Origin of the sequence: Nonomuraea sp. NPDC049158 (genome assembly GCF_040648335.1) — a bacterium.
GTDB lineage: Bacteria > Actinomycetota > Actinomycetes > Streptosporangiales > Streptosporangiaceae > Nonomuraea.
Genome location: NZ_JBEZDM010000051.1, coordinates 1 through 56685, shown reverse-complemented (window position 1 = coordinate 56685; position 56685 = coordinate 1). Strand labels below are relative to the sequence as shown.

The window sequence follows — 56685 nt, the reverse complement described above, 5'->3', positions numbered from 1 at the left end:
CGAGCTGCGGACCTGCCGGGGCTGGGGCGACCCGGACCGGTTGCGGCGGGCGCTCGACCTGATCGCCGAGAACGGCCCGCCGCCCGTGGACCGGGAGGCGACCGTACGGGCGTTCGCCGAGGCCACCGGCCTGTCACCGGCCCAGTGCCTGATCCTGCTGTCCACCTCGGCCCGCACGCTCTCCTGGCCGGACGGCTGGGCGCGGGGCCGCGTCGCCGCCTTCGGCGAGGGCGACGCCGCCCGCGCCCGTGAACTCGACCTGACCGAGATCGAACTGCGCATCGCCGCGCTCTCCCTGGAGGCGCTCACCACCACCGACGAGGCCGTCGAAGTCGTCGAGCTGCTCATGGCCGACGATCCCGCCGACCTCTGGCGTACGGGCCCCGACCTGGACCGGGCGGTCGCATACTGGACGGAACGCCACCCGAGGCTCACCCCGCTCACCACCGAGCAGTGGGTCACCCTCGCCTCCGGCGCCGAGGACGCCCTGGAGGCGGTGATCGCCCTGCTCGGCGAGCGTCCGTCCGTACCGCCGCTGGGTCACATCGCCCGCGCTGCGAGGCTCCTGGCCGACCGCCTGCCCAAGGACCACCCCGCCCGTACGACCGCCGCCGCCCGCCTGCGTGGCCTGCACGAACACGTCACCAGCCCGGACACGACCCTGCCCATCGCCGCCGGGGTCACCTCGGTCACCGCCCTGGAACGAGCCGCCGGAGCGACCGCGGCCCACCTCCCGGACAGCAGGCTCGCCATCGGCGAAGCCCTCACCCTGGAGCCCGCCGGGGACGGCTACCGGGTCCACCTCCGCCCGTCCCGCTGGTCCGACCTGGACGCGCTGGCCCCGGCCCTCCGCCGCGGCGGCGCCACCGATGCCGCCCTGGTCATGGAGGACCTGCGCTTCCTCCGTTCGTCCGAGCCACTGGAGGCCGCGGCCCGCGAACCCACTCCCTGACCGTGCTGAACGAAAGGAGGCCGGATGGCGCGCGAGTGATCACGCCATCCGGCCGGCCCTGTGCTCCGGGGTCAGGTCTTGTCGGCGCCGTTCTTGGGGTTGCCGAGGCGCACCCCTTGGCGGTAGATGAAGGCCCATCTCCTGCAGACAGGGCGGACAAGGATGAAGTAGGCGTTGCAGGTCCAGTTCTTGAGCGTGCTGTAGAAGACGTCGTCCACCTGGGACTTGCGGTACCTGTCGAGGTAGTACTTGTAGTGCTTGTAGGTGTTGCCGATCAGGCCGTACCCGTAGTCGTGCATGTCACAGGCGGGCCGGAAGTCGAAGCCGGCCGGCCGGTCGGGGGCGTTGGTGCAGTGGTCGAAGGTGATGCCGACGACATAACGCTTGCTGGGGAGCTTCTTCCACAGCGGCTTGTGCCAGCCATTGTGCGCGACCCAGGACGAACAGCCGGCCCGCTGGTAGTACAGCCACTTCCAGGCGTCGTTGCAGTACGACGGGTACGCCTGGGGGTTGGAGATGTCGCCGGGCAGGAAGTCGCCCGGGGACGGCTCGGTGGCGTTGGGGTCGTTGATGCCGGTCGCGCCTTGCATCGGGTCGCCGGGGGTGGGCTGGGCGGTGCCCGTGGCGGTCGCGGTGGGGGCGGCGGTGCCGTTGGCGAAGGCCAGTTGCCAGCTGCCGTCGGTGGGGGAGTCGATGGAGGTCAGGCGGCCGAGCTGGTCGTAGCCATAGGTGGAGGCGGGGGAACTGCTCAGGCCAGGGTCGGCCACGGTGCGCAGCAGACCGTTGGGGTCGTATCCGTACTGGGCCACGGTCTGCGGGGTGGACGAGCCGGAGGTGAGGGTGATGTCTTTGAGCCGGCCCGCGAAGTCGCCGAAGGAGGCGCTGGTGGCCGTGGTCGTGGTGGCGTAGTGGATGGTGAGGGTTTCCTCGGGGGTTTCGCCGCCGGCCGGTTCCTTGATGGTGCTGATGCGGCCCTGGGGGTCGTAGGTCACCGATGAGGTGCCGTAGGCGGTGTTGCCGGTGCTGGTCGCGCGCCAGGTGTCGGTGCCCTGGAGGCCGTCGATCTTGTTCCAGGTGTAGGTCAGGCTGAGGTCGGCGTTGCTCTGGGTAAAGGTGTCGTCGCCGGCCTCCGTGGCGCCCTTGTCCATCGCGATGGTTTCGGTGATGGAGGTACGCATCGCTCCGGCGGTGGCGTCCCACCGGGTCGTTTCGGTGATCTTGGAGCCGTCGGTGCTCTCGTACCGCTGGACGCCGCCGCCGTCGGGGAAGGAGATGCTGCTCTTGAGGTCGTAGCGGGCGGTGGTGCCGCCGTCGAGTTCGGTGACGACGATGGCGCCGTTCTGGGTCTCCAGTTTCCGGTCGACCATCCCGCCGAGGAACTCCGCCGTCCAGCCGGGCCCGAACACCGCCATCTCAGGGCGGGAGGCCAGGGCCGACTGCGGTCGGGCCAGGTCACCGCCTCCGGTGGCCACGCCGTGCGAGCGGCCGATCGCCCCGGCCGGCACGTCGGTGTCGCTGATCTTGAAGGTGTCGGTGTCGGTGAAGTACAGCCCCGGACCGACCTGCTGGACGTTGTCCGGGTCCGCCTCATTGGTGGCGCTGGTGGCGGTGGCGACGGCGGACGCCGTCGGGGAGAGCAGGGGGAGCAGCACTGCCGCGACGGCGACCGTGAATGTTAATCGACGCAACCGGTCCTCCTCATGAAGAGCGCGAATTGATCCCCTGGACGGTAAATGATGGAAAGTCGCTCAACAAGGGTCTGGACAGATGTTTGAGTCGATGTTCAAATCACGTACGAAGCCACGCCTGGAAGGCGGTTTCCGGTAAAGCGCTCCGGCGATCGGCAATATGCATAAACGCAGGTGGGGCTGCCTGTGTGGCGGAAATGTGGTGATTGTATGGCGCCTTCGCTGATAATGCTTTGTGTAATGTAAAACGGTAAGCCGCGCGCCTGTTCAAACAACGTAACGCGATTTCTACGGCTGAATCCGCAGGTCGGCGAAGACGGCCCGGTGGTCCGATCCGGGAACGTCGTACACGTGCACGTCGGCCGCCCCCGCACGGCTGTCCGTGAGCACGTGGTCGATGGTCACCAACGGCAGCACCCTGCGCACCGACCAGGTGGGCGCCAGACCATGCCCCGTGGAGGCCGCCGCGTCCGTATAGCCGGTGGCCAGCAGGCGCCGGAACACGGCATGGTCCACCGTGGCGTTGAAGTCGCCCGCCAGGATCCGTGGCGCGCCGGTGGCCGCGGGCGGCGGCAACGTGGCGACCCCGGCCTCCCACTCGGCCACCGTGGAGGGCACCGGCGCCACCGGATGCACGACCACGACCTCGACCGCCGCGCCGCCCGGCAACGCCACCTCCGCCACGGGCATGTGGTGCCCGACCGGTTGGAACAGTCCCGTCCGCTCGCGCAGGGGATGGCGTGCGTACAAGCCGCTGCCATCCGCCCCCCACATCTCCGGCTCGACCACCTGGTACGGCAGCAGCTTCGCCAGCCCGGCCGCTTCCAGCCGGTCACGTTCCGCCCAGGTCAGCTCCTGCAGGCTGAGCACGTCCACGTTCAGCCTGCGTACCAGATCGACGACCGGCTGGGCTTCCGCGCGCCCGCCGTTGAGGTTCGCGGTCAGCACGCGCAACGGCCGCCCCGCGGCGGAGACCGTACCGCCGACCGCTCGCGGCACCACGCACGCGGCGAGGCACAGGCACACCGCCAGCATGATCGCGATCGCGACCCTGTTCCGCGCGCTGATCACCACCCCCAGCACGACCAGTGACGCGACCGCGAAGTAGGGCGTGAAGGAGACCAGCGGCACCAGCAGGGCCCCGGCCTCCAGACCGCCCAGCCGCACGGCCGTTCCGGCCGCGAACAGCACCGCGACCCCCACGGCCGGCCACGTTCCTCGGTGTCGTCGCGGCGGCTGGGCCACCGGCGAAACGCCGGTCGTCTTGTCCATGAGCACAGCCACGAATGTAGGTGGCCATTCTTAAATTCAGATGATGACGGGGCGGCCCGTACTTCCTCTCTCCCGAAAGGAGGTCCCTTCCTAGGGGCCTCGCCATGACGGGCCGTTTTCGCCCGCTCCCTCGGAGGGGCTCTGCCGCCACGGACCGTCTTCGTCCCCTACCCCGGAGCCCGAACGACCGTCACCGGGATTGAGACGGTCACGTAGCGGGCCACCCAGGGAACCCCTTGTGTCGCCACATTAAATCGTCTGATTTCCGTCTTGGACGCATTTCTTTCGACATGATCGGAACATGAACGCATCGCTGCGGGCCGCGCTCGTAGGGGCAGTGGTCGGACTGGCCCAGTTCGTCCTCCTCTGTATGCGGGGAGACAACATAGGACTGCTCGACCTGCTGATGACGGTCGTCCTGTCCTCCGGCCTGGGGTTCTTCCTGTGCTGGTGGGGCAGGTTGCCGCGCTGGTGGGGGGTGGGCCTGGTGGGCCCGGCCGTCATCGTGGCGTTCCTCCTCGCCCAGCTCCCCCTCGTAGGCGCCACCGAGACCTTGGACTCGGGTGACTGGCAGATGGGCCTGTCCCTCATGGGCCTGGGCGCGACCGCCTACCTGGCCGCGGGCGGCCTGTCCATGCCGGTGCACCGGAGGTTCCGCGTCATGATGGTCGCGGGCGTCGCCGTGGCGTACCTGGCCGTGTGGTCGGCACAGGACGTGCTCGCCGACGCGGCGCGCGCCCACAGACTGGCCCGTTCCGGGGTTCCGCTCGTCGCGCCCACCCTGCCGGATTACCGGCTCCGGTCCCTGGAGGGCGTGGACGGGCGGCTGGAGCTCGGGTACGAGCGTGAGGACGGAATCTGGCAGGTGGATGTCACTGTGAAGCAGGTGAGCAGGGTTAGTCCCAAGCGCGCCTGCGAGCTTGCCGTGCCGTACGACGGTCTCCCGGAGCAGGCGGAGTGCCGGCAGGTGTCACCGGGCGCATGGCTCCTCCCCGGCGACTCCCAGAAGATCATCTTCTCATGGTACGGCGACGCGCTGGTGCGGATCGAGAGCCTGACGCTGGGCGAGAAAGAGCTCATTTCGGTGCTGCGCACGTTGCACTTCGTCGAAGCCGGGGAGCTGGCCAGGCTCCACGAGGACTGAACCCACCACTGCCGAGCTGAGCGGCGAAGACGGTGTCTGCCCGCTTCGTGGCACAGTCGTGAAGCCATTTCGGACCACCGGGCAATCAGAGGTGACCGCCTTTTCCGAAATCAGATGGAGAGCAGTGCGTGACACCATCACGGATGCCAACGGGGCACCTGGCATGAGCGTCTCCGCCCGTCCGGGCATCGACCTCGACCGGATCTTCGACGAGCATTTCGCCGAGATCCACCGCTACATCGCCCGGCGGCTTTCCACGGACGACGCCGACGACCTGGCCGCCGAGGTCTTCCTCGTCGCGGCCAAAGGTGGATACGAAGCCTCGCGGGGTGAGGCCAGGCCCTGGCTGTACGGCATCGCCACCAAACTCATCTCCAGGCACCGCCGTAGCGAGATCCGCCGATGGAAGGCGCTCAGCCGGACATCGGAACGCGAGGCGCAAAGCCACGAGGACGCCACGCTCACGCGAGTCGCGGCCGGCAAGCTCACTGGCAGGCTCGCGGGGGCGCTTGCCGGTCTGAACCGCGGAGACCGGGACGTGGTGCTGCTGGTGGCGCTGGGCGGGCTGGCGCACCGGGAGGTCGCCGCCGCCCTGGAGATTCCCTCCGGCACCGTCGCGTCCCGGCTCAACCGGGCACGTAAGCAACTTCGCACGGCACTAGGCGACACCAACCCGCTGAAGGAGGCGCACGATGGATGAGGTCACGCTGCTCGCCCAGGCCGTTCCGGATGTGCCGCCGCCGTCAGCCGAGACCGTGGCCAGGGCCCGCGCGCGACTGGCCGCCCGTCAGGCTCCGCTACGCGTGCTCCGCACGCGCCGGCACTGGGGCTGGACGCTGGGCGCCGCCGTCGCCACCACGGCGGTCGTCACGACAGTGGTCATGGTGGTGTCGAACCTGGTCGGCGGCTCCGAACCCGCGCCACCGCCCGCGGCTCCGCCCTCCTTCGAGCGGGCGCCGGACGTCTACAAGGGGCTGGACCGTCTGGCGGACGCGAGGGCGTCACGGTCGGCGACGAAGGTGAGCCTCCGGTTCCGTCCCACGAGCAAGAAGATCGCGATTGTGGTCTTCTGCCAGACGCCTGGCTCGATCTTCATGAGCCGTGAGGGGACGAGTAGCGCCGGCGGCATGTGCGGCCCGGACGGTTCGCTCAGCATGCTCGCGGACAAGGCGTATGAGCCGGGGTGGCTCGGTCGTGAGCACAAGGTCACGTTCTGGGTTTTTCCTCCAGATGCGCCCGCCGTGCGGGGGCGCGGCTCATGTCCGTCCGGGTGCGAAAAGCAGTACGACCTGTCGAAGCCGGGGACGGCCGACCAGCTGGCCGCCAAGCTGGGTAAGCGTCCGGGGGGTTGGTCAGTAGCGGCATACGACGTTCCGGCTGGACCGACGGCCTCGTCCACCGGCTAGGTGGCGCCCCTCAGCGTTCGACTTCGACGTGGTAGCGGCCGTCGTCGTCGCGGTGCGCGCCGTGGATGTCGGTGGCCAGGTCGGGGAAGCAGCGGTCGAAGTCCTCCAGGGCGTGCAGGTACGCCATCAGCGCGCCGTCGGCGGGCCCTGTCGCCTCCCCGGGCATCAGCATAGGGATCCCCGGCGGCGTGACGACGACGGTGGCGGCGGAGATGCGGCCGGGCAGGTCGGCGAGCGGGACGCGTTCGGTGCGTGAGCGGATCAGGGCCTGGTAGCTGTCGGCCGGGGTGTGGACGGGCTGGGGGAGGGTGGTGAAGATCTGGTCGAGGAGCGCGCCGAGCTCGAGGGCGCGGAGCTTGTCGTGTACGGCGGCGCAGAAGCGGCGCAGCGTGGTGGCCGGCGGCCCGAAGCCCGGCAGCACCTCGGCCAGGGGCACGTCATCGTCATAAGCGCGTTTGAAGTCGGTGAGCGCGTCGATCAGCGTGCCCCACTTGCCCTTGGTGATGCCCATGGAGAACAGCACCAGCAGCGTGTGGTCACCCGTCTTCTCCACCGCGATGCCGCGCTCCCGCAGGTAGGTGGCGACGATCCGCGCGGGAATGCCCCAGTCGAGCGTCCCTTCGGCGGCGTCGGCGCCGGGGCAGGTGATCGTCACCTTGATCGGGTCGAGCAGGCAGTAGCCGTCGGTCAGGCCCTGGAAGCCGTGCCAGGCGGCGCCGGGCTCCAGCGTCCAGCACGACGGATCGGTGCTCAGCAGGACGGGATCGGCGTCGGCGAAGGCGACGGGCAGGCCGGTGTGGGGGTCGGTGACGTGCGTGGGCTGCCAGACGCCGAAGTACCAGTCCGGCCGCCGGCCGTCCTCCCGGATGCGGGCGGCCAGCCGGACCATGGCCTGGCGGAACCTGACCGCCTCGAAGACGGCCTCACCCGTCAGGTACGGCCCCGCCGGACCGTCCATCATCCCCGCCGCCACGTCCAGCGAGGCGATCATCGGGTAGAGCGGCGAGGTGGAGCAGTGCATCAGGTACGTCTCGTTGAACCGCTCGTAGTCCACCGGGGCGCGATCGGCCGACCGGATGTGCAGCATCGCCGACTGCGACAGGGCCGCCAGGAGCTTGTGCGTGGACTGGGTGGCGAACACGGTGGGGCGCTGCGGCCCCGGCAGCGTCCGCTCGTCCACGGCCATGCCGTAGCGGCGGGCGTACAGCGGGTTGAAGCGGGCGTAGGCGAACCACGCCTCGTCGAAGTGCACGCGGGGGACGCTCTCGCTCAGCAGCTCGGCGACCCGTACGGCGTCGTAGCAGAGCCCGTCGTACGTGGAGTTGGTGATCACGGCGTAGGCCGGGTCGGTCCGCGCGAGCGGGTGGCCGGCCAGGCGGGCACGCAGGGCGTCGGCCTGCAGCGCGGCGGGCGGAATGGGGCCGGCCAGGCCGAGGCCGTTGCGTTCCGGCACCAGGTAGACGGGGCGGGCGCCGCTGATGGTCAGCGCGTGCTGGAGGGACTTGTGGCAGTTGCGGTCCACCAGGGCGGTCTCGTCGCGGGCGATGGCGTGGTGGCCGACGATGCGGTTGGCGGTGGCGTTGCCGTTCATCACGAAGAAGGTACGGTCGGCGCCGAAGACGCGGGCGGCATTGCGTTCGGCGTCGCCGATCGGACCGGTGTGGTCCAGCGGTGAGCCGAGTTCGGGGACGGAGATGGACAGGTCGGTGCGCAGCAGGCGCTCGCCGTAGAAGTCGAAGAACGCCCGCCCGACCGGCGACTTCAGGAACGCGACGCCGCCGGCGTGCGCCGGGGTGTGCCAGGAGTACTGGTGGTGGTCCTGCAGCTTGCGCAGCGCGCGGAAGAACGGCGGCAGGATCCGCTCGGCGTACTCCTCGGCGGCGTGCGCGATGCGGCCGGCGATGAAGTCGGGGGTGTCCTCAAGCGGGAACACATAACCCTGGATGACCTCGTACACCCACAGCGGGAGCTCCTGTTCGGCGGTCATCAGGAAGACCGGCAGGCCGCGGAAGCGCTGGGTGACCGCGCCGAGCACCTGATCGGCGCCCGGCGCGTCCCAATCGGCCAGCATCCCGGACAGTGAGGCGTCCGAGCCGATCACCGCCAGCGCGTCCTGCGTGCGATGCGTCCAGCGCACCTGGACGCCGAGGTCGTCCATCGCCGCGCCGACGCGGCGGATCTGCTCGGCGAGTGCCGTGTCGGCGTCGGGGCGCTCGGCGACTGCGGCGAGAACCGTACGTTCCATGCGAAACTCCATGGCCGGGGGGACTGTCGCTCCGCTCTTTACCCTGAGTCGTTGATCGTCACTCAGGGTGCCCGGCAGGTGAACCGCCTACGGCAGCGCGGAATCCGCGGTCTCGGCGGCGGGACTCCCCGCTGCCGAACGATCAAGCAGGTGCCGGCGCAGGAAGGACAGCTCGGCGTCGACCGCCTGCTCGTGCGCGTGCATGAAGGGCGCGTAGTGGGAGCCGGGCAGGCGAACCACCTCCGCGCGGGGCGCGCGCCGCGCCGCGGCGAGGGCCTGTCCGGGAAGCGCTGTCTGATCCTGGTCGCACACCAGAACGAGCAGCGGGCACCGTACCCGGGCGTCGCGGCCCGGCCGGTAGAAAGCCAGGCGGAGCGCGGAGCGGGCGGCGACCGCCTGCTGCCAGCCGGGGTATCTGCCGCCGGGGTTGAGCGCCCGGTCGCCATCGACGCTGTCCGGTGTGGTGAGCAGCGCGAGCGTTCCCGGCGCACCGGCCAGCGGCACCAGCAGTGGCGGGCGGCCGACGAGCCCACCGGCGGCATCGAGCAGGCCCCTGCCGGTGAAACGCAGCATCGCCAGCGGCTTCTGATGACGTGCGGCGTTGCGCGTGCCGTCGAGGCCGTCGACGTTCGGCGTCTGCGCGATCACCGCGGCGATCCGCGGGTCGCGCGCCGCCACCCGCATGACGTGACCGCCGCTGGTGGAGAAACCCCAGACGGCGAGCCTGGCGGGGTCGACTCCGGGCAGGGTCGCGGCGAAGACGATCGCCGCCTGCCAGTCATCGAGCTGATCTTTGACGGGCAGCACCAGACGCGGTCGCCCCCCGCTCTCCCCGATACGGCGATAGTCGAAGGCGAGTACGCCGAACCCGGCCTCGTGAAACCGCCGGGCGAACACGTCGGTGCCCGGCTCCTTCGTCACCGCGAACCCTCCGGCCATGATCACCAGGGCGCCGTTGGTCCCCGGGTAGTGCCAGGCGGCACATTCGGCGTCGCCGCTGACGAAACAGACCTTCTCCCGCTCCACAGGAATGGGCACCGCGACCTCCGAGCGATCTGGATCAACACCGATGAACGAAAGTGAACCATGTGGTTCGCAAAATCGCAACGAGGGCGGTGCTCCGCCAGGCGGCGGCCATGCTCGGGCGGCATCACGCGGTCACCGCTCGCCCAGACCACGAGGGCGGGGCGGTCGAAGCTCGGCAGGGATTCGGCCGCGGTGAGGAGGAGGTCGGCGTCCGCCGCTGCCGCCCGGAGCACGCGTACGGCGTCGCGGCGGATCTCGGGCTGTCTCATGACCGGCTTCGTCCAGCGGGCGGTGGCGGCGTCTCCGCACATGGTGAGTCAGCCGAACGTGATCGGCAGCCGCCGGAGCGGCCGGAGCCGCATCTGCCGCATGAACAGCCCGAACATCCGGGGCGAGAGCCTGCCGCAGAGCACGAGCGTCTTGCCTGACAGCCCTGGCGGGAAGTTGTCGAACGCGTCGCAGGAGGCGAGCACGACCCGTCCCACCCGCGCCGCGCCCTCACTCATGATCAGCTGGACGAGCGCACCGCCGGTGTCATTGCCGACGAGAGTGACGTCGTGCAGACCGAGGCGGTCGAGCAACTCCGTGACCAACCGGGCCACCCCGAAGGAAGTGAACCATGCGGTTCGCAACGTGTCCACGGCTACTCGTCGACCGCCTCCTCGCGCTCCAGCATCCGGATCAAGGCATCGACCCCCGCGCCGATTCGCTCGACATCGCCACTGATCAGCCGCTCCAGCAGGAACCCTCGAAGCGACGCGAGGATCATCTCGGCGACCGCGCGCTTGCGCCGGTCGGACCAGCGCTCAGGACAGAAGGACGTCAGTACGGGCAGGTACTGTGCCGATGCCTGCGCGCCGAGTTCCGCGTAGCGGTCGGGGTCGTACATCGCCAAGCCGATCGCCTGGTCGAGCACCCGCCGCAGGCCCGGTTCCTCTGCCATGAGGCTGGCCCACGCGGCGCGTACCTGGGCCGACAGCGTCCGCGTGGCGGTCCCCCCGGCGGTGGCGGCCAGCGCGTTGCCGATGCGCCTTTCGCGCAGCCGGCCGATCGCCTGCCTGAGCAGGTCCTCGACCCCGTCGAAGTGATAGAGAAGCACCTTGTGCGTGGTGCCGGCCGCCCGCGCGGCACGCCGGAGCGAGAAGTCCACGAGCCCGTTGACCGCGAGGTCGTCGGTGACACGATCGAGCAGTTCGCGGCGCCTGGCCTCGCCGCGCGGGGACCCCGCCGATCGCCGGTAGCCCGCTCGTGCTGGTGAGCCGTCGTCGGCGGGGGCGTTCACGTCGACAGCTTCCACGATCGCGTGTCGGGACGGTGGTCTTCCGGGATCATCGGACGATACTAGCCAGGCGTGAGCGGCCTGCCGGCAATGGTCTGGCGAAGGTCAGTCGATCCGCTGGCAGATGGTCACCGGCAGCTTCGGAGACCATGTCCTGGTGGCCTCGTCGTAGGCGCGGGCGTAGCCGTTGTTGCCCGGCGCGCAGGGCGCCGCGATCGTCGTCTCCACATAAATGGCCCCGCCGGGGGTGATGGGGTGCGTCCGGGCGATCTCCCACTTGGAGAACGCCACCCGGCCGGTGTTGAACTTGACGACCAGGTAGACCCGCTGATTGACGGTGAAATTGCCGCCGGCGACCTTGAGGTGGCCATTGAAGGTGTAGGTGAAGAGGAAGGATTGACCCTGCCTGAGACCGGCGGACGCGGTGGCGGACGTGGTCGACGCGTTCGCGGCGCCGGTGAGGGCCGGGACGCCCACGGCGAGGATGCCGGCGGTGGCGGTGACTCCGAGCACGGTACGGATGGTGCGGTTCATCGGATCTCCTTGGTGACGGCGTGCATCGTATGCGTAACCATTGACAGGCACGCCGCCTGCAAGGCGCTTTCAGTGCTCTGACTTCCTTATGCGGGCCGCCGACGATTGCGCTAAGTGCCATCCGGAAACCGCGATTCCGCGAATGACGGAAAGAAAGCGATCACCAGGAGTCGCTGCTTTCGCGGAGGGCGCACATGGACGAGCCGTTAATGGAGAAATGCACGCAACGGGTCGTCGCCGGCCGTGCCGGCGAACTGCCGGCCTGGCTGCTCGACGGTAGTTCCGCTGAGTCGACCAGCGTGGTGACACGATCGTCGCGGTCTCCAGTGTGGCCGTGGAACGCAGCGTGCATGCCGTGGGTGTTCCTACCCGGCGCCTCGGCGACGGCAAGGCGACGCGCTTCGGCGGGCTGCTCTGCTCCGCCTACACCACCTCGACCAGGGATTTCCTGGAGAACGCGCTCCCCGCGCCAGAAGGGGAGCCGCACTGCCAGGACGGGCGGGGCGCGGCCGAGAGCTGACCCGGCGGTGGAAGCCGCTCGTCGTCCGATGGCGGCTGTTCGGTTGCAAAAGCTGTACAAAACGGACTTAAAGGAATAATCTCGACATGCCTCAGTCGGGGGCCCTGAGGCACCAAAGCGCACGGCCCAAGACGCCCCGGTCTCACCGGAGACCGGGGCGTCGGCACGCGCGAATCCGGTGGCCGCGGAGAGCGCAGGCCGCACCCTGAATGACTGACCCGACCCAACCTTTCGCCCGCCCGACGGCGTCGCTAACGGCGAGAGGAGTCGTCTTGAACCACAATGACAGCTTCCGTGAGTTCATGGCCGCCCACCAGCAGTCGCTGATGCGGACGGCGTATCTGCTCACGGGGGATGCCCACCTCGCCGAAGACCTGCTGCAGAGCGTGCTGGTCAAGCTGCTCGGGCGCTGGCCCAAGCTGACGGGCGTCACCAGCCCCCAGGCGTACGCTCGCAAGGCGCTGGTCAACCAGTACATCTCCTGGCGCCGCCGGCTGGTCTGGACGATCGAGCTGCCGAGTGCCGAGCCGCCGGAGCGAGCCCACTCCAGCGAGGAGTCCACGATCGCCCGGCTCGCCATGCGGCAGGCGCTCGCGCGGCTGCCTCCCAAGCAACGGGCGGTGATCGTCCTGCGCTACTACGAGGATCTCACCGAGCACGAGACCGCCAGGCTGCTGAACTGCTCGCTCGGCACCGTCAAGAGCCAAGCGCACGCCGCGCTGGCCCGATTACGGACGCTCGCCCCGGAGCTGGCACCGAGATTCGCCGAGATGGAAGAGCTGAAGGGGGCACACCGATGACCTGGCTGCGAGATGCGCTGAACGACGTGGCCGACGACGCGCCCCAGGTGGACCTGACCGAGCGGACGATCAGAACCCGCGAGCGGCGACGGCGCAGGACCACTCCGCTCGTGGCGGCGGCCGCGGTCATCGCCGCCGCGCTCGCCGTGACGGCCGCCGTACGACTGCTGCCGGCGGAGCCGGAGGTGGCCACCGGCCCCAAGGCGGTGTCCGACCTGCCGGCTCGCGGGGTGGAGCCACTGAGTCACGCCTATATGACGTTCTGCCGGCCGGAGAGCGGCGAGGTGCCGGCCGGGTGCGTGGACGGTGGCTGGCGGGTGGTCACCCGGGGCGGCAGGACCTACCGGGTGGCGCAGGCCCTGCGCGGTGCCCAGTCCGGGCTCGTGGACAGCCCCCTGGCGATCAGCCGGGACGGCCGCAAGATCGCCTACTACGACATCGGGGCCCGCACCTTCGCGGTGCGCGACCTCGCCTCCGGTTCCGTGCTGACGGCCCCGACGAAGGTGCCCAAGCCCTGGCTCGGCAGCATCCCCCATCTCCTGCTGTCGGACGACGGCCGCTTCCTGGCCTTCACCAAGGACCCGCCGCTGAAGGACCCGGCCATGCTGTTCGACATGCGCGAGCGCATGGCCCGGCCATTGCCCAATGGCTGGAACCCCATCGGCCTGTCTCCGGACGGCGGCACGATCACTCTGGCGGAGTACGCGCCCAAGACGCGGCTGCAGACCATCACCCGCCTCTGGCAGACGTCCACGGCGGGCAACGCGAAGACCGTCGACGTCACCGGCCACTACCTGGCCGGCGGGCTCGGTCCTGATGGGAAGACCGTCATCGCGCTGGAGCGCGAAGAGGTTCCCGGCACCGGATGCTTCAGGAGCGGCGGGGATCTCGTGCAGCTGGACCGGGAAACCGGCAAGGTGGTCCGGAGAGTCCCCGTACGGGGCCTGTCCATGACCGGCAATTTCGTCTATCTGCGCGGCTGGAACGGCCCTCAGGAGATCACCGCCCTCGCCCAGCCCCTTGCGTGCAAGAAGGGCGGCGACCACGACCCTGCCCCGACCCTCGACCCTCCGTACGGTCCCTTCACGGCCTACGCGGTGAACGTCAAGACCGGTCAGGCCAGGAAGCTCGCCACCTACACCGCCCAGGACTTCTTCGCCCTCGTGCTCCCCGGAAACCCCGGGACCCTGTGACGAAGCGACCCTATGTGACCCCGCCTCCCGGCCGGGAGGCGGGGCGTTTGTCTACTCCTGCCCCTCTTCCGGCAGGCCGTTGTCGAACTGCTTCGGCTGTACGTGCTCGCGCGGCTTGCCCTGTTCCGTCTTCGCCAGGACGGCGGTGTCGGGATAGTCGGTGACGAAGGCGTCCACACCCAGGTCGATGTGCGCGCGGTATTCCGCCAGCGCGTCACCGTGGTCCGTCGGGACCTGGCCGCGGCGCAGTTGCAGGGGCAGGTACTGGTTCTCGCTGCGGAAGGTGTACACGCCGATCTTCAGCCCTGCCTTGTGCGCGTCGGACACCAGCGTCGTCGGGTCGCCCGAGCTGCCGTCCGGGTTGAGCCTGATCGCCGAGGACTTGTCCGGCCCGATCCACTTCGCGTACTGCGCGATCTTCGCCAGTCCTTCGGGCTTCATCATGTCCGCGTAGGTCGTCGGGTCTCCGGCCGCGGTCAGGTCGTACGGCTGGCCGGTGGTGCCCAGGGCCTGCCACAGCGGCACGCGGAGCTCCTTCGCCACTCGCTTCAGGCTGGACGGCTCGAACGACTGCACCACCACCGAGCTGTTCGGCCGGTTGAGCCCGTTGCGCTTGACGGTCTCGATCAGCGGCTCCTCCAGCGGCAGCCCGATCGACCTGAAGTAGGTCGGGTGCTTGGTCTCGGGAAAGACCCCGACCTGCTTGCCGTACTGGTGCGAGAGCCGCTTGGCCAGGTCGAGCACCTCCTGGAAGGTGAGCACCTGGTAGTAGCCGTTGTAGACGGTGTTGCGCTGGCGGATGGCGGGCAGCCGCTCGACCGCGCGCAGCGTCTTCAGCTCGGCCAGGGTGAAGTCCTCGGTGAACCACCCGGTCACGTTGCGCCCGTCGACGACCTTGGTGGTCTTGCGCGCGGCGAACTCGGGACGCAACGACACGTCGGTGGTGCCGGAGATCTCGTTCTCGTGCCTGACGACCAGTTTGTGGTCCTTGGTCGGCACCAGGTCGGGCTCGATCCAGTCGGCGCCCATGGCCACGGCCAGCTCGTAGCCGCCCTGCGTGTGCTCGGGGCGGTGGCCCGCCGCGCCGCGGTGTCCGATGACGACGACCTGGGACCGGTCGGGTGCGGACTCGGCCGCGGCTGAAGCAGTGCCGGCTCCGGCTAGGGGGGTGAGGATGGCGAGGGTGGTGGCTGCGATCTTCCGCACGTTGAAACTCCCTGCGGCATCTGTACCGGAGACTCTCACCGATGATCACCGCGGCAATTATGGTAATGACCGAAATCTAGCCATGGGCCAATAACGGCGGAATTTCCGGTGACGAGCCGTCCCTCACGGGCCTGGATCCCGCCGGGCAGAGCACCGACCTTTGAGCGCGGCGATCAAGCAGCGTGCGTGGGATCGGATGATCCCCACGCGACGCCCTGGCCGCGGTCCATCGCGGTGATGGCCCGCATGTCGCCGTCGTCAATGGCGAACGAGAACAGGTCCGCGTTCTCGCGCATACGCGCGGGATCGGTGCTCTTCGGCAGGACCGGGTACCCGTTCTGGACGCCCCACCGCAGCAACAGCCGCGCCTCGGTGACCCCGTACTTCGCGGCAAGGACCTTGAACGGCGAATCGCCGCTGGCGCTGTCGGCATGCATCTCATCCGTCTTGCCGCTGTGCTGGCCCGGGGCGGTCCGCCAGGTCGAGAGCGGCACCAAGCTGCTGTAGGCGATGGGAACGACGCCGTTCTCGTCGAGAAAGCGCACGAGATCGGGCTTCTGAGACCACGGGTGCAGTTCGATCTGGTTCGCGTGCGGCAAGGGGAGACCCGCCGCGGTCAGTTCTTCGATGTGCGCTGCATTGAAGTTGGACACGCCGATCGCCCGCGTCTTGTGCTTCTCGTACAGCTCGACCAGCGCACGCCACTGCTCCAGCCGCTGTGTCCGGTTGAACGGTGCGTGGATCAGGTACAGGTCGACATGGTCGAGGCCGAGCCTCTGGAGACTCTCGTCGAAGGCGTCGACGGCCTTCTGCGTCGACTTGAAGGACTCGCCGCCGTCTCCCGGCCACAGTTTGGTCGTGATGAACAGGTCGTCGCGGGTGAGTCCCTCGGCGGCCATCCCGCGGCGAAGGCCCTCACCGACGCCGCGTTCGTTCTGGTAGATCTCCGCGGTGTCGATGTGGCGGTAGCCGACGCGCAGCGCCGCCTCGACGGCGTCGGCGGCCTCCGCGTCGGGGATGAGGTAGGTGCCGAACCCGAGGAGCGGGATGTCGACCCCAGGTGCGAGTGTCCTGCTGTGCGAGGTGGTCACGGGTCCTCCTGGATGTGTGCTCGGGTTGCGGCCATGACGCGATGCGCGTGGCCTGCGGTTTTGCGCCCACGAGTGATCTGTTTCCGACTCTAATGCCGGGCGGTGGGTCCTACCGCGAGGCAGAGGGGTACTGCTAGGGACCCCTTCTTGACCTGTTTCACCCGCGGGCCGATGCGCACTGGGCGCCGGGGGCTTCTGCCAGTACCCCTCGCAGCGGGGACTCCCAGGTCACGGCCGTTGTGCGTTGCATAGTCAGTGGCCCGCTCTGCCCTGGCCTTGGATACGAAGACTCCGGCAGGAGACGTGATGATCGACCCCGGCCGCATTCCCGGTCACCACAACGTCTTCGTCGCGGGCGAGGACACCGAGCGCAGCACTCCCGACTCTGGTCGTCTGCGCCGCCAGCTTCGCGGTGTTCTCCCTGTTCTGGACGTCACTGACCTACCTGCTGACAGCGGCGCCGTTCTCGTACTCGGCCAGCCAGATCGGCCTGCTGGGCCTCGCCGGAGTGGCCGGCGCCTTCGCCGCCCGGCGAGCCGGCATCCTGCACGACCGGGGATGGTCCGCTCCTGCCACCGGTGCCGCCCTGGCCGTGCTGGCACTGTCGCTGGTCGCCGGCTGGGCCGCCAGCACTTCGATCATCGTGCTGATCGTGGTCGTCGTCCTCGACATGGCCGGGCAGTCCATCGTCGTGCTCGGACAGACCCGGCTGTTCGCCCTGGCCGGCTCCGACCGCAGCCGGCTGAACACCGCCTTCGTCGTCGGCAACTTCCTGGGCGGCGCCATCGGATCGGCCGGCGCAGGCCCCCTGTGGTCATCCGGCGGCTGGGCCGCGATCATGATCGCCGCTCTGGCCGTCACCCTTCTCGGCCTCGTCGTGTGGGCGCTTACCCGCGGCCGACTCAAGGAGGCAGGTTCCCCCGGGGAGGTTTCCCCGCCGTACGCCGAAAAGGCGGACGCGTTCCCTGTGCCGAGGGACCTCTGTGAGGGGTACTGACAGGGACTCTCACGCGCCCTCACCGACCGCAACATCCTTCCTATGCTGGGGTTATGGACAACCGGGCCGAGGTCAGCACCTTCCTGAGATCCCGCCGCGACAAGATCACGCCGGCGGACGCGGGTCTGCCCTCGCACGGGCAGCGGCGCGTGCCCGGCCTGCGCCGGGGTGAGGTCGCGACGCTGGCCGGGGTCAGCGTCGAGTACTACACCCGCTTGGAACGCGGCAACCTCGGCGGGGTCTCCGACAGCGTCCTGAACGCCCTCGCCCGGGCCTTGCGCCTGAACGACACCGAACGGGACCATCTGTACGCCCTGGCACACGCGGCCAACGCCCGCCCCCTCCACGGGCGCCCCCGCCCCAAACAGGCCGCCGTGCGGCCCAGCGTGCTGCGCATCATCGAAGGCCTGCACGACCAGCCGGCCTACGTGCGCAACAACCGCATGGACATCCTGGCGGCCAACCCACTGGCCCGCGCCCTGCACTGTGAGTGCTTCCAACAGGAGCCGGCCAACTGCTGCCTGTTCGTCTTCCTCGACCCTCGGGCCAGAACGTTCTACCCCGAATGGGAACGCGTCGCCCGCGACGGCGTCGGCGTCCTGCGGGTCGAAGCCGCCAAGAACCCGTACGACCGCGACCTGTCGAACCTGATCGGTGAGCTGTGCACCCGCAGCGACGCCTTCCGCACCCTGTGGGGCGCCCACAACGTGCACGTCTACACCCGAGGAACCAAACGCTTCCACCATCCGGTGGTCGGCGCGATGGAGCTGATGCACGAGTCCCTGGACCTGCCCGGCGACGAAGGGCTGTCCATCACCGTCTACAGCGCCGATCCCGGCACACCGGCCGCGGACGCCCTGCAGCTCCTGGCCAGCTGGGCAGCCACTCAGGAACACGACAAAGCCGCCGCACACGCCGAAGCCAAACACGGTCGGCGAAATTGATGGCTTGACCAACGTGTGCGGCCCCCGATGGATTTGTCAGGGGCCGCAGCGCTTGATGATGCTAGAAGTCGAAGATCCCGTTCTTCGCGCCTGCTACGAACTTGTCCCAGACGGCCCGCCGGACCACCCAGGGCTCGGCGTCCGGTTGCTCAGTGTCGCGCAGGGCGACGCGGCCGTCGGACAGATGCTTGGCTTCCAGGCAATCGCCGCCTTGACCGCTCGACGCGGTGATCCAGCCGATCGGGTTTGCGAACTCCTTGATAACTTCCTCATTCAACTCCACGCTGCCACTCTCTCCTTGATTCGCTGCACTGACAGATACTCGGGGAGCGCCGCGCTGCGTATGAGTTCGAGTCGGTCCACGAGTCGCTTGATGTCGCTGGTGGAGTCGACTACGCGACCGTGGATGGCTGATTCGACGTAGGCGGCGATCGGCACTCCGTTTTCCCGCGCCAAGAGAGCCGAGCCCACCAGCACCGCCGTGCACCGGGCTGCATAGCGGCCGTGGCCACGAAATGGGGCGTCAGAAGGCACTGGTTCGGCCGGACCGTATGGTTCGAGCTGCTTGTCCAGGCCCCTGTCGCGGCAAGCGCGGCATGCCTGGACGCGCCAGAGCAGATCGTCGATCAGGCAAGCGGGCGGGTGATCAGGAGTCGCGGCTGAGGAGCCGGCCTATCCGGTCGGCGACGAGGTGCGGTTGCTCGGCCTGGATGAGGTGCGCCGAGTCGACGGCTTCGTAGCGCCCGTCTGGCAGGGTCTCGGCGTAGCGGCGCTGGTGCTCGCGGATGGCGGCGTTCTGGCGCTCGCGCCCTTTGGCGGCGCGAGCCGCGGACAGGACGATCGTCGGGCATTTCGGGAGCTGGGGCGGCTGGGCGCGGAACTGCGGAATGGCGGCGGCCACCGCCTGCATCTCCTTGCGAGTCTGGGAGGTCCCGGCGGGGGTGAAGTTCTCGGCGAGCATGGCCTCGTAGGTGTCGGCGGAGAACAGGGGCCGGATGTTGCCGCTGAACAACCGCGCCAGGGGACGGAATCGGCTGAGCGTCTGCGTCACAGCCAGCATGCGGTCGATCTTCTTGGTGGTCTGGTCCCACGTGTCGTACACCGGGGAGGTCTCCGGAGTGGGGTCGACCAGCAGGAGCCCCCGCAGCCGGGAGCCCAGGCGCTCGGCGGCGCGGCGGGCGACCAGCCCGCCCATGCTGTGCGCGACGAGCACGAACCCGCCCGGGACGACGGCCTCGGTCATCGCGATCAGGTCGGCGGCCAGGTCATCGATGCTGAGCTGCTGGGTGGTGGGGCCACTGAGCGCGCGCCCGGCGCGGTCGTAGGTCACCAGCCGCGCCTTGCCGGCCAGCGGCGGCAGCACCGGGTCCCACAAGGTACGGCCGCAGCCGCTGCCCGCCTCGAAGACCACCCAGTCCTGCCCCTGGCCGGACTCCTCGACATAGACGGTTCGGCCGTTGACGGGCACCTGCTGTCCGGGGGCGTCTCGCATGGCTCCTCCTTCAACGTTTTCATTTTGGATAACGGTATCGCATATGAAATCGTTGGGCCATGGATCCTGTCGAGCAGTTGCTGCACCCGGTGCGGCTGCGCATCGTGCACGCCCTGTCCGCAGCGGGCGCGCTGACGATCGCGCAGATGTGCGCCCGCATGCCCGAGGTGCCGAAGATCACGATGTACCGGCAGGTCGCGCAGCTGACCGAGGGAGGGTTCCTGGAAGTGGACGGCGAGCAGCGGGTACGCGGCGCCGTCGAGCGCCGCTACCGGCTGCGTCAGGATCGGCCCAAAATCGGCACCGGCGAGGCCGCCGCGATGTCGCTCGACGACCACCGCCGGGGATTCGCCGCGGCCATGGCGGTCCTGATCGCCGAGTTCAACGCCTATCTGGACCGCGATGACGCCAACCCGGAGGCCGACTCGGTCTCCTATCGGCAGGGCACCCTGTGGCTCAGCCCGGACGAGCTCACCGCCATGCTGGCCGACCTGCTCGCGGTGCTGCGCGACCGGCTGCCCAACACGCCCACATCAGCCCGCGCACCGTACCTCCTCAGCGCGATCTTGTTCCCCGCCGAGCAGCCGCCCGCAGATGGAACCGGTCCCTAGTCGTCGGCCTCACGCCCCTCGACGGGGCGCCGGCCGATATCGTGCGGACATGGCCGAGCATGCCCAGCGCCCGCTGCTGTTCCTGGACGTCGACGGGACGCTCCTGCCCTACGGCGGCGGGCGACTCCCGTCGGCCCTCGATGAGTGGGCGGCATGGCAGGACGCGGCCAATCCGCAGCTGGCGAAGATCGATCCCGCGCACGGCCCGCGACTGCTGGCGCTGTCCTGCGAGCTCATCTGGGCCACGGCGTGGATGCACGACGCCAACGAGGTGATCGCTCCGCTGCTCGGCCTGCCGGAGCTGCCGGTGGCCGACCTCCCGGACGCCCCGGAGGAAGACGACCCCGGCGTGCTGCACTGGAAGACGCGAGCGCTCGTCGAGGCCGCCGCCGGGCGGCCGTTCGCCTGGGTCGACGACGAGATCACCGAACTCGATCGGACATGGGTCGCGAGACACCATCGCGGACCGGCCCTTCTGCACCGCGTCGACTCCGCGAACGGTCTCACCCGCGACGACTTCGCCCTACTTGACGCCTGGCTACGGAAGACATCCGGCAACTCGTGATCTATGGGGGAGCCGTACGCGGCCCCGATCTGGCGCGGGTGCGAAGCCGGCCGAAGACCGAAGGGCCGCCCGCGAAGCACCACAGCGCTATCACCGGGTCGCAGATGGCGCAGCCGAAGGAGGAGTCCGCGGCGAAGGGGAGGAGCGGGCTGCCCTGGAGATGGTGCAGCACGTCCCAGACGGTGTGGAGCAGCCAGCCGATGCCGATGAACGTCCAGCTCTCCAGCCCCCGGTAGGCGACGTACGACATGACGACCGGTAGCACGAACTCCCAGTAACCGAGCCCGCCACCGCTGAGATAGGCGGCGCCCGCCCCGGCGACCACCACGGCATTCGCGCGGCGCCGATGCGGCTCGGGGATCAGGGAGATGAGAGAGACGGCGATCAGACCGATGAGGATCGGCATGAAGATGGACATGGGGAGTGGCGATCCGTTCCGTGAACATGCGAGGGCGGCGTCAGGCTAGATCGGCTCGCCCTCTCGGCCCCATGGGCTGAATCGACAATTTCCAACGGCTTCCCGCCATTCAGCGCGGCCTACCGTGTCCCTATGCACACGGTGGCGGTTCTGGCTCTGGACCATGTGGTGGCGGCCGACATGGCGACCCCGATCGAGCTGTTCGGGCGGGCCCGGCTGCTCGGAACAGGCCGCCCCGCCGGACCGGGAGGTGCTCGACGCCCTGCGCGCGGCGGCGGCCGCGGGAACCCGGATCGCCTCCATCTGCGCGGGGGCGTTCATCCTCGCCGCGGCCGGGCTGCTCGACGGGCTGCGCGCGACCACGCACTGGATCGCGGCCCACCGGCTGGCCGCGCTGTTTCCGCGGGTGGATGTGCGGCCGGATGTGCTGTACGTCGACAACGGCCAGATCCTTACCTCAGCCGGAGCAGCGGCTGGCCTGGACCTGTGCCTGCACATGATCCGGCGGGCGGACCTTCAGCCGCCGCTTCCGGGAGCAGACCGGCACCACTCCGCTGCAGTGGCTCCTCCGAGCCCGGGTACGCCGGGCGCAGTTCCTGCTGGAGACCACCGACCACGGCGTCGAGCGCATCGCGACGCAGGCCGGGTTCGGGTCGCCCACCGCCTTCCGGGAGCGGTTCAAGCGCGTCGTCGGCGTCACCCCGCAGTCCTATCGCGTCTCCTTTAAGAGCGCTTAAATCTCTAACCGCCACTCTCTCTGCTCGTCGAAGAACTCGAATCCCATGGCCTCGTTGATGGCCAGCATGTGGGCGTTGGAGACGGCGTTCCACGTGATGACGCGCTCGATGTGGGGCTCCCGCTCGCGCAGCCAGAGCAGGTTGCCGATCTTGAGAAGCAGGCCCAGGCGGTGGCCCCGGTGCTCGCGCAGCACGGTCGTGTCCGCCTGATAGCCCCAGCTGTCGGAGCGGTCCTCGTCGATCAGGATGCGCGTGTAGCCGGCGGGGTCGCCGTCGGACGTGCGCCTGGCGATCACGGTGTACGGGATGCGGCCGATGACCGGAAGGGCCTGCTCGCGGGCGCGCACGCGGTCGACGGAGAAGTTCGCGGCCTCGATGTCCGCGTCGCGCGGGGCGTCGTTCATGCCGCCCATCAGCGTGGCGAGGTCCTGCAGCAACTCGGGGCCGGCCGGACCGACCCAGCGCTCCAGGTGGTAGCCGTCCACCTCGGGCCGCATCCGCTCCAGCGCTGCCCAGTCGGCCGTACGCAGGTCGAGCGTGCGGCGGGCCTCCGTGAGCGAGAGCGTCATCCCGCGCGCGGCGGCGAAGCGGGCGCCCGAGCCGGTGTCGGGCGTCGCGGTCAGGACCAGCGTCCGACCGTCGGCGCGCAGCCGCTCGAGGGCATGCTCGAACAGCGCCGAGCCCAGGCCCCGGCCGCGCCGCTCCGGCCGTACCACAAGGGTGAACAGCCGGCCCACGTGGGTGTTGTCGTCCTCGGGCAGCGCCAGCGCGTACCCGCCGACCACCCTGCCGCCCTCGACCGTCACCCACGCCTCGGACCGATGGCCCGCCCCGCCCGTGGTGACGACATAGGAGAACCAGGGCAGGGACGGTACGGGGCCGTGGTCGTCGCCGTTGCCGGCCACGAACGCGTCGTACAGGCCCGTGACCAGGTCACCCGGCTCGTCGAAATCGATCGGCTGGATCATCCACTGCCCATCTCGCACTGAGCCTCCCCGAAGGCCGGTCCATGTCGCCATCAACCTACAGAACCAGCCTCGCTCGACGCCTCTGAGATTTCCGTTCTGATTCAGCCGGCGGCCGGCAGGAGAGCGAGCGTCCGGGTGAGCGCGGCGCGACCCCTGCGTAGAGCAGCGGTCCGATCGGTTCCGGCTGGTCCCTGCCAGCGGAGATAGACCATGGTGGTGCCATGACGCACGGCCACCGAGACATTCGCGACCAGGTGCTGGGCCGCCCGGGACGACAGGTCGCGGCGTCGTATGAGGAAGGTCTCGACCTGGCCGGTCCAGGGCCCCGTGGTGAGAGGCCTGACCACGTGACTGCCCCTCACGTGCGACTTGTCCTCGGTCTCGCAATTGACCCAGTCACTCCAGGTGAGCGGGCGGGTGCGCGCCTGTTCGGCGGCCTGCTCGTCGGGCAGGAGCAGCACGTCCGTACGGATGGATACCTCGCCGGCCAGGCGGCGCCGGATCGTGGGAGCGCCGCCGTACACGTTCTGGTCGAAACCGGCGGACGGGCAGAGGGTGTCTTGCTCGGGATCGAAGGTCGGCCACGCCTTCATGTTCTTGCCGTACGCGGACGGCGCGGGCAGGGCCGCGGCCATCACGCCCAAGACCGATCTTGGCGAGGCGCCGGCCGGGGCGGGGCTGTCGGGGTCGCCGCCCACGGCGGCCAACACGGACGCGGCCGCGGTTTCCTGGCTGAGCGGGAGCACATGCGGGTCCATCGCTCTCCATGACACCTCGGCCAGCAGCCCCCCTCGGGCGGCCACGATCGTTGACAGGATGTCCGGATCGCTGTCCTTGATGAACTCCTCCTCCTTGGCCGCGGCCTGCACCCCGTGCCATCCCCAGCGGTCGAAATCCGCCAGATCACTGCCCGAATAAGGGGATCGGGGCCGGCGGGCGCAGTCTTCCGCGCCGTGACGGGCCTCCCGGACCAGGCGGCTCGCCTTGCCGGGCGACGTGATCCAGAACCTGACGTCCAGCGCTGAGGACACCTCAGGGGCGCGAATCTGGCCGGTGTAGGCCGGAACCCCCTCAGGGGGCAGCGCATCGAGGCCGCGATCCGGCCGACAGGAGAACAGAAGGGGGACGTCCAGGTTCATCCCGTCGGGAGCGATGGTGAGGCTCATGTTCTCGGGGCGGCGGTGCACGTCGTCATCCACGCGGCTCCGCAGCCGCTCGGCGATCTCCTCCGCCGAGGTCGCCGCCTGTACGGGTATCGGCAACAGGGGCGCGGTCGGCCGGTCGGTAACGCCTGAGGTCAGCAACAGGGCGACAGCTGTGGCCGCGACACGAAGCCCACGACGCCTGGCAAGATCCACAACGGGTTCGACGCCGGGATTCCGAGAAAGGTTCACCTGGAGCGAGGGCCTCGAAGGCCGGTCCATGTCGCCGGCGACGGCCTCGCTCGCCGCCGCTGAGACGTCCTGTTGGCTAGTCTTCGGAATCGGGGCCTCTGAGCGGCAACGTCGCTCTCTGCCCTGATATGGCGTGCGTCAAGTCGGAGGTGATCACGGTGCATCCGGTCTCATGACAGCCCCATCCCGGGGTGTCACGGAGCCGAAAGGTGACCGTATGAGCAAGACCGACAAGACCCGGCCCTGGTGGGTGCGGATCGCCGACATGCCGATGGCGACCTGTCTGCCCATCCATGACCATCGGTTCGGGCCATGCACGCTTCCCGCCGAGATCACCGCCGACAGCGCGTCCCTGAGTCACCGCACAAGCGGCTGTTACTGGCGCGCCAGCGACCACTACTGGTTCGACTGCGGCGGTGGCGACGGGGGCCGGGAGTGGTACTTCCTCCGGCGCGAAGGACGTCGCCGTAGCCGTCGCCAGGCGCGCCGCGAATTGCGCGCCTATCACGGCGAAGAGTGACAGAAGGCGGGGGCCGGATATCCGGCCCCCGCCTCACATCGTCATAGAGGGGCGACACCCGCCCGTCGACGCGGCGGCTGTTCAGCGTGTGGCTTCGCGGGATGCTTTGTCGGCGCGGCCTCCAGGGGTGCGGGAAACTGGAGAGGTGACCACCGAGAACGGCCGCCCCGGACCGCCCGCGACCAGTGCCTCCATCGTGCTGCTGACTCTGGCGCGCCGGATCGAGGCCGAACTCAACGCCGCTCTGGCCGCGCTCGATCTCACGGTCAGCAAGCTCGGGCTGCTGGGTCACATCGCCGGTGTGCCTGGGGTGTCGTTCAGCGATCTGGCGCGGATGTCGGGGACCACGGTGCAGAGCGCCCACAGCGCGGTGAAGGCGCTCGCCGCCGCTGGGCTCGTGAGTGACGGCGTCGCCCGCGCCGGCTCCGCCTCGACGATCGAGCTCACGCCTGAAGGTGCGCGCCTCCTCGAGGCGGCCAAAGAGGCGGTGGCCGGAGTCGACGAGCACCTGTTCGGCCCGGAGGCCGACCCGATCCAGCGGCAGATCGCCGACGCCGTCCGCCTGGCCTTCGAGGACCGCTGATTGCTTCCAAGCGCCGCTGACTGACCAACTGTTCGCGAGCTGACCGTTCGCGCGGCTTGGCGGCGCATCTCACCCGCGCGACCTTCAGTTGGACTGAAGCTTTCTGTTAGCCTTCAGGCTACCTGAAGGCTATGAGGGAGGACTCATGGAAGGTCTGTTGCTGTCGATTCACGTACTCGCCGGCATCGTGTTCGTCGGCGGTTCGGCCATCGCGGCCAGCCTGTTTCCCCGCTACGCACCCGTCGCCGTGGATTCGGCGGTCGGCGACGCGCCGACGCAAGCCCCGACCGAGCGGAATCAGGCCGTGGCCGTCGCGCTGCACCGGGTCACCCGGGGCTACGGCCTCTTCGGCATCGTCGTGCCGGTGGTCGGGATCGCCGCGGCCATGGTCCAGGGCCGGATCGGCGAGATCTGGATCACCGTCTCCATGATTCTCACCGCGGTGGCGGGTGGCCTGCTGGCCCTGCAGATCTACCCGCGGCAACGCGACGCGCTCGCCACCCCCGGCGGCGGCGAACGACTGCGCAAGCTGAGCATGCTCGCCGGGATCTACAATCTGCTGTGGGCGACCGTCGTCGTGCTGATGATCGTCCGCCCCGGCTCGGCCGAGGCGGCATGACTCTCCTGCTGACCCCAGCCGCCGTCCCGCCGGGCGTCCGCCGGCGCGCCGTCATTCCGGGCGTGGGTGGCCTGCTCGTTGTACGGCGGATGCGAAAGCGTTCCCCCGAGACCCAGTAAGGAGCCGTGCCTCGAAAGGCGCGAGGGTGGCCGCGTCGGTCGGCTGGTCCCGCTCGTCGATGCTCGAATGCGATGACCACAGCGTGTTCCTGAACTCAGGAAACGCGATTCTCCGCGCACGGTCGGAAAGATTCACCGCTACGAGAATCGCGTCTTCGCCGTCACCGCGGCGATAGACGAGATGGTCCGGGTGGGCGGACAACACGGTGATACTGCCTTGGCGCAGCGCGTCCAGCTTTTTCCGGAGCGTCAGGAGCTCTTTGACGAGGGAGAGGACCGAGCCGGGATCGAGTTCCTGGCTCTCGACGCTGAACTCTCCCGCCCACGAAGGTATGGGCAGCCAAGGCTCGACGTCATCGGGACCGAATCCGGCGTGCGCCGGCTTCTCCTGCCACGGCATGGGCATCCGCTGCGGGTCACGGCCGAGTCCGAGACCGGGCGCGCGCAGTTCGGCGCAGTCGCGGGCGTGCTCGCTGTCGACGGGGGAGTCGGGGAGGCCGAGTTCGTCGCCGTAATAGAGCGTCGGCGTTCCCTTGAGCGTGAGCAGCAGGGCCAGTGCGCTCGAGCCGCTGCCCGCCGAGAGCCCGCTCTGACCATGCCGAACGTCCTGATCAGCCCGCACACCGCGGCCCTCGCCGTCGACGAGGAGGCGGCCGTCGTCGAGCTGTTCGCCGACAACGCCACTCGTCTGCTCGACGGGCATCCGCTGGTGAACGTCGTCGACACGGTCGAGTTCTACTGACTCGATAGCCCGGCCGCGCCGGGGCCGGGCAGCAGGTCGACGTCGCCCGCGTGCATGGGCTCGCCGCAGTGGGCGCAGCGCAGGTCGACACCGCTGATCTCACCGCACGCGTGATGGCGGTAGAGCACCGGCGGGCCGGCCTCGCCCGCGAGCCACTTGTCCCCCCAGCCGGCCATGACCATGAGCAGGTCGACGAGCTCGGCACCCTTCGCCGTCAGGCGGTATTCGTAGCGCGGCCGCATGTCGTAGGCGTGCCGCTCGAGCACGCCCTGGTCGATGAGGTGGTTGAGCCGCTCGGTCAGCACCTTGCGGGAGATCCCGAGGTCGGCCTGGATCTGGTCGAACCGGCTCACCCCGGCCCACACGTCACGCAGGATCAGCGGCGACCACGGCTCTCCGATCACGTCGAGGGTGCGCGCGATGGAGCAGGCCATCTCCCTGAAGTTCGTGCGTTGCATGACGGCAGTCTAGCAATCGGGGTTCCCTTAGGGAACTCCGAGTGTTACGGTCATGGAGTCTCTTCAAGGAACCCAAAGGCCGCCGCTAGGAGATGGTCACCATGCTCAAGCCCGACGTACGCCGCGTGCTCGACGGCACCTCGCTCGCCCACCTCGCCACCGTCCTGCCCGACGGCGCTCCCCACTCCGTTCCGGTCTGGGTCGGCACGTACGGCGACAAAGTCGCGATCATGACAGGCCCGGGCTCCCAGAAGGCCCGCAACCTGCGGAGCGACCCCCGGGTCGCCCTCTCCCTGACGCCGCCCGACAACCCGTTCCAGCCGGTCATCGTCCGCGGCAGGGTCGTCGAGTGGATCGAGGGCGACGCCGCCTGGGAGATCGTCGACCGGATCTCGACGAAGTACATCGGCGGCCCCTACTCGCGCGATGTGGAGCGGGTCGTCGCGCTCATCGAGCCCGATCGGCAGATCGTCGGCTGAGGCGCCCTGTCACACGTCATCTTGCTTCGCGCATAAGAGCATCGATCTTCGCTTACTGTGCATCTCGGGGAAATCGCTGAGGCAGAATGTCCGAGCCAGGGCGTATGGACGCGCGGCGTGCCGGGGGGATCACGGAGGATGACGTCGGGAATGAGCACTCAGGCTCAGGAGCAGCTCGGCCCTTACCGGATGATCGAGAAGATCGGCGAGGGCGGCATGGGGGTCGTCCACCTCGGTCTCGACGGCGCGGGCCGCAAAGTCGCGATCAAGGTGCTGCACCAGCATGTGGCCGCCGACCTCAAGGCCCGTGACCGGCTGGTCCGCGAGGTGGAGACCATGCGGCGGGTGCGCAGCCCGTACGTCGCCGAGGTGATCGACGCCGAGCTGACGGGCGGCCGGCCGTATGTGGTGACCCGTTTCGCCGCGGGACGCACGCTGGAGGACACCGTGCTGTCCCAGGGGCCGATGGAGGCGCGCGAGGTAATCAGGCTCGCCCAAGGGCTGTGCCAGGCGCTGGTGGACGTGCACGCGGCCGGTGTGATCCATCGGGACCTCAAGCCGTCCAACGTCATGCTGGTCGGCGGCGAGCCGCTGGTCATCGACTTCGGCATCGCGCATCTGGTGAACGCGACCCGGCTCACGCTGACGGGCATGTTCGTGGGGACGCCGGGCTATCTGGCGCCGGAGATCATCCGCGACTCGCAGATCACGCAGGCGGCCGACGTGCACGCGCTGGCCTCGACGGTGTTCTTCGCCGCCACGGGGCTGCCGCCGTTCGGGACGGGGGCGTTCGAGACGGTCTGCTTCAACACGATGGAAGGGCGGGCGCAGATCGACAAGGCGCCCGCGTGGTTGCGGCACTGGCTCACCCAGGCGCTTGAGGTCGATCCGGCGGCCCGGCCCAGCGCGCGGGAACTGCTGCGGATGGCCAGGGCGCTCGATCCGGCGGGCCGCCCGGCTCAGGCCGAAGGGCGCGGAGATCGCCCGCCGGCGGGCCGCCCGGGCGGGGGGCGCGGAGATCGTAGGCTCACCATAGACGCCGTCTCCGACCTGCTCCCGCCGGTCGACTACGCCCGGAGGCACCACGAGGAGCCGCCGCCGTACATACCGGCCCCGGTGCCGACCCTCCACGTCGATCAGCCGAAGGAGCGCCGCCCGGCCCCGGCTCCCGCGCAGCCCTTCGAGCTCCAGCGGTTCTTGGCCGGTAGCGGGTTCGTCGGGGTGCTCGCGCTCGTGACGCTGGTGGCGTTGACCGTCCTCATGCCGGTCACCGTGGGCCTGCTGGTGGCGGCGCTCACGGTGGCGTTGCGCGTCACCGAATACTTCTTGGGCGAGACCGAGCGGACGTGGTCCAGGGAGGCGCTCGTGACGGGGGGTCACCTGCTCCTGTCGCTGGCGTTCGGCATCGCCGTCGCGACTCTCCTGCACATGACCAGATTGACGGTCGGCCACGCGGAGTCCTTGGCCGCCGGCGCGTTCACGCTGGGGCTGTTCGTGCTGCCCGGCTCGGGGGCGGTGCGGTGGGCCGCCGCGCACATCCTCGACCGCTTCCTGCCCGGCCGCAGCGCGACGGTGGTGTCGGTGGCCGTGATGGGGCCGATCGCCCTGATCTCAGTGATCGTGGCCTTGGTCCAAGGCCTGTAGCACCGCCCCGGGTGGCTCCCCCTAGGCGGCTTGGCCGGCCGCCGCGCGCGCCGCCATCCGCCGTTCGAACCACAGGGAGCAGAACGGCGGCACCGCGCACGCCAGGCCCAGCACCACCGCGCCCCGGCTCCAGCCCGCCTCGCGTGCCGAGAGCAGCACTCCGATCACGTACAGCACGAACAGCGCCCCGTGGATCGGCCCGAACACCTTCACGCCGAGTTCGCCGGTCGCGGTCACGTACTTGAAGAACATCCCGACCAGCAGCCCTGCCCACGAGCATGCCTCGGCCACCGCCACGACCCGGAACCAACCCAGCATTTCCCACCCTTTCACCCGAATACCGCGCATACTCTACAGGTTGTAGAGGATGGCGAGCGGCGGCCGAGGGCCGTTCTGGGGTGCATGATCGTCTGGCACACTGAGTCCATGAGTGGACGAGGTCGCCCGCCGGACCCGGACCTCGAAGCGCGGGTCCATGCCGCGGCGCTCGACCTGTACGGCGAGGTGGGCTGGGCGGGGTTCAGCCTGGACGTGGTGGCGCGGCGGGCGCGGGTGGGGAAGGCGGCCCTCTACAGCAGGTGGGGCAGCAAAGAGAAGCTGATCGTCGACGCGCTGACGGCCATGCACCCCGATCCTGACCCGCACGCCCCGAAGCGGTCGGGGTTGCTGCGGGAGGACCTGGTCGTCATGGCGGTGAACATCCTCGACGGCTACTTCGACCGCCGGGGTCTGGTCATCCTGCGGGCGCAGATCGAGGCCAAGGTCTATCCGGAGCTGTTCGGTCATGCGCTGGAGCGGCTCCAGCGAGAGCGCATCCGAGAGGGCCGCGCCATCGTGGTGAGCGGCATCGACCGAGGCGAACTTCCGGCGGGGACGTCCCCGGCTCGGGTGCTGGACGCGGTCGCGGGCATCCTGACCAACCACGTTCTGTCGACACCGGCCAGCCAGATGCCCGCGCTGATCAAGCGCAAGGAGAAGTTCGCCGAGGAGACCGTCGACTTCGTGCTGTCGGCCGTCGGATACCGGTCGGCGGTCTGACTGTTCCCGGACAATCGGTCACTTGCTGAGTGGGTATTTACAGACCAAGTTCGTCTGTATTAGCGTGCGGATCAGCGCGCCAACGGCTTGATCGGCTCACGGACACGGCCCTGACGCGGCCTCCTGGAAGGAGCACAGACATGGCCCCCAGCCCGTGACGCTCACGGACGAGAGCCGCTCCGGCCGGATCATCGCGGTGCTGGCCTTCGGCGGCATGGTCGTCTCCATGATGCTCACCCTTGTGGCGGCCGTCATCCCGAAACTGCCCGAGCTGCAGGTGTGGCAGATCGTGCTCGCCAGCATGGTCATCTCCTCCGGGACCGGCCTGGCGTACGCGGCCATGCCGGCCTCGATCATGGCCGCGGTGCCCCCCACGCAGACCGGCGCGGCGAACGGGCTCAACTCGCTGATGCGGGCCATCGGCACGTCGACCGCCAGCGCCGTGATCAGCACGATGCTGGCCGCCCACACCATCGAGGTGAACGGAGCGCCGCTGCCCTCGCACACGGGTCTCAGCCTCGCGCTGGTCATCACGTCGGCCTCGGCGGTCGTCGCGTTGGTCATCACCGTCTTCCTGCCCGGCCGGCGCGCCGCCGATCGGCAGCAGACCACTGAGGTACGGCCCGCCTACCTGGCGGCCACTGAACAGTCCTAACACCGCTGCGCACACAGGAAGGGCATTCCATGGGAGCTCTCGACGGCAGGATCGCCATCGTCACCGGCGCGGGCCGCGGCATCGGCGCCTCCATCGGCCGGATGTTCGCCGAGCAGGGCGCGAAGCTCGTGCTCAACGACCTCGGCGCCGGCCCGGACGGCACGGGCGGCGACGCCGGTCCCGTCCAGGACATCGCCAAGGAGATCAACGACGGCGGCGGCCAGGCCGTCGCCGACACCGGCGACATCGCCGAGACCGCGACCGGCCGGCGCCTGGTCGACCTGGCCGTGGAGAACTACGGCGGGCTCGACATCGTCGTCAACGTCGCCGGCATCCTCCGCGACAAGATGATCTTCAATCTGCCCGAGGAGGACTGGGACGCGGTCATCCGGGTGCACCTGCGCGGCCACTACAGCACGATCAAGCCCGCGGCCGCGTACTGGCGCGGGCAGCGCAACCCGGACGGCCACTACCGCGTCATCAACTTCACCTCGGACTCGGCGCTCCAGGGCTCCCCGGGCCAGCCCAACTACGCCGCCGCGAAGATGGGCATCATCGGCCTGACCGCCTCCCTCGCCAACGGCCTGGCCAGGTACGGCGTGACCGCGAACGCCATCGCCCCCGGCGCGGCCACCCGCCTGACCGCCACCGTCCCGGACGACAAGAAGCTCGGCGACGACTCCCGCCTCGCGGAGGTCATGTCGCCGGACAACATCGGGCCGATCGTCACCTACCTCGCCTCCACCGAGTCGGACTGGCTGTCGGGGCGTACGCTCGGCGCCGCCGGCTACGAGGTCAGGCTGTGGAACACCCCCGAGGTCGTCGAGACCATCGCCTCGGACGGCCCGTGGGACCTCCAGGACCTCGCGGCCAAGGTCGCGACGTCGTTCCGCCCCAAGGCCGACGGACTTCCGCCATCGCTCTTCATGGCACAGATCCCCAAATGAGCCGATCATCACCTTAGGCCCGTCCATGCCGACAGGAGAGGGAAGCGCTATGTCCTCCACCCCATCGACCACGGCACCCATCGGCTTCTACGAGATCGCCGCCGCCGACCCCGGCCGAATGGCCATCATCGATCCGGACGGATCGGCTCTCACCTCCGGCGAGCTGCTGGCGCGGGTCAACCGCGTCTCGCGCGCCCTGCGCTCGCACGGCCTCACGGCGGGCGACGCCGTGGCGGTGGCGGTGCACAACGGTCACGAGTATCTGGAGTTGTCGCTGGCCCTGGGGCAGGTCGGGATGTTCCTGGTCCCGGTGAACTGGCGGCTGGCCCCGGCCGAGATGCGGTACATCATCCAGGACTCCGGGGCCAAGGTCGTGGTCATGGACGCCGAGCAGGCGGCGACGCTGCCGCCGGAGTCGCTGCCGGAGCACCGGTTCGTGGTCGGCGGCGCGGTGGACGGCTGGCGGCCCTATCCGGAGCTGGGTGCGGGCGAGTCGTCCGACGCGCCGCCGCAGCGCCGGCTCGGGTCCGTCATGGGCTACACCTCGGGCACCACGGGCAGCCCCAAGGGCGTACGGTACCCGCTGCCGGACGTCCTTCCGGAGGCGGCGGTCGCGTCGTTCGCGGCCTTTGTCTCCCGCTACGAGATCACCGTGGCCGAGGGGGTGCACCTGGTGTGCTCGCCGATCTACCACGCCGCGCCCAGCGGCCACGCCTCCGCCTTCCTGCACCTCGGCCACACGGTGGTGATCCAGGACAGGTTCGATGCCGAGGGCGTGCTGCGGGCCGTGGAGCAGTATCGGGTGACCAGCGTGCACATGGTTCCCACGCACTTCCACCGCCTGCTGCGCCTGCCGGAGGAGGTGCGGTCCGCGTACGACCTGTCCAGCCTGGAGGCGGTCATCCACGCGGGCGCGCCGTGCCCGGTGCCGATCAAGCAGCAGATGATGGAGTGGCTGGGCCCGCGGGTGTGGGAGTACCTGGGGTCCACCGAGGGCAGCGTCTCCCTGGTGAGCCCGCGCGAGTGGCTGCGCAAGCCCGGCACCGTGGGACGGCCGGTGCCGAACACGGACGTGAAGATCCTCGACGAGGACGGTAAGGAGGTGCCTGCCGGGGAGGCGGGCACGATCTACTTCGGCACGCCGGGGCGGCGGCCGGCCTTCGAGTACAACAACGACTTGGACAAGACCGCGGCCGGGCGGCGGGGCGACCTGGCCACCGCCGGCGACTACGGCTACTTCGACGAGGACGGTTACCTGTTCCTGCTGGACCGGCGCACGGACCTGATCATCTCCGGCGGCGTGAACATCTATCCGGCCGAGATCGAGCAGGCTCTGATCACGCATCCCGCCGTCGCCGACGTCGCGGTCATCGGCGTACCGGATCCGGACTGGGGTCAGAGCGTGCTCGCGGTCGTCCAGCCGGCCGCCGGCGCGGTGCCCGGTGACGAGCTGGCCGCCGAACTCCGCGCGCACTGCGCCGAGTACCTGGCCTCGTTCAAGATCCCGCGCCGGTACGAGTTCCGCGCCGACTTCCCGCGAACCGAGACGGGCAAGCTGCAACGCCGCAAACTGCGTGAGGAGTACACGTGAAGGTAGGAGTGCACGTCAGCGGCCCGCCGTCGGCAGAGGTCGCGCGGTTCGCCGGATGGGCCGAGGAGACCGGCTTCGACGTCGTCACCACCACCGAGGTCGATCACGATCCCTTTCTGCCACTGGCGCTGGCCTCCCAGGCGACCAGCCGGGTGGGGCTCGCGACGGGCATCGCGGTCGCCTTCGCGCGCACGCCGATGGCGTTGGCGTACGTCACCAACGATCTTCAGGCGCTCTCCGGGGGGCGCTTCGTCCTTGGTCTCGGCACCCAGACCAAGCCCCACATCACCCGCCGCTTCAGCATGGAGTGGGGCAAACCGGTGACCCGGATGCGGGAGTACATCACCGCCCTGCGCGCGATCTGGAACGACTGGAACAAGGGCGAGGAGGTGCGGCACGCGGGGGAGTACTACCGGCACACGCTCATGACGGCGACCTTCCGCCCGGCGCCGCACGGTCACGACAATCCGCCGATCCACCTCGCCGCGGTCGGCCCGGCCATGACGCGGCTGGCGGGTGAGGTGGCGGACGGGCTGATACCGCACGGCTTCAGCACCGAACGGTATTTCCGCGAGGTCACCCTGCCGGCTCTGGAGGAGGGTCTGGCGCGGGCCGGCCGTGACCGGTCCGAGGTGAGCGTCCACTGCCCGGGCTTCGCGCACGTGTACGCACCGGAGGGCTCCGTCGACGAGCAGCGGCGGATGCTGCGCGGCCGGGTCGCCTTCTACGGCTCCACCCCGGCCTACCGAGGAGTGCTCGCCCTCCATGGCTGGCAGGAGCTGCACGAGCGGCTGCACGCGCTGTCGGTCCGTCCGGAGGCCGACCGCTGGGACCGGATGGCCGACCTCGTCGATGACGAGGTGCTCGACACCTTCTGTACGAGCGGCACCCTGCCCGAGGTGGCGGCGGAGCTGCGCCGCCGGTTCGGCGGGCTGGTCGACCTGGTGCATCTCCATCCACCGGCGGGCACACCGGAGGCGGAGATCCGCGCGGCCCTGTCCACGCTCCACGGCGGGTGAGTGGCAGGTCCTCTCAGCGGGCCTCGAGGTGGGCCTGGATGGCCTCCATGACGGCCCGCGGCGAGGCCGAGCGGCTGAAGGTGGCCACCACCACCTGCTCGCCCTTCTCCTGGGGCTGCTCCAGGTGGCGGAACGTGGCGATGACGTAGCCGAGAGCGTGGTCCAGGAGCTCGAAGGGATCGTAGGCGCCACCTGCCCGCAGCCAGCCGCGCAGGACCTGGTTGTGCGCCGCCACGACGGAGGCGGCCATGAGCTCGGCCCGCAGGCCGGCGTCGGGCGAGTCGCCGAGCCATTCGCCGACAAACTCCCGGAACAGCCGCTGGTAGCGGGCCACGCTGGCGATCTCCCGGTCGCGCAGCGCGGGCACCTCCCGGACCAGGCGGTAACGGCGCAGCGACACCTCGGCGTCGTCGACGTAGTGGGCGAGCACGAGGCGTACGGCGTCGGTGATGGCCACGATCGCGGTGTCGGCGGCGGAGGCGCGCAGGCGGGTGTCGATCCTGGCCAGCAGCGCGTCGTGGTCGGGGAAGATCGCGTCTTCCTTGGAGTGGTAATGGCGGAAGAACGTGCTGCGGCTCACGCCCGCCCGGGCGGCGATGTCGTCCACGGTGGTGGCGTCGTAGCCGTTCTCGTCGAACAGGGCGACGGCGGCTTCGGCCAGGCGGTGGCTGATGCTCGGTTTCGGCACAGGGGCCATTCTTCCGGATTCAGGGGTGTCCAAAACGTACGGAACTCAGTACCGTACTTATGAAACTCAGTCCCATGGACGGTGATAGATGAGACCACCTGACACCGCGGGCAGCCTCGCCCGCCTGAAGGAGCGGCTCGACGAGGCCGTCCATGTCGCCGAGGCGCGGGCGGCGACCAAGCAGCACGCCAAGGGCAGGCTGACCGCCCGCGAGCGGATCGAGCGGCTGCTCGATCCCGGCTCGTTCGTCGAGCTGGACGCCCTCATGAAGGGCTCGCTCGGCTACGGCGACGGCGTGGTGACCGGGTACGGGACGGTGGACGGCCGCCAGGTGTGCGTGTTCTCGCAGGACTTCACGGTCGCGGGCGGCAGTCTGGGTGAGGTGTACGGGCAGAAGATCTGCAAGGTCATGGACCTGGCGATGCGCAACGGGTGCCCGATCGTCGGCATCAACGAGGGCGCCGGGGCGCGCATCCAGGAGGGTGTGGTCTCGCTCGGGCTGTACGGCGAGATCTTCCGCCGCAACATCCGCGCCTCCGGCGTGATCCCGCAGATCTCCCTCATCATGGGCGCCTGCGCGGGCGGTCACGTGTACTCGCCGGCACTCACCGACTTCACGGTCATGGTGGACGAGTCCTCGCACATGTTCGTCACGGGCCCGGACGTGATCAAGACCGTGACCGGCGAGGACGTCACGTTCGAGGAACTGGGCGGCGGGCGGGTGCACAACAGCCGCAGCGGTGTGGCCCACTACCTGGCGCCCGACGAGGACGACGCGCTGGACTACGTCCGGGCGTTGCTGTCGTACCTGCCGGACAACAACCTCGACGAGCCGCCGCACCCGGTGTTCGAGGCGGACCTGGAGGCCTCCGCCGACGACCTGGCGCTGGACGTGCTGGTCCCGGACTCGCCGAACCAGCCGTACGACATGCACGAGGTGATCGGCGCGCTGCTGGACGACGGGGAGTTCCTGGAGGTGCAGGCGCTGTTCGCGCCCAACATCGTGGTCGGCTTCGGCCGGATCGAGGGCCGGCCGGTCGGCGTGGTGGCCAACCAGCCGATGCGGCTGGCCGGGACGCTCGACATCGACGCCTCGGAGAAGGCCGCCCGGTTCGTGCGTACCTGCGATGCCTTCAGCGTCCCGGTGCTCACGCTGGTCGACGTGCCCGGCTTCCTGCCCGGCACCGACCAGGAGTGGAACGGCATCATCCGGCGCGGTGCCAAACTCCTCTACGCCTACGGCGAGGCCACCGTCCCGCTGGTCACGGTCATCACCCGCAAGGCCTACGGCGGCGCGTACGACGTGATGGGCTCCAAGCACCTGGGCGCCGACGTCAACCTGGCCTGGTCCACCGCCCAGATCGCGGTCATGGGCGCCCAGGGCGCGGTCAACATCCTGCACCGCAAGCGCCTGGCCGCCGCCGACGACCCCGACCCGCTGCGCGCCGAGCTGGTCCACGAGTACGAGGACACCCTCGCGACCCCGTACCTGGCGGCCGAACGCGGCTACGTGGACGCCGTCATCCGGCCGAGCGAGACCCGCCGCGAGGTGACCAGGGCGCTGCGGCTGCTGCGCGGCAAGCGCGACGCCCTGCCGCCCAAGAAGCACGGGAACATCCCGCTGTGAGCGACATCGAGGACGCCGAGCGTGCAGCCGACATCGAGGACGTCGAGCGTGCAGCCGGGATCGAGGACGTCGAGCGGACGCCTGGGGGCGAGGTGCGCGTGGTGAAGGGCGCTCCGACGCCGGAGGAGCTCGCCGCCCTCGTCGTGGCCCTGCGCCTGGTGCGACCGGCGGCCGACGCTCCGCGACCCGCCGTCACCCGCCCACGGCGCGTGCTGCGCCGTCCCCTCGTGCCAGGCCCGCGCGGTTGGCGGGAGTCGAGCTGGAACCTGGGAGGACACCTGTGAGCCTGCGCAAAGTGCTGATCGCCAACCGTGGCGAGATCGCCGTCCGCATCATCCGCGCCTGCCGGGACGCCGGCATCGGCTGCGTGGCCGTCTACGCCGATCCCGACCGCGACGCGCTGCACGCCCGCCTGATCGACGAGGCGTACGCGCTGGACGGCGCCACGCCGGGGGAGACGTACCTGTCGATCGACAAGATCATTGAAGTGGCGGCGCGGTCGGGCGCCGACGCCGTACATCCCGGTTATGGCTTTCTGGCGGAGAACGCCGCTTTCGCCCAGGCGGTCATCGACGCCGGGCTGGTCTGGATCGGCCCGCCACCGCACGCGATCACCGCCCTCGGCGACAAGGTCGAGGCCCGGCACATCGCCCAGAAGGTAGGGGCGCCGCTGGTGGCCGGAACGCCCGGCCCGGTGCCCGGGGTGGAGGAGGTGCTGGCGTTCGCGCGGGAGCATGGCCTGCCGATCGCCATCAAGGCGGCGTTCGGCGGCGGCGGGCGCGGGCTCAAGGTCGCCCGCACCCTGGAGGAGATCCCCGACCTGTACGACAGCGCGGTCCGCGAGGCGGTGGCGGCCTTCGGGCGCGGCGAGTGCTTCGTCGAGCGCTACCTCGACCGGCCTCGCCACGTCGAGACCCAGTGCCTGGCCGACGCCCACGGCGGCGTGGTCGTGGTCAGCACCCGCGACTGCTCGCTCCAGCGCCGCCACCAGAAGCTGGTCGAAGAGGCGCCCGCGCCGTTCCTCAGCACGGAGCAGGAGGCCCTGCTGCGCGACAGCTCCAAGGCCATCCTGCGTGAGGCCGGCTACGTCGGCGCCGGGACCTGCGAGTTCCTCGTCGGCCAGGACGGCACGATCTCCTTCCTGGAGGTCAACACCCGCCTGCAGGTCGAGCACCCGGTCAGCGAGGAGGTCACCGGCATCGACCTCGTACGCGAGATGTTCCGCATCGCCGAAGGCGAGCCGCTGGGCTATGACGACCCGCCGGCTCGCGGTCACTCGATCGAGTTCCGGATCAACGCAGAGGACCCCGGCCGCGGCTTCCTGCCCGCCCCCGGCACCATCACCCGCTGGCAGGCCCCCTCAGGCCCCGGCGTCCGCCTCGACGGCGGCTACGAGCAGGGCGAGACCGTGCCCGGCTCCTTCGACTCCCTGGTCGCCAAGCTGATCGTCACCGGCGCCAGCCGCGAGCAGGCGCTCCAGCGCGCCCGCCGGGCGCTGGCCGAGTTCGAGGTCGACGGCATGCCCACCGCGCTGCCCTTCCACCGGGCGGTCGTGGACGACGCGGCGTTCACCGCCGAGCCGTTCACCGTCCACACCCGCTGGATCGAGACCGAGTTCGACAACCAGCTCGCCCCCTACGCCGGACCGGCCGCAACGGCGGAACCGGCGGAGCGGGACCGGATCACCGTCGAGGTGGCGGGCAAGCGACTGGAAGTCGTCCTGCCCGCCGGCCTCACCGGCCCGCAGAGCGCCGGTACGCCCAGGGCCGCCGCCCCGCGCCGCCGGGGCGCGAGTGCCGTGCGGTCCGCGCCCAGCGGAGACGCCCTGGTCAGCCCGATGCAGGGCACCATCGTCAAGCTGGTGGCCGCCGACGGCGACACCGTGCGCGACGGCGACACCATCGTGGTCCTGGAGGCCATGAAGATGGAGCAGCCGCTCACCGCGCACAAGGCCGGCACCGTGGTCGGAATGTCCGCCCAAGTGGGCGCCACGGTCGCGGCGGGCGCGGTGATCTGCGAGATCAAGGACCCTTCCTGACCCTGAAAGCTTCATGCGTGACCTTGGGATTGCGGCTCGCGGGCGCTCGTTGAGTTGACATCCCTTTGACGGTGCCTCTTCCTCGGTGGCGACGAGAGGAAGGGGGGAACGCGACATGTTCGTACGCAAGCATGCGGGCGCCGCGCTGCTGGCGGCTACGGCGATCGTCTGCGGAGCCGTACCGCAGGCCGCGCGGGCGGCGGCCGTACCCGTCGCCGGTGGCGTCTACCAGCTCAAGGTGACCAAGAGCGGCCAGTGCCTGGACGTGGCGGGCGGTTCGCAGGACAACGGCGGCCTGCTGCAGCAGTGGGGTTGCTCAGGAGCCGCCTGGCAGCAGTTCACCGTCGTCTCGGCCGGTTCCGGCGTCTACACTCTTCGCGGCGTCAACAGCGGGCGTTGCGTGGACGTGCCCGGCGGGGCGGCCACCAGCGGGATCACCGGTTACGGCAACTACTCGCGCGGCGCCACCAAGATGGTGATCGAGAACAGCTACTACGACAACGTCAAGGATCCCTACTACCCCGACGCCACCGCCCAGCTCCGCCAGAGCGGCAGCGTCTGTGTCAGCTGCACGGGCAAGAGCGCCACCAGCGGCTCGGCCTTCACCCCCGGCTCGTTCTACTCCTACACCCTCGACCCGGCCGCCGACGTCCCGTCCCTGCTCAGAACCTACGCGGGACCCCAGGCGAACATCGGCACCTGACGCTCCCGTCGCGGGCCGCGCGCGTCCATCAGCTGTGACGCGGGCGGCCCGTCATCGCGCGTGAGTCAGCCGGACGTATCCGTACGGGTTGAAGAACAGATCGTCCTCGTCGTAACCGTCGCACGCGCCGGTGCGCAGCGACCAGCGGGGCGCGTCCTCGGTCATCCTGAAGCCGGCGCCGTCCTCGATCTCCGCCGCGCGTGGGTCGGTCAGCAGGTAGATCGCCAGCGTGTCCAGGTGCGCGACCAGCTCAGGCAACTCGTCCTTCGCCGGAGGCTCCGCACCGACCTCGATCTCCACCTCGGGCGCGCCGAGCAGGTGCATGCCGCAGCTGTAGAGCACCTGGCCGTCGTACAGCGGCCGCTTCACCCAGGCGGCGACGAGCGCGCCGGCCAGGCCCTCGTCCGTGACGTCGGCCTGGCCCTCGCCTGTGACGTCGGCCAGGCTTTCGTCCGTCATGTCGGCCGCTTGGTCGGCCAGTGCGAGCCAGCGGTCCCGGCCGTGCGTGATCCCGCTGCTCTCGTTCTTCACCGCCGTGGCACCGGCCCGCAGCAGGGCGGCCGTCACCGCCAGCAGCCGCCGGGATGTGTCGAAGGCCAGTTCCCGCATCATCGGCGCGGACAGCAAGTAGCCGACCGTGTCGTGCGACTCGACCGCGGCCCAGTCCGCCTCGTCGAACGAGGCCGCCGCCATACTGGCCTTGAACGCCTCCGGCATCCTGGGGTCGGGTTCGGCCTCGGAGTACTCACGGTCGAGGACGAACCCGCCGAAGCCGGAGGCGATCCGTTCCATCTCCGAAAGGGCCAGCCCGGAGCCGAGTACGCACAGGACATGCCTGGGGAACGCTTCACTCATCCCGGTACATTAGCGATCAGACCTACCCGCCCGTGTGGTGGATGGTGATCTCGCTCAGCGTCGGCCGTCGGTCAGCTTCTCGATGAGGGACCGCGGGATCCGCCGGGAGTGGCTTCACCGCTGGAGCCGGGTGTCGGCCTGGGCCAGGAAGACGTCGAGCACCCCGTCGCCGACCTGCGGCTGGGCCGCGCCCCAGCGGTTGCGCGGCGGGCTGACCCGGATCGCGCGGGCCTGTCGCTGCAGGTCACGCGACTCGGCGAGCAACGTGCCGGCCTTGGTCTCGTCTCCGGCCCGCCGAGCCTGGAGCGCGTCGAGCATGGTCACCAGCGCCCTGCCCCACAGCTCGGTGGCGGTCAGCCATGACGCGGCGTCATCGGTGAAGCCCTTCTGCACCGACCCGCCGCGGATGGTGGCCGGCGCCGTGGCGATGGCCTTCGCGTACGGACGCAGCGCGGCGATCGCGTCGGCGGGTCTCCCGCCGTCCCATGCCCGCCAGAACGCGGCCACCCGCGCGGCGAGCTCGGGTGCCTGGGGCTGCCATGGGGTGCCGCCGAAGGTCGGAGCCATGTGCTCCAGGTCGCCGAAGACCAGCAGGGCCTCGGTGGCCGCCTTGTCGCCGCCGGCGAGATAGGCCATCGCCCGCGGCCAGCTCTTCTTCGCGTCGTACGCTCTGTCGTTCCAGGTGAAGTCCGCGGCGCCGAAGACCGCGACCTTGCTCGCGTACGGCTGGTTCATCGGGTTGGCCACGATGCCCGACAGGTGCGCGGCCAGGCCGCCCTCACGCTTGTCGTAGGGGGCCAGGAGCAGCCGGCCGCTGGTGTTGCCGTAGTCGTTGACCGGGTAGTTGTCCCAGACGAACACCTTGCGGCCGAACAGCTCCGCCGCCTTCTCAGCCTGCGCGTTGGTGATCTCTGGAGGCACGGTGTCGGTGCCGGTCCACATCACCTCGATCGCGGGATCGAGGGAGGCCCGCATGGTCTGCTTGTACGTGGTGTCGGTCAGATCGCCGTACTCGGTGGGCACCATCTGCAGCCGCTGGGCGCCCTCGTGGGTGGCGATGAAGTTTCGCTGCAGGTCGTTGAGCAGATCGACCTGGGCCTTCGCCGCGGCGGTGCGCCCGGCCGCGCCGTACGCGGCCTCATCCGCCGCGCAGTTCCAGCTGGTGTAGCTGATGTCGTCCAGCGGGATGGAGAACGCCCTGGCGCCCAGGTCGTAGAGCGCCTGCAGCTTCCGCTTGAGGATGTCGCGGTCCGCGCTGTCGGAGTAGCAGATCGACACGCCCGGGGACAGCGCGAAGGTGAAGCGGACATGGTTCGCGTCGGCCCGTGCCACCAGCTCGCCCAGCTCGGCGAGCTTGGCCGCCGGGTAGGGGTCGCGCCACTTGTCGCGGTGGTAGGGATCGTCCTTGGGAGCGTAGATGTAGGTGTTGGCCTTGACGTCGCCGTAGAAGTTCATCTGGTCGAGGCGTTCGGCGTGTGTCCACGGCGCGCCGTAGAAACCCTCGATGGTGCCGCGCAGCGGCATGGACGGGAAGTCGCTGACCTGGACCCCCGCCACCTTCCAGCCGTCACCGGTGCGGACGAACAACTGGCGCAGCGTCTGTACGGCATAGAACTGGCCCGCCGCGTCCCTGCCGCCGAGAGCGATCTGGCGCGGCCCGCCGCCGGAGACCCGTAACGCGTATCCCTCCGCCTTGTCGGGCACGACCGTGTCGCCGAGCGCCCGCGCGATGTCCGGGCGTGCCGCGGGGCCGAGGCGCACCGTGAGCAGGCCGGCCGTGGGAATCCTGTCAGGGGTGATGATGTCCACCCGGCCGGCGCCGTGTGCCTTGAGTTCCCGTACGAGGCGGTCGCGAGCGGCGGGGTCGGTCTGGTCGTCGGCGATCACGAGCGCCCGGCTGGTGACGACGGCGGCCGTTCCGACGCCGCTCAGTGACTGCGGAGTCGGCGACACCGAGGGCAAGGAAGGAACGGCATAGGCCGCGGGGATGGGTAAGAGTGCCCCGGCGCACAGGGTCGCGGCCAGTGCGAGGACCGCGGTGGGGGTGATCTTGCGTCTGCTCACGAAACTCTCCATTCGTCGGTGTCGGCTGGAGGGGCGGTGCTGGCGCGGAGTACGAGGGCGGGGGTGGGAGCCTGCACCGCACGGGGTTCCGGGCGCTCGGCCATCACGTGCAGCAGTTCGGTCGCGGTGAGGGTGCCGAGCGCGAACGTGTCGCGGGTCAGTGCGGTGATCGGGGGATGCGGCAGCTGGGTGAGGATGGAGTCGTCGAAGGACACGATGGAGACGTCGCCCGGGACTCGTACGGCCATCTCAGTGGCCACACCCAGCCCGGCCGCCGCCATGACGTCGCTGTCGTAGATGATCGCCGTGCACGGAGGGCTCGACGCCAGCAGCCGGCGCGTGGCCGAGGCGCCCTGAGTGTCGGAGTAGTCGGTCGCCACGCTCACGATGTCGATGCCGAGCCTCTCGCGCCCGTCGGCGATGGCCTGGAGACGGCGTCGCGTGTGCTGGTAGGAGGGAATGCCGCCGACGTGGCCGATGTGCCGGTGGCCGAGCCCGGCGAGGTACGCGAGGACGCGCGTCATCGCCGCGTGGTCGTCGACCCAGACGCTGCTCAGCGGCAAGGGGGCCCCGTGGCCGCCCAGGACGACGGCGGGAATGCGGAGGTCGGCGACGAGCTGAGGCCGGACGTCGTCCACCGCGAGGTCGAAGATCACGAGCCCGTCGACCCGGTACTCGGCGGCCCAGCGGCGATAGACCGCCACCTCCGCCTGGGTGTCCTCGACGATGAGAAGTTGCGTGGCGATGCCCTCGTTGGACAGGCGGGACTGCAGGCCGGACAGGACGTGCGCGAAGAAGGGCTCGACGCCCAGCGTGCGGGCCGGACGGGCGATGACGATGCCGACCGCGTCGTTGTTGGCCCCCTTGAGGGCGCGGGCGGCGCGGTGCGGGCGCCAGTTGAGCTCCTCGGCGACGTCGAGGATGCGCTTGCGCGTCGCGTCGCTGATGCCGGGACGGGCGTTGAACGCCAGTGACACCGCCGAGACGGAGACGCCCGCCAGCCGCGCGATGTCGGTGCTCCGCAGCCGGGCCGGTGCGGCGCTCGCGGGAGGGTCCGATGAAGCGGCGGCGTCCTGGGGCGGAACCTCATCTTTCGGCGGCATCGCTCCTCCATCGTCGTTACGCAAACGAGACGATCCTCCCCGGTGACCTTGGGGACTCAAACGTATTAGTCTGCGGTCACTCAGGACAACTAAAACGTATCAGGCATATTGTCATATCTCCGCTACGGAGAGGTACGAGATGCACAACCACCTCAGCCGCACGCTTGAGCGGCTCGCCCGCGTGAAGCGCGAACGGATCCTGTCCCGGACGCACACCCGGCTGGCGGGTGTCGAGGTCGAGGCATGGACGGTCGCGGACGACGGTGAGCCGGTCAGCGCCCGGCATGCCCTCGGGCTCGCCCACGACCCCGGCCGCACCCCTCCCGGCTACCGCCCCTTCCCCCTGGGCGCGGCGTGGGGGGAGGCGTGGTCGACGACCTGGTTCCGGATCCGGGGCACGGTCGAGCCGCAGGGGGACACCCCCGTCGACCTCGTGCTCGACCTGGGCTGGTTCGACCACTCCGTGGGCGGTCATTGCGAGGGACTGGTCTTCACCCCGGACGGCACGATCGTCAAGGGCCTGCACCCTCGGCAGTCCGCCATCCGGTTACGAGGTGACGGGGCCGTCCCCGGTCTGCTCGACGCCGACGGCGCGTTCCTGCTCTACGTCGAGGCGGCGGCGAACCCCCTGCTGCTCGGGTTACCGCCGTTCGTGGTCACCGAGCTGGGGGAGAAGCGGGCGGAGGAGCCGTTCGAGCAGTTCAGGCTGCGCCGCGCGGAGGTCGCCGCGTTCTCGCCCGAGATCCACGCCCTGAGCTGTGACCTGGACGTCGCCGGCGGACTCGCCGCCGAGCTGAGCGCGGACGAGCCGCGTCACTGGCGGCTGCTGCGCGCGATAGAGGAGGCCCTGGACGCCTACGACGAGGCGGACGCCGAGGCCGGCGCCCGGCGGGCGCGCGCGATCCTCGCCCCGCTCCTGGCCGCGCCCGCGCACGCCAGCGCCCACCGGATCACCGCCGTCGGGCACGCGCACATGGACACGGCGTGGCTGTGGCCGCTGCGCGAGACGGTGCGCAAGCTCGCCCGTACGGTCTCCAACGCGCTCGCCCTGCTCGACGCGGACCCCTCGCTGGTCTACACGATGTCGGCGGCACAGCACTTCAGCTGGCTCGAAGAGCACTATCCGGCGCTGTTCGAGAGGGTGCGACACCATGTCGAGCAGGGCCGGTTCGTACCGGTCGGCGGCATGTGGGTCGAGGCGGACGGCGTCATTCCCACCGGCGAGTCCATGGTGCGCCAGCTGACCTACGGCAAGAGGTACTTCATCGACCGATTCGGCAGGGAACCACGGGAGATGTGGCTGCCCGACTCGTTCGGCTACTCGGGCGCCCTGCCGCAGCTGGCCCGCCGGGCCGGGTCCCGCTGGTTCCTGACCCAGAAGATCTCCTGGAACGACACCACGGTCTTCCCGCACCACTCCTTCTGGTGGGAGGGCATCGACGGCACGCGGATCTTCACCCACTTCCCGCCCGCGGAGACGTACGCCGCCGAGGTGACCGCCGCCGAGCTCCGGCACGCGGTCACCACCTTCAAGGACAAGGCGATCGCCTCCCATTCGCTGCTGCCCTACGGTTACGGCGACGGAGGCGGCGGACCCACCAGGGAGATGGTCGAGCGGTTGCGCCGCTTCGCCGATCTGGAAGGCGCGCCCCGCGTGACCTCCAGGTCTCCGGCGGAGTTCTTCCAGGAGGCCGAGGCCGAACTGCGTGACGCCGGGCCGCTGGAGCCGGTCTACCGTGGCGAGCTCTACCTGGAGCTGCACCGGGGCACCCTGACCTCGCAGGCGGCCATGAAGCGGCACAACCGGCGCTGCGAGTCGCTGCTGCGGGCGGCGGAATATCTCAGCGCGGCGGCGAGCGCACTGCGCGGGGCGCCCTATCCGCACGCGGACCTTGACGACATCTGGCGCACCGTGCTGCTGCACCAGTTCCACGACATCCTCCCGGGCACCTCGATCGCCTGGGTGCACCGCGAGGCCCGCGACACCTACCGGGCGCTCGAGGAACGGCTGAACGACCTGATCAAGCAGGCGAGCGCGGCGCTGGGCGACGCTGAACCCGGCGTCGTAGGGAGTGTGCTTCCCCCGTTCGCCACAGCGGAACCGGACGCGCGTGTCGTCGAGGTCACCGACGACGGCGGCACCGTACTGGAGGACTGCCTGCTGCGGGTCGTGATCGGCGACGACGGCCACGTCACCTCGCTCCTCGACCTGCGCGGCGGCCGGGAGGTCGTCCCGCCCGGCCGGCGCCTCAACGAGCTGCAGCTCTTCCGTGACGAGCCGGTGCGCTGGGACGCCTGGGACGTGGACCGGCACGCGCTGCGCCACCCCCAGGTGCTCGACCAGGTCACCAGCCGCAGAGTGGTCCGCGACGGGCCCGACGCCGGGGTGGAGGTGGTCCGGCGGGTCGGCACGTCGACGATCACGCTGACCATGTGGCTGCGCGCCGGCACCGGCCGGTTCGAGACCGAGTGCGCCATCGACTGGCAGGAGCGCGAACGCCTGCTGAAGGTGGCCGTCCCGGTGCGGGTCATGGCGCGGACCGCGCGGTTCGAGACCCAGTACGGATACGTCGAACGTCCGCTGCTGTCGAACACCGCGACCGACGAGGCGATGTTCGAGACGGCGATGCACCGCTACGTCCAGGTGGGCGACGGTGACTTCGGCGTCGCGATCGTCAACGACTCGATGTACGGAGCCGACGCCCGCGCCGACGGCGACTCCACCGTGGTCCGGCTGTCCCTGCTGCGGAGCGCCCGCTTCCCCGACCCCCGCGCCGACATGGGCACCCATGCCTTCCGCTGGGCGGTGCTGCCCGGCGCGGACGTGCCCGCCGCGGCCGAGGCCGCCTACGCCTTCAACGCGCCCGACATCGCCGGGCTGTCGCGGCTGGCACCGCTGGTGCGGCTGGAACTGCTCACCGGGCACGCGCTCATCGACTGGGTCAAGCAGGCCGACGACGGCTCCGGGGACCTGGTCGTCCGGGTGTACGAGACGCGGGGCGGACGGGCGAGCGCACGGCTGCACTGCCGCGAGGAGCTCGCCACGGGAGCCGTCCTGTGGGAGACCGACCTGCTCGAACGCGAGCTCGGCGGCGAACGCGAGCCCCGCGACGAACGCGAGCCCGGCGGCGACGAGGACCTGTTGCCCGTGGCCCTGGCCGGGGGACGCCGTCCCGTGAGCGAGGCCCGGCTGGAGCTCGGCCCCTTCCAGGTGGCGACCCTGCGGATCGCCGCCCCTCACGCATCACCTAAGGAGGACCCCCAATGACCAGAATCGGAAGAGGCTGGACCGGCGTCGCGGCACTCGCCCTGGGATCGCTGCTGCTGTCCGGCTGCGGCGGCGGTGACACGGCGCCGAAGGCGTCGGGCGGAAAGCTGTCGGGATCGATCGCGTTCCAGACCTGGAACCTGAAGAACGACAAGTTCACGCCCTACTTCACCGAGCTCATCGCCGCCTTCGAGAAGGCCAATCCGGGCACCGACATCAAGTGGGTGGACCAGCCCGCCGAGGGCTACCAGGACAAACTGTCCGCCGACGCCGCGGCGGGAGCGCTCCCCGACGTCGTCGACATGGGCCCCGAGGCCGCCTACACCCTGGCCCAGGCGGGCGTCCTGCTCGACCTCAACAAGGCCGACCCCCAGGCCAAGGGCCTGTTCCTGGACAAGGCGTGGCAGGCGATGACGTTCAGCGGTCTGGGCGGCGGGACCTACGGCTACCCGTGGTACCTGAACACCGGGCCGTCGTTCTTCAACACGGCGCTGTTCAAGAAGTGCGGCCTGGACCCGGCCAAGCTGCCCGCCACCTATGACGAGCTGTTCACCCAGGCCGAGACCATGGCCAAGAACTGCTCGGACGTGTCGATGATCGTCAGGATGCCGGCCATCGAGAACTTCGGCGAGTACGGCGTGCCCCTCATGGACGCCGCGGGCAAGCAGTTCACCTACAACGACGCCAAGGGCGTGGAGTTCGTCGAGCGCTACAAGAAGCTGTACGCCGGCCGGGGCCTGACCCAGGAGTCGCTGAACAACCTCCAGACCAAGGAGGTGGAGGAGTTCAAGGCCGGGCGGCTGGCGTACCTGTCGGGCAGCTCGTACACGCTCAATGACCTGAAGGACACCGCGCCCGACATCTACAAGAATCTCGGGATCGGGCCGCGGATCAGCACCGCCGCGCCCAACATGTACATCGAGTCGCTCGTCGTGAACGCCACCGGCAAGAACCAGCCGCTGGCCATGGCCTTCGCCAAGTACGTGACCAACCCCGCCAACCAGCTCGCCTTCGGCAAGAAGGCCTCGGTGTTCCCCTCCACGGCCGGGTCGATGGACGACGAGTACTTCACCAAGGACGACGGCGACCCCGCCACGAAGGTGCGGCTGGAGAGCGCCGCCCAGGTCAAGAAGGCGATCGTGTGGTGGCCCCCGGCGTTCTCCGGCTCGACCGACGCCGAGACGCTGCGCGAGCAGATCGCCCAGGCGCTGCTGGGCAAGAAGACGGTGAAAGAGGCGCTGGACGCGTCGGTGAAGTACTCCAACGACCGGCTGGCCTCGCACGGATGACGACCAAGCACAAGGCGTCCCCGCCACGCGGCGGGGACACCGCTCTGGCCACCCATCGGTGGCGCGTGACCCCATGGTTGTTCCTGCTGCCGGGGCTGGCCGTCGTCACGCTGCTGGTCCTCGTGCCGTTCCTGAACACGTTGCGGCTGGCGTTCACGGACTCGATGCTGCTGCGGCCGGGGGACTTCGTCGGGCTGGACAACTTCCGGCGGATGTTCGACGACGAGCGGTTCGGCACCGCGCTGCTGAACTCCAGCCTGTACGTGGTGTGCGTCGTGCCGTTCATGGTGGTGCTGCCGCTCGTTCTCGCCGCGCTGCTCAGCGGCGCCGGGCGGCTCATGGGGTTCTTCCGGACCACCATGTACCTGCCGGTGATCATGTCGCCGGTGATCGTCGGCTTGATCTGGACGAACCTGCTCGACAAGCAGGGCCTGGTGAACGAGCTGCTCGGCACGCTCAAGATGGTCGCCCAGCCGGTGCCGTTCCTCACCGACCGCTGGCTGCTGCTGTTCAGCGCGATGTTCGTCACCGTGTGGACGGGCCTGGGCTACTACATGGTCATCTACCTGGCCGCGCTGGCGAACATCGACCCGAGCCTGTACGACGCGGCGGCGATGGACGGAGCCGGCCCGGTGCGGACCTTCCTGAACGTCACCGTTCCGGGCGTGCGCTCGACGATGGCGCTCATCGGCGTCCTGTCCTCCGTGGCGGCCTTCCGGGTCTTCGGTGAGATCTACGTGCTCACCGACGGCACCGGCGGGGTGGGCGGCGGCGATCTCACGATGACCATGCTCATCCAGCGCGAAGGCACCGGCCTGCAGGCGCGTACCGGATACGCCGGCGCGATCAGCCTGGTCATGTCCGTCATCCTCGGCGCGCTGCTGATCGCGCAGCTCGTCATGCAGCGCAAGCAGAGGACCTTCTGATGCCCACCTCCGCCGCCGGACGGCGGCGCGTCACGCCGGGCCTCGTCGGCCGCTACCTGATCCTCATCCTGATGGCCGTGCTGCTGGCCGGCCCCCTGATCTGGCAGCTCTCGCTGTCGCTCAAGGGCGCCGGCGACGACTTGTACGCCCGGCCGCCCGAGCTGATCCCCGGCCATCCCACGCCGGCGAACTTCGCCACGGTGCTCGACCGCATCCCCGTACCCCACTACCTGGTCAACTCGCTGATGGTGGCCGCCATGGCCGTCGCGGGCAACGTGGTGGGGGCCACCTGCGCCGGCTACGCCCTGGGCAAGCTGCGCTTCCGCGGACGCGGGGTGGCGGCCGGGATCTTCGTCGCGGCCCTGCTCGTCCCTGCCGAGACCGTCCTCATCTCCCAGTTCCTGCTGGTCAGGGGGGCCGGTCTGGCCAACACCCTGCTGGGCGTCGTCCTGCCGACGATCGTGGCCGCACTGAACGTGCTGCTGATGCGCAACGCGTTCGCCAACCTGCCCGCCGAGTTCGACGAGGCGGCCGTCATCGACGGCGCCAACGCCTGGCAGCGGTTCATCCGCGTCTCCGTCCCCCAGGTCAAGGGCGTCATCACGGTCGTGGCGATCTTCGCCTTCGTCGGCTCGTGGAACGACTTCCTGTGGCCCCTCATCGTGCTGTCCGACGAGGACAACTACACCCTCACCGTCGGACTGAACCGCCTGCGCGGCACCTTCTACGACGATCCACGCCTCATCGCGGCCGGCACGATCATCGCCTTGGTGCCCATCGTCACGTTCTTCGCCATGTTGCAGCGCTACTTCTTCCGCGGGCTCGAAGCGGGAGGCTTGAAAGGGTGAAATGCTGAGATTCGGGGTCAACTACACGCCTTCCCGGGACTGGTTCTACTCCTGGCTGGATCCGGACTGGGCGGTCACCCGGCGCGACATGGCGGCCCTGGCCGGTCTCGGCCTGGACCACGTCCGGGTCATGCCGCTGTGGCCCGTTCTGCAACCGAACCGGACGCTGATCCGCCGCCGCGCCCTCGACGACGTGCGCCGCGTCGTGGAGATCGCCGGCGAGGCCGGCCTCGACGCCAGTGTGGACGTGCTGCAGGGACACCTGTCGGGGTTCGACTTCGTGCCGAGCTGGCTGACGGACTGGCACCGGCGCAGCATGTTCACCGACCCCGACGCGATCGCCGCGCAGGCCGACCTGGTCGAGGCGCTCGACGGGCACCTGTACGACCTGCCCAACTTCCTCGGCCTGACCCTGGGCAACGAGGTCAACCAGTTCACCTCCGCCCTGCACCCGAGCCCGATGCCGGCCACCGCGCGACAGGTCACGGCCTGGCTCCGGTCGCTGCACGGCGAAGGCCCGCGCGACCAGCGTCATTTCCGGCTGAACGCCGAATACGACGCCGTCTGGTACGCCGACGGTCACGCCTTCACCCCCGCGCACTCCGCCCGGCACGGCCAGATGAGCGTGATCCACTCGTGGATCTTCAACGGCACGGCGCAGGGGTACGGCGCGATGTCGCACGAGAGCGTCAGCCACGCCGCGTACCTCATCGAGCTGTCACGCGCCTTCGCCCTCGACCCGGCCCGCCCGGTGTGGCTGCAGGAGGTCGGCGCGCCGCTCAACCACCTCACCGAGGACCAGGCGCCGGACTTCTGCGAGGGAACCGTGCGCGCGGCGGCCGACAGCGACGCCCTGTGGGGTATCACGTGGTGGTGCTCGCACGACGTGGAACGCGGGCTGGCCGACTTCCCCGGCCTGGAGTACAGCCTCGGCCTGATCGGCGCCGACGCCACCGTCAAGCCGATCGGCAGGCGCTTCGCCGAACTGGCCGCCGAACTGCGGCACCGTCCGCGCCCTTCACCACGGCGGGAGGCGGTCGTCGTACCGGTCGACTCCGAGGACGTTCCCGTGTCCCGGGCGGAGCTGTCGCCCGGTGGCGGCGTCTTCGAGACCTGGATGGACCGCGCCCGCGCCGGATCCCGCCCTGCTCTGGTCACCTCCACGGTCGCGGGCGACCCGTCGGCGCTGCGGGCTCGCGGCGTCGAACGGCTCGTCCACGCCGAGCCGACGGGGCGTACGTTCTACAGCTCCGTCAGCGACGCGGAGGTACTCAACCGGACGGCCGCGCATGCGGAACGCTGAGCCTGCGGAGCCGCTGCTCGCCGGGCCCGGGGAGCCGCGCACGCGGCGCGATGAGCCGGTGGAGCCGCTGCTCGCCGGGTCCGTCGAACGGCTGCTCGGCGAGTTGTCCCTGCGGGAGAAGGTCGGCCAGCTCAACCAGCGGCTCTTCGGCTGGCAGGCCGTCGAGCGGGCTCTCGGAGGCGGGTTCCGGCTCACCGACCTCGCCCGCGCCGAGCTCGACCGGTGGGGCGGGCTCGGTGCGCTGTACGGGGTCTTCCGCGCCGACGCCTGGTCGGGCCGCTCGTGGGCCGACGGGATCCGGCCGGAGGAACGCGCCGAGGTCGCGGCCCTCGTCCAGGACGAGGTGTCGCGGGCCGGCGGGCACCGCATCGGGGTGCTGCTGTCGGAAGAAGCCCCGCACGGGCACCAGGCGCTGGGCGGGACGCTGCTGCCCACCAATCTCGCGGTGGCCGCGGGCTGGGATCCGGAGCTGCTGACCGAGGCCGCGGCCGCCGTCGCGGCCGAGCTCGCGGCGAGCGGGGTGCACCTGGCCCTGGTATCCGCCCTCGACCTGCTGCGCGACCCGCGCTGGGGCCGGGCGGAGGAGTGCTTCGGAGAGGATCCGCTGCTGGCGGCGGAACTCACCAGGGCGCTGGTGATCGGCATGCAGGGCAGCGATCGGGGCGCGGTGGGCCGCGACGGAGTCGCGATCGTGCTCAAGCACCTGGCCGCCCAAGGCGAAGCCGTCGGCGGGCGCAACGGCCAATCCGCCGTCATCGGCCCCCGTGACCTGCGCGAGCTGCATCTCCCGGCCGTCAGGGCCGCGGTGGAGGCCGGGGCCATGGGGTTCATGGCGGCCTACAACGACATCGACGGCGTGCCGTGCTGCGCCAACCGCGACCTCCTCACCGGCTTCCTGCGGGCCGAGTGCGGCTTCGACGGGATCGTCATGGCCGACGGCCTGGCCGTGGATCGGCTCGTCGCGATGACGGGCGACGCGACGACCGCCGCCGTGGCCGCGATCGAGGCCGGCGTGGATCTGTCGCTCTGGGACGACTCCTTCGGCCTGCTGGAACAGGCTGCCGCCGAGGACCCGCGAGTGGCCGAGCTGGTCGACGCCGCCTGCCGCCGAGTGCTCACACTCAAGCAGCGCGTCGGCCTCCTCGCCGACCGCCCACCCGAGACCGCTCGTGAAAAGCTCATCTTGGGGGCCGCCGACGGCCTCTCGCGTCGCCTGGCCCGGCAGTCGCTGGTCCTGCTCCACAACGCCGACAACCACCTGCCCCTCGATCGGCGGGCCCTGACCAAGGTGGTTCTCGCCGGTCCGAACGCCCGCGACGTCACCGCCCTGCTGGGCGACTACGTACCGCCCCTGCCCACGGGGTCGGCCGCCGGGCTGGACCTGGCACTGCGGCAGGCGCTACCGCAAGCCGAGGTGGTGTGCACATCCGGAGCACCCACGGCGGCCGAGCTGAGCGGCGCCGACGTCGTGATCCTGGCGCTCGGCGGGACGAGCCACCGCACGTACGCGGAGGACTTCGCCGCCAACGGGGCGATCACCGGCCAGGCGGCCGTCGCGACCGCCGGGGAGGGCGTCGACCTGGCCGACATATCCCTGCCGGGCGGTCAGGACGACCTGGTCGCCGCCGTCCGCGCGCAGGCCCGCTGCCCGGTGGTGGCCGTCGTCATCGCCGGTCGTCCGCACGTACTCACCGCTGCGCTGGCCCACACCGACGCCCTGCTGTGGGCCGGCTACCCCGGTCCGCACGGCGGCCACGCGATCGTCGACGCGCTGCTCGGCGACTACGAGCCGGTCGGCCGCCTGCCGTTCACCGCGCCACGCCATCCGGGGGCCGTGCCGGTACGCCACAACGACCGGCACCCGGCCCACGGCGTCTACCAGGACGCGCCGGACCCGGTGCTCTTTCCCTTCGGCTCCGGCCTGCGCTACCGGCCCGTACGGTTCGACCGCCTGACCGCGACGACGCACGCCGACACGGTCGAGGTCAGTGTCGAGGCCGTCAACCCCGGCGGCACCGAGGCCGAGGTCGTCGTGCCGCTGTTCGGGCGGCGTACCGGAGGCGTCGTACTGCCTCGCCTCCGCGAACTGCTCGCCTTCCGCAGGGTCACCGTCCCGCCGGGCGCCCGTACCACCGTCGTCTGGAACCTGCCCGCGGCGCGCTGCTTCGCCGAGGGCGCGACCGACCGGGCCGTCACCGACCTGTACGTCGAAGACCTGCACGCGACCATCCGTCCACCACTCAGACACCCCCAGGCCGCCATCCACGCCGGATCGGCCGAGCCCATTCCCGACAGTGAGGAGTTGTGATGGCCCGATCACACCGCAGACGGGCGACGACCCGTGCGGGCACCGCCACCTTGGCCGCCATGCTCGCCGTCGTGCTCGCCGCCGGCGGCGCCGCCGCCAGCGACACGCTGCCCTGGACGGGCGACAGCGCGGTCGGCGCCAACCAGCCCTACCAGCACGGCTACTCCGTCACCGACCTGCTGCGCTGGAACCCCGCCGACGACGCCCACGCCGAGCTCCTACGCGCCAAGGTGCCGCTCCAGAAGCGCAATGCCGCCAACGCCGCCACGCAACGCAACCCGGCGCTGCCCGCCGCCACCCAACAGCTCACCTTGGCGGGCGACTACGGCAACGCCTTCTTCGAAAGCCATCCCTACACCAACGAGTTCAGCCAGTACCTGTTCTCCTACTGGCAGTACGCCGACTTCTACGGCTCCTGGCACGGCATGCCCACCGAGGGGGTGCCGACGAGCTACTACGACCCGACCAAGGACTGGCGCGAGAAGTGGTTCGAGTTCGGGATGCTCAACCTGCCCAACCCCGGATACACCAACGCGGCGCACGCGAACGGGGTGCGCTCGCTGGGCTGCCTCTTCTTCTCCGACAACGACCGCGGCGACCAGACCTACAACGAGCTCCTGGTCCGTGACGCCGACGGCGGCTTCCCCGTCGCCGCCAAGCTGGTCCAGACGGCCAAGTTCTACGGCTTCGACGGCTACTTCATCAACCAGGAGGCGCGGGTCGCGCCGGCCGACATCCCGGTGTTCAAGGAGTTCCTGCGGGAACTGCGCGCGGGCGGCCTGTACGTGCAGTGGTACGACTCCATCGACAACTCCACCGGCGCCATTTCGTACCAGAACGAGTTCAACGCGGTCAACGGCCCGTTCGTGCGTGACGCGAAACTCGGCGACGTGTCCGACTCCATCTTCCTCAATTACTGGTGGAACAGGACCAAGCTCACCAATTCCAAGAGCTACGCCGCCGGCCTCGGCCTGGACTCCCGCAAGAGCGTCTTCGCCGGTGTCGAGGCCGGGCAGTACCAGTTCGACCAGCCGTACAACCTCGAAGACAACCTCGACGCCAACGGCGCGCCGATGAACGCCATCGCCACCCTCGGTGCCGACTTCGTCTCCTCCGACTACGCGAACAAGACCGACGACGCCGCCCAGCGGGACGTCTTCGACCGGGAACGCCGCTGGTGGACCGGCTCCTCAGCCGGCACCACCACGCCGGAGGGGACCTGGAAGGGCATCTCCAAGTACATCGCCGAACGCTCCGTCATCGGCGGCACCACGTTCGCCACCTCCTTCAACACCGGCCACGGCCTGTCCACCTGGACCAAGGGCCGGCTGTCCAACCAGCAGGAGTGGGGCAACATCAACCTCCAGGACATCCCGGTGACCTGGCAGTGGTGGGTGGACGCGGCCGGGACGCCGCTCAGCGCCGACTTCGACTACGGCCCCGCGTACACACCGGCTAGCCGGTTCTCCTACCAGAAGATCGGCGCCTACAACGGCGGCAGCTCCCTCGTCCTCAGCGGGACCCTCGACAGCGACAACACTGTACGTCTCTACAAGACGGACCTGCAGATCAACCAGCGCTCGACCCTCGACCTGACCTACAACAAGCCCTCGGCGAGCGACGATTCCGAGCTCCGGCTCGGCCTCGTCCTCGCCTCCGACCCGGGCAAGGTGATCCAGCTCCCGCTGACCGGCTCGGGCCGGCGTACCACGGGCTGGACGACCCGGTCGGCCGACCTGTCGGCGTACGCCGGTCAGAAGGTGGCCGCGCTCGGCCTGGTCGTCGCCGCGGGCGCCCGCCCCATCCCGGGGTATCAGGTCAACCTCGGCGCACTGGCCCTGCGCGACGGCAAGAATCACACCCCTGCCGCGCCGCAGGACCTACGCATCACCGAGCTGCTCCCCGCGACCGGCGAACTGTTCCTGTCCTGGAAGCGCTCCGGCTACGACAAGGTACGCCGCTACGACGTCTATCTGGACGACACCTACCTCGGCGGCGCCTACGACGACGTCTACTACGTCAAGCGCTTCCCGGCCACCTCGGGAACGATCAAGCTGGTGGCGGTCGGCCCGGACGGGTCGCAGAGCCCGGCGGCGACCACGTCGTTCGACCTGTCCACGGCGCCGGGCAAGGTGCAGGCGTCGGCGAAGCCGGACGGAACGCTGACGGCCGCTTGGACGCCTCCGGCGAGCGGCGGGCCCATCACGCTGAGGGTCCAAAGCCTCGACACCGCCCACCCGTACACCAAGGAGGTCGAACTCCCCGGAACGAGCTCGAGCACGACGCTGACCGGCGTACCCGTCAACGGCGACGGCTACCTCCTGACCCTGCGGTCGGGAACGGGCACGGCCACCGGAGCACGCGGGACGTTCGCCGACACCGAGATCAGCCCCTACCCGGCCTCGGCGGTGGCGATCAACGGGAACACGTTCACGTTCTCCCGGCCGGCTCTTCCGGACTGGCACACACTGACCGTCCTTGAGGACGGCCAGGCGAAGTCGTTCACGACGACTTACGGCTCGGGCGCCAAGCCGTACATCATCCGTGGCCGCACCACACGTGCCGCCGAGACGGTGACGATGTCCGGCGCCACCAGCAAGGTGGTCGCCATCCTGGAGGACTACGCCGGCAACAAGGCCACGACGGTGCTTCGCGGCAACTGATCACGAAGACGTGGGGGCGCCCGCGGGGGCCCCCCGCCATTTAGGGCGGGGCCGGGGGGCGCCCCCCCGGGGTAGCGCGGGGCCCGGGGGGGCCCCAAAGGAGGGC

Annotated in this window: 55 protein-coding genes and 1 pseudogene (1 of these 56 only partly in view); 35 read left to right on the top strand and 21 right to left on the bottom strand. The window is 70.0% G+C overall.

Translation table 11 applies throughout. The features are described 5' to 3' along the window. A protein-coding gene (locus tag AB0B61_RS52520) for a DUF4132 domain-containing protein (protein ID WP_358448962.1) crosses the window boundary here: on the top strand, positions 1–952 show its 3' portion. 3905 nt of this gene lie to the left of the window's left edge; only the last 952 of its 4857 coding nucleotides appear in the window; the start codon falls outside the window, past its left edge; the stop codon is at positions 950–952. A gap of 71 nt (positions 953–1023) precedes the next feature. Here AB0B61_RS52520 and AB0B61_RS52515 read toward each other — a convergent pair whose 3' ends face one another. Further along, the gene (locus tag AB0B61_RS52515; protein ID WP_358448960.1) at positions 1024–2640 is read right to left on the bottom strand and encodes a phospholipase A2; all 1617 of its coding nucleotides are present in this window, start codon (positions 2638–2640) and stop codon (positions 1024–1026) included. Between the two features lie 288 nt (positions 2641–2928). After that, a complete protein-coding gene (locus AB0B61_RS52510) occupies positions 2929–3912 on the bottom strand; it encodes an endonuclease/exonuclease/phosphatase family protein (protein WP_358448972.1) in 984 nt (327 codons plus the stop codon). Between the two features lie 301 nt (positions 3913–4213). Between AB0B61_RS52510 and AB0B61_RS52505 the strand changes: the two genes are divergently transcribed. The 3 genes from AB0B61_RS52505 (at position 4214) to AB0B61_RS52495 (ending at position 6462) form a co-directional block, all read left to right on the top strand. Next, positions 4214–5056, top strand: a complete 843-nt coding sequence (locus AB0B61_RS52505) for a hypothetical protein (RefSeq protein WP_358448958.1) — start codon at positions 4214–4216, stop codon at positions 5054–5056. 124 nt (positions 5057–5180) lie between these two features. Then, positions 5181–5756 (top strand): RNA polymerase sigma factor, encoded by a 576-nt coding sequence (locus tag AB0B61_RS52500; RefSeq protein ID WP_358448956.1) that lies wholly within the window; start codon positions 5181–5183, stop codon positions 5754–5756. Beyond that, positions 5749–6462: a hypothetical protein gene (locus AB0B61_RS52495; RefSeq protein ID WP_358448954.1), complete on the top strand. Its 714-nt coding sequence runs from the start codon at positions 5749–5751 to the stop codon at positions 6460–6462. Before AB0B61_RS52500 ends, AB0B61_RS52495 begins: the two co-directional genes overlap by 8 nt. Before the next feature lie 10 nt (positions 6463–6472). Here AB0B61_RS52495 and AB0B61_RS52490 read toward each other — a convergent pair whose 3' ends face one another. The 5 genes from AB0B61_RS52490 to AB0B61_RS52470 form a co-directional block, all read right to left on the bottom strand. Continuing rightward, positions 6473–8707 carry an Orn/Lys/Arg decarboxylase N-terminal domain-containing protein gene (locus tag AB0B61_RS52490; RefSeq protein WP_358448952.1) on the bottom strand — a complete coding sequence of 745 codons (2235 nt, stop codon included), beginning with the start codon at positions 8705–8707 and terminating at the stop codon, positions 6473–6475. A gap of 87 nt (positions 8708–8794) precedes the next feature. Then, entirely contained in the window at positions 8795–9745 is a 951-nt protein-coding gene (locus tag AB0B61_RS52485) for an alpha/beta hydrolase (protein WP_358448950.1), read from the bottom strand. A gap of 305 nt (positions 9746–10050) precedes the next feature. Beyond that, the gene (locus AB0B61_RS52480; RefSeq protein ID WP_358448948.1) at positions 10051–10374 is read right to left on the bottom strand and encodes an alpha/beta hydrolase; all 324 of its coding nucleotides are present in this window, start codon (positions 10372–10374) and stop codon (positions 10051–10053) included. A gap of 2 nt (positions 10375–10376) precedes the next feature. Next, positions 10377–11015 (bottom strand): hypothetical protein, encoded by a 639-nt coding sequence (locus AB0B61_RS52475; protein ID WP_358448946.1) that lies wholly within the window; start codon positions 11013–11015, stop codon positions 10377–10379. A 102-nt stretch (positions 11016–11117) separates the two neighbouring features. Beyond that, positions 11118–11546 carry a hypothetical protein gene (locus AB0B61_RS52470; RefSeq protein ID WP_358448944.1) on the bottom strand — a complete coding sequence of 143 codons (429 nt, stop codon included), beginning with the start codon at positions 11544–11546 and terminating at the stop codon, positions 11118–11120. Between the two features lie 355 nt (positions 11547–11901). Here AB0B61_RS52470 and AB0B61_RS52465 point away from each other — a divergent pair, with 355 nt between their 5' ends. From AB0B61_RS52465 to AB0B61_RS52455, 3 genes are all read left to right on the top strand, one after another. After that, on the top strand, positions 11902–12066 hold the full coding sequence (locus AB0B61_RS52465; protein WP_358448942.1) for a hypothetical protein: 165 nt from the start codon (positions 11902–11904) through the stop codon (positions 12064–12066). 272 nt (positions 12067–12338) lie between these two features. Continuing rightward, positions 12339–12866: a SigE family RNA polymerase sigma factor gene (locus AB0B61_RS52460; protein ID WP_358448940.1), complete on the top strand. Its 528-nt coding sequence runs from the start codon at positions 12339–12341 to the stop codon at positions 12864–12866. After that, positions 12863–14059, top strand: coding sequence for a hypothetical protein (locus tag AB0B61_RS52455; RefSeq protein WP_358448938.1), 1197 nt, complete (start codon positions 12863–12865; stop codon positions 14057–14059). Before AB0B61_RS52460 ends, AB0B61_RS52455 begins: the two co-directional genes overlap by 4 nt. 51 nt (positions 14060–14110) lie before the next feature. On the opposite strand, the gene AB0B61_RS52450 is transcribed toward AB0B61_RS52455, so the two are convergent. Together AB0B61_RS52450 and AB0B61_RS52445 are read right to left on the bottom strand one after the other, a co-directional pair. Next, positions 14111–15265 carry a glycerophosphodiester phosphodiesterase gene (locus AB0B61_RS52450; RefSeq protein WP_358448936.1) on the bottom strand — a complete coding sequence of 385 codons (1155 nt, stop codon included), beginning with the start codon at positions 15263–15265 and terminating at the stop codon, positions 14111–14113. 173 nt (positions 15266–15438) lie between these two features. Then, positions 15439–16356, bottom strand: a complete 918-nt coding sequence (locus AB0B61_RS52445) for an aldo/keto reductase (RefSeq protein WP_358448934.1) — start codon at positions 16354–16356, stop codon at positions 15439–15441. Positions 16357–16741: 385 nt separating this feature from the next. Between AB0B61_RS52445 and AB0B61_RS52440 the strand changes: the two genes are divergently transcribed. Together AB0B61_RS52440 and AB0B61_RS52435 are read left to right on the top strand one after the other, a co-directional pair. After that, complete coding sequence (locus AB0B61_RS52440; protein WP_358448970.1) at positions 16742–17353, top strand: hypothetical protein; 612 nt, start codon at positions 16742–16744, stop codon at positions 17351–17353. 53 nt (positions 17354–17406) lie between these two features. Continuing rightward, positions 17407–18297, top strand: a complete 891-nt coding sequence (locus AB0B61_RS52435) for a helix-turn-helix transcriptional regulator (RefSeq protein ID WP_358448932.1) — start codon at positions 17407–17409, stop codon at positions 18295–18297. A 61-nt stretch (positions 18298–18358) separates the two neighbouring features. On the opposite strand, the gene AB0B61_RS52430 is transcribed toward AB0B61_RS52435, so the two are convergent. Next, positions 18359–18580, bottom strand: a complete 222-nt coding sequence (locus AB0B61_RS52430; RefSeq protein ID WP_358448930.1) for a DUF397 domain-containing protein — start codon at positions 18578–18580, stop codon at positions 18359–18361. Between the two features lie 363 nt (positions 18581–18943). After that, positions 18944–19789 (bottom strand): alpha/beta hydrolase, encoded by an 846-nt coding sequence (locus AB0B61_RS52425; protein ID WP_358448929.1) that lies wholly within the window; start codon positions 19787–19789, stop codon positions 18944–18946. Positions 19790–19848: 59 nt separating this feature from the next. Between AB0B61_RS52425 and AB0B61_RS52420 the strand changes: the two genes are divergently transcribed. Then, positions 19849–20400 carry a helix-turn-helix domain-containing protein gene (locus AB0B61_RS52420; RefSeq protein WP_358448927.1) on the top strand — a complete coding sequence of 184 codons (552 nt, stop codon included), beginning with the start codon at positions 19849–19851 and terminating at the stop codon, positions 20398–20400. A gap of 49 nt (positions 20401–20449) precedes the next feature. Continuing rightward, positions 20450–20965, top strand: a complete 516-nt coding sequence (locus AB0B61_RS52415) for an HAD domain-containing protein (protein ID WP_358448925.1) — start codon at positions 20450–20452, stop codon at positions 20963–20965. Between the two features lies 1 nt (position 20966). Here AB0B61_RS52415 and AB0B61_RS52410 read toward each other — a convergent pair whose 3' ends face one another. Continuing rightward, positions 20967–21383, bottom strand: coding sequence for a DUF6010 family protein (locus tag AB0B61_RS52410; protein WP_358448923.1), 417 nt, complete (start codon positions 21381–21383; stop codon positions 20967–20969). Positions 21384–21546: 163 nt separating this feature from the next. On the opposite strand from AB0B61_RS52410, the pseudogene AB0B61_RS52405 reads away from it, so the two are divergent. Both AB0B61_RS52405 and AB0B61_RS52400 read left to right on the top strand, forming a co-directional pair. Further along, positions 21547–21828, top strand: a pseudogene (locus AB0B61_RS52405) (DJ-1/PfpI family protein); the annotation flags it as partial. A gap of 109 nt (positions 21829–21937) precedes the next feature. After that, positions 21938–22120, top strand: a complete 183-nt coding sequence (locus AB0B61_RS52400) for a helix-turn-helix domain-containing protein (protein WP_358448968.1) — start codon at positions 21938–21940, stop codon at positions 22118–22120. Here AB0B61_RS52400 and AB0B61_RS52395 read toward each other — a convergent pair. Both AB0B61_RS52395 and AB0B61_RS52390 read right to left on the bottom strand, forming a co-directional pair. After that, a complete protein-coding gene (locus tag AB0B61_RS52395; protein WP_358448921.1) occupies positions 22117–23106 on the bottom strand; it encodes a GNAT family N-acetyltransferase in 990 nt (329 codons plus the stop codon). The genes AB0B61_RS52400 and AB0B61_RS52395 overlap by 4 nt on opposite strands. Before the next feature lie 83 nt (positions 23107–23189). Further along, positions 23190–24350, bottom strand: coding sequence for a hypothetical protein (locus AB0B61_RS52390; RefSeq protein WP_358448919.1), 1161 nt, complete (start codon positions 24348–24350; stop codon positions 23190–23192). 349 nt (positions 24351–24699) lie between these two features. Between AB0B61_RS52390 and AB0B61_RS52385 the strand changes: the two genes are divergently transcribed. From AB0B61_RS52385 to AB0B61_RS52375, 3 genes are all read left to right on the top strand, one after another. Next, the gene (locus AB0B61_RS52385) at positions 24700–25002 is read left to right on the top strand and encodes a hypothetical protein (RefSeq protein WP_358448917.1); all 303 of its coding nucleotides are present in this window, start codon (positions 24700–24702) and stop codon (positions 25000–25002) included. A gap of 145 nt (positions 25003–25147) precedes the next feature. Then, positions 25148–25585, top strand: a complete 438-nt coding sequence (locus AB0B61_RS52380) for a MarR family winged helix-turn-helix transcriptional regulator (RefSeq protein ID WP_358448915.1) — start codon at positions 25148–25150, stop codon at positions 25583–25585. A 145-nt stretch (positions 25586–25730) separates the two neighbouring features. Beyond that, positions 25731–26204, top strand: coding sequence for a hypothetical protein (locus AB0B61_RS52375; protein WP_358448913.1), 474 nt, complete (start codon positions 25731–25733; stop codon positions 26202–26204). Positions 26205–26255: 51 nt separating this feature from the next. Here the strand turns inward: AB0B61_RS52375 and AB0B61_RS52370 are convergent, their stop codons facing one another. After that, positions 26256–26945, bottom strand: a complete 690-nt coding sequence (locus tag AB0B61_RS52370; RefSeq protein WP_358448911.1) for a DUF3459 domain-containing protein — start codon at positions 26943–26945, stop codon at positions 26256–26258. Between AB0B61_RS52370 and AB0B61_RS52365 the strand changes: the two genes are divergently transcribed. Next, entirely contained in the window at positions 26919–27065 is a 147-nt protein-coding gene (locus AB0B61_RS52365; RefSeq protein ID WP_358448909.1) for a hypothetical protein, read from the top strand. The two genes, AB0B61_RS52370 and AB0B61_RS52365, sit on opposite strands and share 27 nt — an antisense overlap. On the opposite strand, the gene AB0B61_RS52360 is transcribed toward AB0B61_RS52365, so the two are convergent. Continuing rightward, entirely contained in the window at positions 27059–27523 is a 465-nt protein-coding gene (locus AB0B61_RS52360; RefSeq protein ID WP_358448907.1) for a helix-turn-helix domain-containing protein, read from the bottom strand. The two genes, AB0B61_RS52365 and AB0B61_RS52360, sit on opposite strands and share 7 nt — an antisense overlap. A gap of 101 nt (positions 27524–27624) precedes the next feature. Between AB0B61_RS52360 and AB0B61_RS52355 the strand changes: the two genes are divergently transcribed. After that, positions 27625–28002, top strand: a complete 378-nt coding sequence (locus tag AB0B61_RS52355; RefSeq protein ID WP_358448905.1) for a PPOX class F420-dependent oxidoreductase — start codon at positions 27625–27627, stop codon at positions 28000–28002. A 150-nt stretch (positions 28003–28152) separates the two neighbouring features. Continuing rightward, positions 28153–29646, top strand: coding sequence for a serine/threonine-protein kinase (locus AB0B61_RS52350; RefSeq protein WP_358448903.1), 1494 nt, complete (start codon positions 28153–28155; stop codon positions 29644–29646). Positions 29647–29667: 21 nt separating this feature from the next. Here the strand turns inward: AB0B61_RS52350 and AB0B61_RS52345 are convergent, their stop codons facing one another. Beyond that, positions 29668–29964 carry a DUF3817 domain-containing protein gene (locus tag AB0B61_RS52345; protein ID WP_358448901.1) on the bottom strand — a complete coding sequence of 99 codons (297 nt, stop codon included), beginning with the start codon at positions 29962–29964 and terminating at the stop codon, positions 29668–29670. A 108-nt stretch (positions 29965–30072) separates the two neighbouring features. Here AB0B61_RS52345 and AB0B61_RS52340 point away from each other — a divergent pair, with 108 nt between their 5' ends. From AB0B61_RS52340 to AB0B61_RS52320, 5 genes are all read left to right on the top strand, one after another. Next, on the top strand, positions 30073–30684 hold the full coding sequence (locus AB0B61_RS52340; RefSeq protein WP_358448899.1) for a TetR/AcrR family transcriptional regulator: 612 nt from the start codon (positions 30073–30075) through the stop codon (positions 30682–30684). 154 nt (positions 30685–30838) lie between these two features. Beyond that, positions 30839–31339, top strand: a complete 501-nt coding sequence (locus AB0B61_RS52335) for a hypothetical protein (RefSeq protein ID WP_358448897.1) — start codon at positions 30839–30841, stop codon at positions 31337–31339. Between the two features lie 29 nt (positions 31340–31368). Further along, on the top strand, positions 31369–32286 hold the full coding sequence (locus tag AB0B61_RS52330) for an SDR family NAD(P)-dependent oxidoreductase (RefSeq protein WP_358448895.1): 918 nt from the start codon (positions 31369–31371) through the stop codon (positions 32284–32286). A 49-nt stretch (positions 32287–32335) separates the two neighbouring features. Continuing rightward, positions 32336–33877 carry an AMP-binding protein gene (locus AB0B61_RS52325; protein ID WP_358448893.1) on the top strand — a complete coding sequence of 514 codons (1542 nt, stop codon included), beginning with the start codon at positions 32336–32338 and terminating at the stop codon, positions 33875–33877. Further along, positions 33874–34896, top strand: a complete 1023-nt coding sequence (locus AB0B61_RS52320) for a TIGR03617 family F420-dependent LLM class oxidoreductase (RefSeq protein ID WP_358448891.1) — start codon at positions 33874–33876, stop codon at positions 34894–34896. Before AB0B61_RS52325 ends, AB0B61_RS52320 begins: the two co-directional genes overlap by 4 nt. Positions 34897–34909: 13 nt before the next feature. Here AB0B61_RS52320 and AB0B61_RS52315 read toward each other — a convergent pair whose 3' ends face one another. Further along, positions 34910–35584: a TetR family transcriptional regulator gene (locus AB0B61_RS52315; RefSeq protein WP_358448889.1), complete on the bottom strand. Its 675-nt coding sequence runs from the start codon at positions 35582–35584 to the stop codon at positions 34910–34912. Between the two features lie 88 nt (positions 35585–35672). On the opposite strand from AB0B61_RS52315, the gene AB0B61_RS52310 reads away from it, so the two are divergent. The 4 genes from AB0B61_RS52310 (at position 35673) to AB0B61_RS52295 (ending at position 39952) form a co-directional block, all read left to right on the top strand. Beyond that, positions 35673–37211, top strand: a complete 1539-nt coding sequence (locus AB0B61_RS52310) for an acyl-CoA carboxylase subunit beta (protein ID WP_358448887.1) — start codon at positions 35673–35675, stop codon at positions 37209–37211. Next, positions 37208–37495, top strand: coding sequence for an acyl-CoA carboxylase subunit epsilon (locus AB0B61_RS52305; protein WP_358448885.1), 288 nt, complete (start codon positions 37208–37210; stop codon positions 37493–37495). The genes AB0B61_RS52310 and AB0B61_RS52305 overlap by 4 nt, the downstream gene beginning before the upstream one ends. Positions 37496–37497: 2 nt before the next feature. After that, positions 37498–39249 carry a biotin carboxylase N-terminal domain-containing protein gene (locus AB0B61_RS52300; protein ID WP_358448966.1) on the top strand — a complete coding sequence of 584 codons (1752 nt, stop codon included), beginning with the start codon at positions 37498–37500 and terminating at the stop codon, positions 39247–39249. Positions 39250–39364: 115 nt separating this feature from the next. Beyond that, complete coding sequence (locus AB0B61_RS52295; RefSeq protein WP_358448883.1) at positions 39365–39952, top strand: RICIN domain-containing protein; 588 nt, start codon at positions 39365–39367, stop codon at positions 39950–39952. Between the two features lie 51 nt (positions 39953–40003). Here the strand turns inward: AB0B61_RS52295 and AB0B61_RS52290 are convergent, their stop codons facing one another. The 3 genes from AB0B61_RS52290 to AB0B61_RS52280 all read right to left on the bottom strand — a co-directional run bounded on the left by AB0B61_RS52290 (position 40004) and on the right by AB0B61_RS52280 (position 43974). Then, entirely contained in the window at positions 40004–40807 is an 804-nt protein-coding gene (locus AB0B61_RS52290; RefSeq protein WP_358448881.1) for a hypothetical protein, read from the bottom strand. A 114-nt stretch (positions 40808–40921) separates the two neighbouring features. Further along, the gene (locus AB0B61_RS52285; protein WP_358448879.1) at positions 40922–42871 is read right to left on the bottom strand and encodes a beta-N-acetylglucosaminidase domain-containing protein; all 1950 of its coding nucleotides are present in this window, start codon (positions 42869–42871) and stop codon (positions 40922–40924) included. Continuing rightward, the gene (locus tag AB0B61_RS52280; protein WP_358448877.1) at positions 42868–43974 is read right to left on the bottom strand and encodes a LacI family DNA-binding transcriptional regulator; all 1107 of its coding nucleotides are present in this window, start codon (positions 43972–43974) and stop codon (positions 42868–42870) included. The genes AB0B61_RS52285 and AB0B61_RS52280 overlap by 4 nt, the downstream gene beginning before the upstream one ends. A 139-nt stretch (positions 43975–44113) precedes the next feature. Here AB0B61_RS52280 and AB0B61_RS52275 point away from each other — a divergent pair, with 139 nt between their 5' ends. The 7 genes from AB0B61_RS52275 to AB0B61_RS52245 are packed head-to-tail and all read left to right on the top strand — an operon-like array spanning position 44114 to position 56579. Next, entirely contained in the window at positions 44114–47242 is a 3129-nt protein-coding gene (locus AB0B61_RS52275) for a glycoside hydrolase family 38 C-terminal domain-containing protein (RefSeq protein WP_358448875.1), read from the top strand. Further along, a complete protein-coding gene (locus AB0B61_RS52270; RefSeq protein ID WP_358448873.1) occupies positions 47239–48531 on the top strand; it encodes an extracellular solute-binding protein in 1293 nt (430 codons plus the stop codon). The genes AB0B61_RS52275 and AB0B61_RS52270 overlap by 4 nt, the downstream gene beginning before the upstream one ends. Then, complete coding sequence (locus tag AB0B61_RS52265) at positions 48528–49457, top strand: sugar ABC transporter permease (protein ID WP_358448871.1); 930 nt, start codon at positions 48528–48530, stop codon at positions 49455–49457. The genes AB0B61_RS52270 and AB0B61_RS52265 overlap by 4 nt, the downstream gene beginning before the upstream one ends. Beyond that, complete coding sequence (locus AB0B61_RS52260) at positions 49457–50305, top strand: carbohydrate ABC transporter permease (protein ID WP_358448869.1); 849 nt, start codon at positions 49457–49459, stop codon at positions 50303–50305. The genes AB0B61_RS52265 and AB0B61_RS52260 overlap by 1 nt, the downstream gene beginning before the upstream one ends. A gap of 1 nt (position 50306) precedes the next feature. After that, positions 50307–51608, top strand: coding sequence for a glycosyl hydrolase (locus tag AB0B61_RS52255; protein WP_358448867.1), 1302 nt, complete (start codon positions 50307–50309; stop codon positions 51606–51608). Beyond that, on the top strand, positions 51595–53916 hold the full coding sequence (locus AB0B61_RS52250; RefSeq protein ID WP_358448865.1) for a glycoside hydrolase family 3 N-terminal domain-containing protein: 2322 nt from the start codon (positions 51595–51597) through the stop codon (positions 53914–53916). Before AB0B61_RS52255 ends, AB0B61_RS52250 begins: the two co-directional genes overlap by 14 nt. Continuing rightward, a complete protein-coding gene (locus AB0B61_RS52245) occupies positions 53916–56579 on the top strand; it encodes a hypothetical protein (protein ID WP_358448863.1) in 2664 nt (887 codons plus the stop codon). Before AB0B61_RS52250 ends, AB0B61_RS52245 begins: the two co-directional genes overlap by 1 nt. Positions 56580–56685: the final 106 nt, after the last annotated feature.

Bases quoted from the DNA above. Each gene is read 5' to 3' on its own strand.
- AB0B61_RS52510 (WP_358448972.1), bottom strand. From the start codon at position 3,912: ATGGACAAGACGACCGGCGTTTCGCCGGTGGCCCAGCCGCCGCGACGA.
- AB0B61_RS52505 (WP_358448958.1), top strand. From the start codon at position 4,214: ATGAACGCATCGCTGCGGGCCGCGCTCGTAGGGGCAGTGGTCGGACTG.
- AB0B61_RS52495 (WP_358448954.1), top strand. From the start codon at position 5,749: ATGGATGAGGTCACGCTGCTCGCCCAGGCCGTTCCGGATGTGCCGCCG.
- AB0B61_RS52490 (WP_358448952.1), bottom strand. From the start codon at position 8,707: ATGGAACGTACGGTTCTCGCCGCAGTCGCCGAGCGCCCCGACGCCGAC.
- AB0B61_RS52470 (WP_358448944.1), bottom strand. From the start codon at position 11,546: ATGAACCGCACCATCCGTACCGTGCTCGGAGTCACCGCCACCGCCGGC.
- AB0B61_RS52455 (WP_358448938.1), top strand. From the start codon at position 12,863: ATGACCTGGCTGCGAGATGCGCTGAACGACGTGGCCGACGACGCGCCC.
- AB0B61_RS52435 (WP_358448932.1), top strand. From the start codon at position 17,407: ATGGACAACCGGGCCGAGGTCAGCACCTTCCTGAGATCCCGCCGCGAC.
- AB0B61_RS52425 (WP_358448929.1), bottom strand. From the start codon at position 19,789: ATGCGAGACGCCCCCGGACAGCAGGTGCCCGTCAACGGCCGAACCGTC.
- AB0B61_RS52420 (WP_358448927.1), top strand. From the start codon at position 19,849: ATGGATCCTGTCGAGCAGTTGCTGCACCCGGTGCGGCTGCGCATCGTG.
- AB0B61_RS52415 (WP_358448925.1), top strand. From the start codon at position 20,450: ATGGCCGAGCATGCCCAGCGCCCGCTGCTGTTCCTGGACGTCGACGGG.
- AB0B61_RS52410 (WP_358448923.1), bottom strand. From the start codon at position 21,383: ATGTCCATCTTCATGCCGATCCTCATCGGTCTGATCGCCGTCTCTCTC.
- AB0B61_RS52385 (WP_358448917.1), top strand. From the start codon at position 24,700: ATGAGCAAGACCGACAAGACCCGGCCCTGGTGGGTGCGGATCGCCGAC.
- AB0B61_RS52375 (WP_358448913.1), top strand. From the start codon at position 25,731: ATGGAAGGTCTGTTGCTGTCGATTCACGTACTCGCCGGCATCGTGTTC.
- AB0B61_RS52365 (WP_358448909.1), top strand. From the start codon at position 26,919: ATGCCGAACGTCCTGATCAGCCCGCACACCGCGGCCCTCGCCGTCGAC.
- AB0B61_RS52360 (WP_358448907.1), bottom strand. From the start codon at position 27,523: ATGCAACGCACGAACTTCAGGGAGATGGCCTGCTCCATCGCGCGCACC.
- AB0B61_RS52355 (WP_358448905.1), top strand. From the start codon at position 27,625: ATGCTCAAGCCCGACGTACGCCGCGTGCTCGACGGCACCTCGCTCGCC.
- AB0B61_RS52350 (WP_358448903.1), top strand. From the start codon at position 28,153: ATGAGCACTCAGGCTCAGGAGCAGCTCGGCCCTTACCGGATGATCGAG.
- AB0B61_RS52345 (WP_358448901.1), bottom strand. From the start codon at position 29,964: ATGCTGGGTTGGTTCCGGGTCGTGGCGGTGGCCGAGGCATGCTCGTGG.
- AB0B61_RS52340 (WP_358448899.1), top strand. From the start codon at position 30,073: ATGAGTGGACGAGGTCGCCCGCCGGACCCGGACCTCGAAGCGCGGGTC.
- AB0B61_RS52330 (WP_358448895.1), top strand. From the start codon at position 31,369: ATGGGAGCTCTCGACGGCAGGATCGCCATCGTCACCGGCGCGGGCCGC.
- AB0B61_RS52325 (WP_358448893.1), top strand. From the start codon at position 32,336: ATGTCCTCCACCCCATCGACCACGGCACCCATCGGCTTCTACGAGATC.
- AB0B61_RS52310 (WP_358448887.1), top strand. From the start codon at position 35,673: ATGAGACCACCTGACACCGCGGGCAGCCTCGCCCGCCTGAAGGAGCGG.
- AB0B61_RS52295 (WP_358448883.1), top strand. From the start codon at position 39,365: ATGTTCGTACGCAAGCATGCGGGCGCCGCGCTGCTGGCGGCTACGGCG.
- AB0B61_RS52290 (WP_358448881.1), bottom strand. From the start codon at position 40,807: ATGAGTGAAGCGTTCCCCAGGCATGTCCTGTGCGTACTCGGCTCCGGG.
- AB0B61_RS52280 (WP_358448877.1), bottom strand. From the start codon at position 43,974: ATGCCGCCGAAAGATGAGGTTCCGCCCCAGGACGCCGCCGCTTCATCG.
- AB0B61_RS52275 (WP_358448875.1), top strand. From the start codon at position 44,114: ATGCACAACCACCTCAGCCGCACGCTTGAGCGGCTCGCCCGCGTGAAG.
- AB0B61_RS52270 (WP_358448873.1), top strand. From the start codon at position 47,239: ATGACCAGAATCGGAAGAGGCTGGACCGGCGTCGCGGCACTCGCCCTG.
- AB0B61_RS52265 (WP_358448871.1), top strand. From the start codon at position 48,528: ATGACGACCAAGCACAAGGCGTCCCCGCCACGCGGCGGGGACACCGCT.
- AB0B61_RS52260 (WP_358448869.1), top strand. From the start codon at position 49,457: ATGCCCACCTCCGCCGCCGGACGGCGGCGCGTCACGCCGGGCCTCGTC.
- AB0B61_RS52255 (WP_358448867.1), top strand. From the start codon at position 50,307: ATGCTGAGATTCGGGGTCAACTACACGCCTTCCCGGGACTGGTTCTAC.
- AB0B61_RS52250 (WP_358448865.1), top strand. From the start codon at position 51,595: ATGCGGAACGCTGAGCCTGCGGAGCCGCTGCTCGCCGGGCCCGGGGAG.
- AB0B61_RS52245 (WP_358448863.1), top strand. From the start codon at position 53,916: ATGGCCCGATCACACCGCAGACGGGCGACGACCCGTGCGGGCACCGCC.